The organism is Pseudomonas sp. GW823-FHT06E10, from assembly GCF_058794995.1.
Genome location: NZ_JBXAHJ010000009.1, coordinates 1 through 55678, shown reverse-complemented (window position 1 = coordinate 55678; position 55678 = coordinate 1). Strand labels below are relative to the sequence as shown.

Genomic DNA, 55678 nt, shown 5'->3' with positions numbered 1-55678 from the left:
TGTTCGGTACATAAGGAACGTCGTCGCCGAAGAACCACAGTACGGAGTTGGTCGCCGATTTACGCGAAGAACCGGTACCGACCACGTCACCGACGTAGGCGATAGGGAAACCGGCGTTGCGCATTTCTTCGATCTGCTTCATCGGACCGGTGACGCCTTGTGCGTCAGGCACGATGCCGTCGCGAGCCATTTTCAGCATGGCCAGGGCGTGCAGCGGGATGTCTGGACGGGACCAGGCATCAGGAGCAGGGGACAGGTCGTCGGTGTTGGTTTCGCCAGTGACCTTGAATACGCGCAGGCTGATCTTGTCGGCCAGGGTCGGGCGCTTCACGAACCACTCGCCGTCAGCCCAGGATTGCAGCACGCCTTGGGCGTGAACGTTACCGTTCTTGGCTTTTTCAGCGACGTCGTGGAAGGCGTCGAACATCAGCAGGGTGTGCTTGAGTTCTTCGGCCGCTACTGGAGCCAGTTCGGCGTCGTCCAGCAGGTTAACCAGAGTCACGATGTTGTAGCCGCCCTGCATGGTGCCGAGCAGTTCAACAGCGCGCTTCTTGTCGATCAGGGGGGATTTGGCTTCGCCTTTGGCGATGGCGGACAGGAAGCCGGCCTTTACATAGGCTGCTTCGTCCACTCCAGGCGGAACGCGATTGGTGATCAGGTCAACGAGGAATGCTTCTTCGCCAGCCGGGGGATTTTTCAGCAGCTCGACCAGGCCTGCAGTTTGTTCGGCGTTTAGCGGCTGGGGAACGATACCCAGTGCTGCGCGCTCTTCGATATGTTTGCGGTAGGCTTCAAGCACAGTTATTACCCTCATCAGTGGTCCCAAATGGGTGTCCGGGACGCTCATCCCGAAATTGCCGTACTCATGCGCTGCATGGCGTTGTGAGCCACTTAGCCAGAATTACCGACAATTCCTTACAGAAGCTGCTTTCAAAGTTTTACGCCTGCAGAACGGGAGCTGATGAGGGTTGGCGTTGGGCTTTTCCCCGCTGGAAAAACCCCTCGCCAACACCGCTCTGAAGGAACGACTGTGCTCGTGACGCTTTGAAAACAGCTTCTAACGGACATTGGCGCCTAAAAAGGCAGGCTGATTCTACGGCAAAAAAAAATTAAAGGTAAGTCAGTGTTTATTGGACTTTGGTGGTGGCGGTCACCAGAGCCCGATTCTCCACAGGCCCTGAACTTTGAGGGGTGATCAATGGCCGACAAAGGGCTAACATGCCGGCCTGTTCTGCTTTTTCGCGTTTTGCCTATCTATGCCCAATCAGACCATCAAGACTCCCTGCGTCGGCCTCTGCTCCACTGTTTACGGTGATCTGGTGTGCCGTGGCTGCAAGCGTTTCCACCACGAAGTGATCCACTGGAACGGTTACAACGAGGAAGAAAAGCGCGCGGTATGGCTGCGTCTTGAGCAGTTGCTGTCACAGGTGATGGCCGCCAAGGTGGAAATTTTCGATCCGGCGCTGCTCCGAATGCAGCTGGAGCAGCGCAAGATCCGCTTCGTGCCCCATCAATCGGAATATTGCTGGGCCTACCAGTTGATCGCGCGCGGTGCGCGGGTGATCAACAACCTGGAAGCCTACGGGATGGTGCTGCTGCCGGAGTTTCGCGAGTGGAACCTGCCGGAATTGCGCGACGCCATTGATCGGGAATTTTTCCTGCTCTCCGAAGCCCATTACCAGCGCTATATTGCGCCGGGGTTCCTGCAAGACGCCTTTGGCGGCTGACCCGCTGATATGTGGCGAGGGGGCTTGCCCCCGTAAGGCGGCGCAGCCGTCGCAAATTGAGCTGGCACAGTACATCTGCCGGAATGCAGGGGGCCGCTTCGCGACCCAGCGGGGGCGAGCCCCCTCGCCACAAAAGCATGTTCGGCTTCAATGCTTGTCCGCAATCTCCTCGAGATGATCCGCCACTTCCATCGGCTTGAGCACCAGCACATCGCTCTCGACCGCATCGAGCACCACTTCCGCCGTATTGCCGATCAACGCCCCTGACAACCCGCTGCGCGCTACGGTGCCGATCACCGTCACCGCTGCCTGCAGTTTGTGCACCATGAACGGAATCAGCACATCCGCCGGGCCTTCCTCGATGTGCAGGTGGTCATCGTCGATGTCGAATTCCGCCTGGAACGCCTTGCACTGTTCGCGATAGCGCGCCTGGATGGTTTCGCTCAGTTGAAACGTCGGGTCGGCCGCCGACAGCATCGGCGACGGGTGGGCGCTGATCACGTGCAGGCGGGCCTTGGCCAGGGTTGCGATGTCATAGCCATGATCGATGATGGTGTTGTGCAGGTGGCGATGTTCCTGGTCGGTGTTACCGACGTCGATGGCTGCCAGGATCACTTTGTCTTTCCATGAATCGGCGGTTTTCACCAGCAGCACCGGAGTCGGGCAGGACCGCAACAGCTTCCAGTCCTGCGGGGTCAGCAGGGCTTTTTTCAACGGACTGTCGGGGAAGTGCTGCTTGACCACCAGGCCGCAACCTTCGGCTTGCTGCACATCGACGATGGTTTGGTGCTGGCTGTCGTTCCAGGCTTGCTCGGTGGTGACGCTGTAGCCGTCCTCCGTCAGAGCGGCCTTGAGCACACCCAACATGCCACTGTGATCATGCTTGGGGTCGCACACCAGCAGATGCAACTGCGCCTGGGTCACACCTGCGATCAACTTCGCCCGTTTGAGCGCCAGGCTTTCCGAGTGCTCGGGTTCGATGACCACCAGAATGCTGCGAATGGCTTGCATGAGCGGGATCTCCTGAAAATGAAAAAGCACGGCGTTGCACAACTATAGTTGCTGTCGGCGATTCGGGGACTTGATGCATATCAACGGTCGGCGACTGGTGGTCTGCGGGCAGGCCGGTATAATCGGCGCCCTTCGTTTTGAACCTATTTTTCCGTGAGCCCCATGATCCTTCCCGAAATTCACGAGTTCCTTGGCTGCCGCACCCCCGACGGCTGGATCCAGGCCGCGCTGGCCGATCAGGAAACCCTGCTGATCGACCACAAGAACTGCGAATTCAAGGCCGCCAGCACCGCGTTGAGCCTGATCGCCAAGTATCACTCCCACGTCGATCTGATCAACATGATGTCGCGCCTGGCCCGGGAAGAACTGGTGCACCACGAACAGGTCATGCGCCTGATGAAACGGCGCAAGATCGAACTGCGCCAGCTGTCCGCCGGGCGCTATGCGTCGGGGCTGCGCAAGGTGGTGCGCAGTCACGAGCCGGTGAAACTGGTGGACACCCTGGTGGTCGGTGCCTTCATCGAAGCCCGCAGTTGCGAGCGTTTCGAAGCGCTGGTGCCGCACCTGGACGAAGAACTGGGCAAGTTCTATTTCGGTCTGCTCAAGAGCGAGGCCAGGCATTTCCAGGGTTACCTGAAGCTGGCCTACCAATATGGGGACGCCAAGGACATCGCCCAGGTGATCGACAAGGTCCGTGCCGCCGAGCAGGAACTGATCGAATCCCCGGATGTTGAGTTCCGCTTCCATAGCGGTGTACCGGCCGCCGCATAAACACCGCAACCCATTGTGGGAGCGAGCTTGCTCGCGATGACGGATCAGGCAGTCACACCTGAGGTGGCTGACAGACCGCTATCGCGAGCAAGCTCGCTCCCACAGGTTCCGGTGTTAACTGACAGGTATCAGTTTTCTGGCGGGCGCTCAGCTTAGAAATCCCACTTGGTGGTCAACATCACGTTGCGTGGTTCGCCGTAGTACGTGGTGTCGAAGTTGCCCAGGCCCGTCAGGTAGCGTTTGTCGAAGACGTTGTTGGCGTTGACGGTGAAGCTCAGGTTTTCGTTGAACTGGTAGCGGCTCATCAGGTCGACGAGGGTGTAGCCACCTTGCTTGATGCGGGTGTCGCCGCCCGTTGTCGGGCTGTAGATCTTGCCGTAGAACGCGCTCTGCCAGCTGATTCCGCCACCGATGGTCACCTGATCCAGTGCGCCGGGCAGGCGGTAGGTGGTGAACGTACGCACGACATGTTCCGGTTTGGAGGTCGCCAGCGGGAAGCCAAAGATGCGCTGTTCATCAGCGTCACGGGTGCGGGCGTAGGTATAGCCGGCCGACAGGTTCCAACCTTCGGCCGCTTCACCGGCCAGTTCCAGTTCCACACCCTTGGTGGTTGCGCCGTCGATGGCTTTGTAGATGCCTTCGTTGGTGACCGGGTTGGTACCGATCGATTCGGCGAGGTTGTCTTGCTCGATGCGGAAGAAGGCCAGGCTGGCGTTCAGTCGCCCGTCGAAGTAAGCGGCTTTCAGGCCGGCTTCGTAACTGGCGCCCTCGACCGGTGCCAGGGTCGAACCGTTGGCGTCCTTGTAGGTTTGTGGCTGGTAGATGCTGGTGTAGCTGGCGTATGCAGAATAGGTGTCGTCCAGGTCATAAACCACACCGGCATAGGGCGTGACCACGCCATGTTCCTTGTAGCTGGCATGGGTGTCATCGAGTCCCGCACCCGGATAGTACGAATAATCCTCGTTGTACTTGAAGGTGCTCAGGCGGCTGCCGAGGATGATCGACAGATCGTCGGTCGCGTGCAGGCGCGTGGCCAGGTACAGGCCATTCTGGCTTTGGGTGCGTTCGTACTTGCCGTTTTTCGGGAAGTTCTGTTCCGGCAGATCGCCGCTCCAGTCGTAGATGCTGCCCGGGACCAATTCGAAGGCGCTGGTGTCGTAGGTCGCGCCGGTCTGGCGCGAGTGGGAAGCCATGAAGCCAGCCACCAGTTCATGCTCGCGGCCTCCCAGGGTGAAGGGGCCAGTGACGTTCACGTCAGCGGTGTTTTGCACGCGATGACCTTCCCAGCGACCCCAGTACAGGAACATGCCTTCACCAGTGGCGCGGTCCGGGTTGCCGCCGCTGGCCGAGGCCAGGCGAGTGTCGTGATCGGTGGTTTTCTGGTCGATGCTGGCCTTGAACTTCCAGTCGTTGGCCAGAGCCTGTTCCAGGGAGGCGAAGTAAGTGATGTCGTCGAAGTCGCGACGACTCCAGTCGGCGCCCGGGTTGAAGTGACGGGGGAAGTCGGTACGGCCTCCGTCCGAGAAGTACACCGGGTTGCCGGTCCAGGACGAGCCGCGCGGGGTGGTGCTTGACTTGTCGACGCCGAAGGTCAGCAGGGTGTCGGGTGTCAGATCGGCTTCGAGGATGCCGTAGAACAGGTCTTTCTTCTGGCTGTAATGATCCTGGTAGGAGTTCTTGTCGGAATAAGCGCCGACAAAGCGGCCACGCACACTGCCGGAATCGTTCAGCGAACCGGAAATATCGCCGACGCTGCGATACGCGTCCCAGTAACCGACGGTGCCGCTGATCGACGCCTTGAATTCCTTGGTCGGCTTCTTGCGGATCAGGTTGACGGTGGCGGACGGGTCGCCCGAACCGGTCATCAGGCCGGTCGCACCCTTGACGATTTCGATGCGGTCCAGGCTGGACGCGTCGTCGCCGTTGTTAGGGTTTTCACCGTAGACACCGTCATACGGAATGTTCACGCCGTCGTACTGGAAGTTGGTGATGGCAAAGCCGCGGGCGGAAAACTCGGTGCGGTCACTGTCGTACTTCTGCGTCGAAATGCCGGGGGTGTTGCGTAGCGCGTCGCCGATGCTCTGCACACCGCGGTCGTCCATCTGCTGACGGGTAATGACGGTCACCGATTGCGGCGTTTCGCGGATCGACAGGGGCAGGCCGGTGGCCGTGGATGTTGAACCGGTGGTGTAGGAGTGGGTGCCTTCGGTGGTAGCGCCCAGCGCCTGGCCGGAAATGGTCGTTGCGCCCAGTTGCAGTACGCCGTCGTCCCGGGCCGACTTCTTTTCGGCATCGGTTTCAGCGGCGTGGACAACGGGTACAAGGCTCAGCAGGGCGGCAGGCAAGGCCAGCGCGAGAGGGCACAAGGCAAAACGGAAACGGGCGACAAGCGGGTGCGACATGGGGATCCCTTTGCATCGAATCGATCGGTAGTTGAAGTGCTTCTGAGGGGTTGACCGAACGAAAAACGCAAAGGGGAACTGCCGTATGAAAAAAACTGATAATTATTCTCGGCAGGCCAGGCCGAGACGCTCATGCCACTGGGCGATGGATTCTTGAGCGTACCCTGAACAGCCTAGACCGTAAGGGCTACTCGACCGGCACCAGAATCGCGTCGCCGGTCGCCACCAGTTTCAATTGACCGCCTGTTTGCGCGAACAGTTCGGCGCGGGCTAATACCTGTTTCTTGCCGGCCTTCACCACTCGGCCCCGGGCGATGAACACTTCACCGATCGCAGGTGCCAGGCAGTTCACTGAAAAGTGCGAGGCCAGCACGTTGCCCGCCACAGTCCCGGCGGCAAATCCGCAGGCGGTGTCGAGCATCGCGCCAATCAGGCCGGCATGCAGGAAACCGGCGTATTGCGCCATGTCGTTTTCACGAAAGGCCATGGTGAGCTCGGCTTCGCCAGTTTCGGCGCGGGTGACTTCAAAGCCGGCCCAGCGGTTGAAGGCCGAGGTTGAGTTGATCTGTTTGAGTGTGTTGAGCATGGCGAGTCCCTCCGGTTGAGGGTTCAACATGCGCCGGGTTCGGGGGCATGTCATCGTTGATCAGCCAGCGTGATAGGGCGGTGGATTTATGGTGAATATACTGGCCCCATCGCGAGCAAGCTCGCTCCCACATTTGGAATGCAATCCCCTGTGGGAGCGAGCTTGCTCGCGAAGAACGATAACGCGGTCCCACTGGACGCCCACGAAAGGCCAAGTCAGCATGTCCCCCTCGAAACCGGGACATGACCCCATGCGACGCTTACCCTCCCTGGCAGCCCTGCGAACCTTCGAATGCGCCGCCCGTCACGCCCATTTCGGTCGGGCGGCGGCCGAGTTGTGTGTCACCGACAGCGCGGTCAGCCACCAGATTCGCCAACTCGAAGAACAACTCGGTGTGCCGCTGTTCGTGCGCGAGGGCCGGCAGATTCGCCCGACCCTGGCCGCCGGGCGCCTGATGCAAAGTTTGCAGCAGGCTTTCGAACTGATTGGCGATGCCTGCGATGAACTGCGCGACCCTTCATCCCTGGCGGTATTGCGTCTGGCGGTCACCGCCGAGCTGGCGCAAAAGTGGCTGATGAGTCGTCTCACGGATTTCTACGCGCGTTACCCGCACATCACCTTGCATCTGTACGAACAGCCGATCGACGCCACGGCGCCCGGGGAAGACATCGACCTGGCGATCACCTACGGCACCGGCCCGGTGGACAGCACCGCGTATTTCGTCCGACCGCTGCCTGCGTTGCAGTTCTTCCCGGTGTGCAGCCCCGGCCTGTTCAACCAGGGCACCCTGAAAACCCCGAAGGACCTGGCCCGCCACTGTCTGCTGCACGACGACCAGGACGGCAAGACCTGGACCGCGTGGCTTACCAGCCATGCCGGTGACCAGCGCCCTGATCGTCAACTGTATTTCGCCCACGCCGGGCTGGCACTGGAGGCCGCGGCCCAAGGGCAGGGCGTGGCCATGGGCGACAACTTGACGGCCCAGGAAGATTTGCTCAGCGGGCGGCTGGTACGGCCGTTCACCTCGAGCATGACCGCGCTGGGCCAATATGCGCTGGTGTGCGAGCGGCTGCGGCTGGAGCGTCCGGCGGTGGCGCAAATGCTGGAATGGTTCAACGATCAGTTGCTCGATTGATGAGTTGAATTCAAGTACTCCGAAATAATCATCGTTGGCGAGCCAGTCGCTGTCGCCCTTAGCCTGTGGTCATTCCAATCCCCGCTGAAGAGGTTTGACCATGGCCCGTTTGCTCGACACCACTCCCAAACAGGACGGTTTCCGTCTGCCCGGCGAATTCGAAGCCAAGTCCGGTTGCTGGCTCGGCTGGCCGGAGCGTACCGACGTCTGGCGCAACGGTGCCAAGCCGGCGCAGAAAGTCTGGGTGCAGATCGTCACCGCCATTTCCATGAGCGAACCGGTCACCGTGTGCGCCTCGGCGGCACAGTTCGCCACCGCGCGCCGCCAGTTGCCGCCGCAAGTACGCGTGGTCGAAATGACCTGCAACGACACCTGGTTCCGCGACAGCGGCCCGTGTTTTGTGGTCAACGACCAGAGTGGCGAAGTGCGCGGCGTCGACTTCGAATTCAACGCCTACGGCGGCCTCGACGGCGGCTTGTACTATCCGTGGGACAAGGACGACCAGATCGCCGGCAAGATCCTTGAAATCGAACGCTTCGACCGCTATCGCGCACCGTTGATCGCCGAACTGGGCGGCATCCAGAGCGACGGCCAGGGCAGCATCCTGACCACTGAGCAATGCCTGCTCAACCGCAATCGCAACCAGCACCTGGGCAAGGACGAAGTCACCCGCCGCCTGACCGATTACCTCGGCGCCGAGCAGGTGATCTGGCTGCCGCGGGGCTGCAAGTTCGATGAAACCGACGGCCACGTCGACGACCTCGCGTGCTTCGTGCGCCCCGGTGAAGTGGTGTTGCAATGGACCGACAACCGCGACGACCCGCAATGGGAAATCTATCAGGAGGCCTACGACATCCTGCGCAGCACCCGCGACAGTCGTGGCCGCGAGTTGATCGTGCACAAGCTGCCGCAGCCGGATGTGCTGGAGTGGACCGCCGAAGAAGCCGAAGGCCTGGACCGGCAGGACAGCACCCATACCCGCCAGGCCGGGACGAAAATCTGCGCGTCGTACATCAACTACTACGCCGGTAACAGCTCCATCGTGGTGCCGCTGTTTGGTGATCGCAACGACAAAGTGGCGCTGGCGACCCTGGCCGAGCTGTTCCCGCAACACAGCATCGTCGGCATCGAAAACTCCCGGGAAATCCTCCTCGGTGGCGGCAACGTCGCGTGCATCACCATGCCGCAGTACGCCGTCACCACCTCCAACAAAAAGGGAGCGTGATCGTGGGCCTGCACAAACTGACTCAAGCAATACTGCTGGTGCTTGCACCCCTGTGTGTGCAGGCTGCCGACACCGCCAAACCGGTGGTCAACCTGTACATCTGGGGCGAGTACCTGGCCCCGGACACCTTGAAGAATTTTGAAGCGAAAACCGGCATCCATGTGGTGGTCGACCACTTCGACTCCCTGGAAACCGTCGAGACCAAGCTGCTCACCGGCCGCAGTGGCTACGATCTGGTGCTGACGGCGGGGCAGCACCTGTCCCGGGCCATCGAGAGTGGCGCGGTGCAGACGGTCGACAAGCAGCAACTGCCGCACTTTGCCGGCGTCGGCGAGGAGTTCCGCCAGCACATGGCGGTGTTCGATCCGGGCAACCGCTATGCCGGGATCTACGCCTGGGGCACCACGGGTGTGGGGTATCAGGAACAGGCTGTCAAACAGCGCCTGCCCGACGCGCCGACCGACAGTTGGGCGATGCTGTTCGATCCGGCCGTGGTCTCGAAATTCGCCGATTGCGGGGTCAGCTTGCTCAACGATCCCAACGAAGTGTTTGCGGCGGTCATGAAGTACATGGGCCTGGACATCAACCGCCAGAACCTCGATGACCTGAAGTTGGCCGAGCAGCAACTGGCGAAGATTCGTCCGTACATCCGCTACTTCGACAACGACCTGAACATCAGCGACCTGGCCAACGGCAACACCTGCGTGGCGATGTCGTGGAACGGCAACGTGGCCATCGCGGCGGGCCAGGCCGAGGCGGCGGGCAAGCCGTACTCGCTGAATTACCGGATTCCGAAGGAGGGCACGTTGATCTGGTTCGATGCCATGGTCATTCCCAAGGACGCGCCGCATCCGCAGGCCGGCCTGGCGTTGATGGATTACCTGATGACCCCGCAAGTGATCGCGCCGATCACCGACACCATCCACTACGCCAATGCGATCACGGCGGCGGACGGCTTGATCGACCCGGCGATTCGCAACGATCCGGGGACGTATCCGCCGGCCGCGGTCCGGGCTTCGCTGTACAGCAAGAATGACAATGGCAAGGCGTTCAACCGGGCGTTGATCAGGGCGTTCAGTCGGTTGAAGTCGGGGTTGTGACTGGTCCTTGATGGTGTGGTGTCGCTACTGACGCCATCGTCGGATCGCCGCCCGGAGCAAGCTCGCTCCCACAGGTTTTGTGTCTGCCAAAGATTTTATGTACACAGAGTCCATGTGGGAGCGAGCTTGCTCGCGATGAACGATAACGCGGTCTACCGGCCAGGCACCCGCCACAAATACCAAGAGGCCACCGTCCGGTAAGGGCTCCACCCCAACCCGATCTCGATCATCTGCTTGCGTGTCGGCTGCACCTCCAGGCCCTTGAGTCGCCTATAGCCCTCACGCACGCCAAAGTCATCGGCCGGCAGGATATCCTGCCGCTCCAGGCTGTAGATCAGCAGCATCTCCACGGTCCAGCGGCCCACGCCGCGCAACGTGATCAGGCGTTCGATCAGTGCTTCATCGTCCATGGCCAGCGCCGTGGCGTAATCGGGCACCACGCCGTCCAGCGCCGCCTGGGCGATGCCCTGAATGGTCGCGATCTTGCTCGCGGAAAATCCGCAACTGCGCAGTCGGTCGAAATCGGTCGCGACGATCTGTTCAGGCTTGGGAAACGCACCCGAACCGAACAGTGCCAGCAGCCGGCCGACAATCGCATCGCCTGCCTTGGCGTGCAGTTGCTGATAGGCAATCGCCCGCACCAGCGACTCATAGGGATCACGGGCCGCGTGCGGCTGATGCAGGCACGGGCCGACGGCGTCGATGTGGCGGCGCCAGTCGTCATCGATGGCCGCCAGGAACGCACTGGCCGCCTGATAGCCGTCGGCCATGGGCTCAGGCTTTCCCGGACGGTTTCAACAGGGCGTTCACTTCGCCATAGGTGAGGGCCTTCAGGTCGTGGGTATCGAACTTGCCGGTTTGCAGAAAGCTTTTGGCGATGCCGGCCATGGCACCGTAGAGGAATTCGGCGATGCCTGAACCTGCGGACAGGCGGCGCACACCAATTTCTTTGAGCACTTCGGGTGACGGCAGGCCCGGGAAGCCAAGCACATTCAATGGCAGCGAGGTGCCGTGGCACAGCGCCTTGATCTCGTACTCCGCGGTAACGCCCGCGGCAAACAGGCCATTGGCACCGGCCGTCTGATACAGCGCGGCGCGCCTGAGGGTTTCGGCGACGCGATCTTCGGCAGGCACCAGACCCCGAAGATAAACATCGGTGCGCGCATTGATGAACAGGTTCACGTTACGTCGATCGGCCACCTGGCGCGCGGTTTCAATCTTGCGTACCAGTAATTCCGGCGGCGAGGAGCCGTCCTCGATATTGATTCCGACAGCGCCGGCGGCGATTACGGCGTCAACCACTGTTGCCACCCGTTCCAGGTCATCGGAGTAACCGGCTTCGATGTCCACGGTCAGTGGCACCGAAATGACCCGGGCAATCGACTCGACCGTCGAGACCAGGCGCTCAAGGGGCAGGGTGTTGCCGTCCGGATAGCCATGTACCCAGGCCACCGCCGCACTGCTGGTGGCGACGGCCTTGTTGCCCAGTTGCTCCACCAGCCGCGCACCGGCGGCATCGGCGACGTTGGTGAGGATCAGCAAACCCTCGTGATGCAGTTGGTGCAGTTGATTGTCGAGCCTGTCCATCGAGTTTCCTTCCTTATGAAAAAACTGTGGGGGGATCAGAACGCCAGCTGCTCCGTGAGCTGCACCGCTGCGTTTTCCAGCCTGAGCAGAAACGCCTTGCGCGGCTGGCCTCCAGCGTAGCCGGTCAACGAGCCGTCGGCGCCGATCACCCGGTGGCAGGGCACGACAATCGATAAGCGGTTATGCCCGTTGGCCAGGCCCACCGCCCGGCTGGCACCGGGCTTGCCCAGAATCGCCGCAATGGCGCCGTAGGTGGTGGTCCGGCCGTAAGGGATCTTCGCCAGTTCAGCCCAGACCCGGCGGGAAAACTCGCTACCGGGCATGTGCAAGGCCACGCTGAACTCAGTGAGCGTACCGGCGAAATACGCGGACAACTGCTCTTCGATCTGCTGCAAATGCGCGTTGTGCCCCGGTGCCACGGCATAACCGAAACGGTTTTGCAGCGCCTGGACCGAAGGGTTCAGCGAGGCCTGATCGAGAAACTCCAGCAGCACCAGCCCACGCCGTTCGGCCATGGCGATCATCGGCCCCAGGGGGGTGGTCAGGCGCGTGAACAGCAGCGGCTCGCTGTTGGCCGCCCGGCCCGGGGTGATGTGAAAGGATTTTTGAAAGGCATCGCGAAAACCGCTCAGGGACTCGTAGCCGGAATCGAAGGCGACTTCATCGATGGAGTCGCCCTGTTTGATCCCGCCCAGCGCCATGCCCAGGCGCCGGGTGCGCAGCCAGGCGTGGAAGGTCATGCCGAAGTGCTGCTTGAACCAGCGACGCAGTTTCAGTGGTTCGATGCCTTCAGCCAGTAGCCGGGCGTCGGTCCAGCGCTGTTCCGGGTCGGCGTCTACCGACTTGAACAGTTTCTGCACCCAGTCCGGCGCGCTGGCGGCGGTGTCCAGCGGTTTGCAGCGCTTGCAGGCGCGATAGCCCGCCGCCAGGCATTGTTCGGCGCTGGCAAAGAACTCGACGTTCTCAGGCTTCGGGCTGCGGGCGGTGCAACCGGGACGGCAGAAGATGCCTGTGGTCTTGACCGCCGTGAAAAACACCCCCTCGTAGGAGGTGTCTCGTTCGAGCATGGCGCGAACCATCTCGGCACGGGGCGGTAGAAGCGTTTTTTGTAGGTTCATGGGCCCAGCATAGATCGCGTCATGGGCGACCTCCACCGGAAAATCGACAGCGAATTTCGCTCCTTTGAACACTGCGAGTCAATGTGGGAGCGAGCTTGCTCGCGATGGCGGTGTGTCAGGCAGCATCAATGTTGAATGTGAGACAGCAATCGCGAGCAAGCCCGCTCCCACATGGGAAAAATATCTACTTCAGGCGCGTCTGGCCATCAGAAGTACCGAAGCCGCCGCCGACAACAACCCGGCGCAGCAGCGGTTGAACATCCGCTTGCCCGATGGCCTGGCGAACCAGCGGCGCATGTGCAGGCCCATGTAGGCGTAAGCGCCGATGGCGACCCATTCCAGCACCAGAAACAGCGCGCCCAGCACCACGAACTGCGGCGCAATGGCGTGGGTCGAGTCGATGAATTGCGGCAGGAACGCGGTGAAAATCAGGATGGCCTTGGGGTTGCCGGCCGCGACCAGGAATTCCTGCCGGGCCAGCGCCAGCGTGCCCACGGGCGCTGAGGTGACCACGTTTTCCACACCCGGATCTGCGCGCCACAATTGCCAGGCGAGGTAGAACAGGTATGCCGCGCCAAGGATCTTGATGGCGTAGAACAGCAGCTCAGAGGTTTGCAACACCACCGCCAGCCCCGCCGAGGCCAGGGCAATCATCCCGGCGAACGCCAGCAACCGGCCGATGCCGGCCACGCACGCGGTGCGGTAGCCATAGCGGGTCGAATTGCTGACCGACAACAGGTTGTTGGGGCCTGGCGCCATGTTGAGGGCAAAACAGGCCGGCAGAAACAGGGTGAGGGTGGCGAGGTCCATGGTGGGCTCCTGTAGCAAGAGCGCTATTTTTATCACGGCTCACCCTTGGCCAGACCCATACAGTCATGGGCGCAAACCACCGTACACGGGGTTATTTCGCGAACTTTTTCGCCCCGGCGACGCAGAGGATCACGGCGACGGTGACACCCAGCATGCCGAGGCTGACATGCTCATGCAGCAGGGTGGCGGCCAGGGTCAGCCCGAAAAACGGCTGAAGCAGCTGCAATTGCCCGACGGCGGCGATGCCCCCTTGGGCCAGGCCGCGATACCAGAACACGAAACCGATCAGCATGCTGAACAGCGAGACGTAAGCCAGGCTGAACCAGGCCGGCGTGCTGATGCCGGTGAACGAAGCCGGCATGCGCATCCAGCTGAGCACGGCCACGACCGGCAGCGACAGCACCAGCGCCCAGCTAATCACCTGCCAGCCACCGAGGGTGCGCGACAGTTTCGCGCCTTCGGCATAACCCAGGCCGCAGGCGAGGATGGCCAGCAGCATCAGGATGTCGCCTTGGGGGGAGGCGGTCAGCCCTTGGGACAGGGCAAACCCGACCACCAGCAGGCTGCCCAGCACCGAGAAAATCCAGAATGCCGCCCTTGGCCGCTCGCCGCCGCGCAGAACGCCAAACACCGCTGTTGCCAGGGGCAACAGGCCGACGAAGACAATGGAGTGCGCGGAAGTCACGTATTGCAGCGCCAGCGCGGTCAACAGGGGAAAGCCGATGACCACGCCCAGGGCGACGATCATCAACGGAATCAGTTGCTGGCGCGCCGGGCGTTTTTCCTTGAATAACCACAGCAGGCACAGCGCCAGGACCGCCGCGATGGTCGCGCGCGCAACCGTCAGGAACACGGGGTCAAACTCCAGCACCGCCACCCGTGTCGCCGGCAGCGAGCCGCTGAAGATCACCACGCCGATCAGGCCGTTGACCCAGCCGCTGGTGCTGTTTTCCAGCGTCCGGGGTTGCAGGTTCGAAGTCCGTTCCATTTGGCTCACGCTCATTGTCTGATTGCACGAAACTCATCCTATGAGCGACTATCGATACAATCAAAAAATTGTCATGGATACATCTCGACATGCCTCGATCCCGCTACAAGACTCTGGTAGATGCCTTTGCCGCCGACATCCGCTCCGGGCATCTGCCGCCCGGTACGCGCCTGCCGACTCACCGGCAACTGGCAACCGAGCACGGTCTGGCACTGGTCACCGCCAGCCGGGTGTATGCCGAGCTGGAGGGTATGGGCCTGGTCAGCGGCGAAACCGGACGCGGGACCTTTGTCAGGGAGACCTCGCTGCCGCCGGGGCAGGGCATCTCGCAGCATGTGGTGGCGGCGGGGATGATCGACCTGAATTTCAACTACCCGTCATTACCCGGTCAGGCCGACCTGTTGCGCACTGCCTTGCGTCAACTGGCGTTGTCCGGGGACCTTGAATCCCTCCTGCGCTATCAGCCTCACGCGGGACGCCTGCACGAACGGGCCTCCGTCGCGCGCCATCTGCTTGATCGGGGGCTGAGCGTGCCGGCTGAACAGGTGTTGATCGTCAGCGGCGCCCAGCATGGCCTGGCGGTGGCGATGATGTCGCTGCTCAAGCCTGGTGATGTGATCGCCGCCGATGCGCTGACCTATCCCGGTTTCAAGACGCTGGCCGAAACCCTGCATCTGGAAGTCTTGCCCATTCCGGTCACGGATACCGGGCCTGATCTGCCTGCCCTGGAAAAACTCTGTCGCAGCCGATCGGTACGGGCCGTGTACTCGATGCCGACCTTGCATAACCCGCTGGGCTGGGTGATGGACGCCGGTCAGCGCGAGCAACTGGTGGCGATTGCGCGCCGGCATGACCTGACGATCATCGAGGACGCCGCCTACGCGTTCCTGGCTGAAAACGTACCGCCACCGTTGGCCGAGCTGGCGCCGGAGAGGACGGTGTATGTGTCCGGTCTGTCGAAGAATGTCGCCACCGGGCTGCGCGTCGGTTTCATCGCCGCACCGGCGCAATGGGTCGCCGCCTTCGAGCGCACGATCATGGCGACCACCTGGAACACTCCCGGCGTTGTGACCGCCATCGCCACGGCCTGGCTCGACGATGGCACCGTCAGCCAACTGGAATCGCAAAAACGTGCAGACGCCCGGGCCCGGCAAGCCCTGGCCCGCGAGATGCTGGCAGGGCTCAGGACCATCAGTCACCCCAATTCCTACTTCATCTGGCTGCCGTTGGCGGAGGACGCCCGGGCCGACCAGATAGCCATGGCACTGATGCGCGAGCAGGTGTCGGTGTCGCCGGCCGAGCCTTTTGCGATTTCGGCCCACGTGCCGCACGCGATACGCCTGGCGTTGGGTTCGGTGGACATGGACTCGTTGCGCACTGCCTTGAGCAAAGTGAAAAACATCGTCAGCTATTACTCGTAGCGAGGCCGGGAAGGGTAGTTTTCTTCAATACGCGAGCCGGTGGGGTCTTTACCTTGAGGGCCTTGTTCAACTCGATGGAAGAAGGTGTGCAATGAGTCTGATGATGTCCATGGCAGCGTTTGCGCTGGTCGCGTCCATCACGCCGGGGCCGGTCAACATTGTGGCGTTGAGTTCCGGCGCGCGGTTTGGCTTCCGGGCCAGCCAGCGTCACGTGGCCGGGGCCACCCTGGGGTTTGTTTTGCTGTTGGTGCTGATGGGGTTGGGGCTGCATGAGTTGTTGCAACGATGGCCGGCACTGACGCAGGGGGTGCAATGGGCAGGCGTGGCGTTTCTGTTGTACATGGCCTTCAAGCTGGCGGCCGACAATGGGCAGGTGCAAGCCAGCGAATCGGCGCAGGCGCCGTCGATGCTGTATGGCGCCATCATGCAATGGCTCAACCCGAAAGCCTGGCTGGCCTGCGTGGCCGGCATGGGCGCGTTTGTCGCCGATGGCGAGGCACGACTGGTTTGGCAATTCGCCGCGATTTACCTGGTGATCTGCTATGCGTCGGTCGGCTGCTGGGCGTATGCCGGGACATTTCTGCGCGGCTTCCTGAACAACCCGGCCGGAATGCGCCTGTTCAATCGCACCATGGCGCTGCTGCTGGTGGTGAGCGCGGTGTACCTGTTGCTGCCGTAACGGCAGTCACTGCAGGTTTTGTGGCGAGAGAGCACTTTGTGGCGAGGGGGCTTGCCCCCGTTCGGCGGCGCAGCCGTCGTAAATCCTGCATGCAATGTATGTCTGAAAGAACGTCGGGGGCCGCTTCGCAGCCCAACGGGGGCAAGCCCCCTCGCCACAGGGGAGAGTCAGGCTCAAGAGCATCTTTGTGTTGCCTCAGCCCCGATACTGCCCCGGTGTCGCCGCCAGGTGCTGTTTGAATGCCCGTTGAAAATGCGCCTGATCGGCGAACCCCGCTTCCAGTGCCACGTCCGCAATCAGCTTGCCGCTGCGCAATTGATCCTGGGCGAACTGGATGCGCCGGTTCACCAGGAACGCGTGGGGCGTCATGCCGTAATGCTGTTTGAAGGCGCGGATCAGATAGGACGGTGACAGTTGCGCCGCCTCGCATATGTCTTCGAGCTTGAGGGTTTGCGTGCAGTGGTCGCGGATGTAATCGGCAGCACGCTCCAGCTTGAAATTGGGTTCGCGCAGCGGCTGATCGACCGGGTTGAACCGGAGTTGAACCTCGGTAAAGAACTCCACGGCCACGCTGTGTTTGCGCAGCACGTCTTGCTGTGGATCGACCAGTACCTCATACAAGCCCGCGAGGCCGGCAAACAGGTTGGCGTCCCGGGTATGGGTCACTGAAAAGCGGCGAAACGCCGCGTCATCGCTGAACCCGAGCTGATGTTGCAAATCGGTCAGCCACGGCGTATCGACGTACAGCATCAGGTACGACCAGGGTTGGTCTTCGATCGGGTTGCAGGCGTGGACGTCACCGGGGTTCATCAGCACGACAGTGCCGACGCTGACCTCGAACGCCGACTGCTCATGGAGATAGGTGCTGCGCCCGGCGGTGATCGCTCCGATGGAAAAGTGCTCGTGGGCATGCCGTGTGTAGCAGACTTCGCGCCCGTCGGCGATGGAGCGGGCTTCGATGAAAGGCAGGGCATCATCGCGCCAGAAGCGCGGGGCCTTGTCGGCGTTCTTGGCAACGGCGTGCTTCATGCTCGCTCCTCGGCAGGTCAGTGCCCGAGTGTATTAGCTCTCGCCGTCAAAGGCTCGTTGCAGTTCGGCGATATCGAGTTTTTTCATCTGCATCATCGCCTGCATGGCCCGTTGGGATTTTTTCGTGTCGGGGTCTTTGATCATGTCCATCATCGCGACGGGGACGATCTGCCACGACAACCCGAACTTGTCCCTGAGCCAGCCGCACTGCTGGGCCTCGGGCGCGCCGCCGGCCGACAGGTTGCCCCAGTAATGATCGACTTCTTCCTGGCTCAGGCAATTGACCTGAAACGAAACCGCCTCACTGAACGTAAACAGCGGCCCGCCGTTGAGCCCGGTGAAACTCTGCCCGTCGAGCTCGAAGCTGACGGTCATGACCGAACCTTCGGGCCGGCCGTGGAACTCGAATCCGGCGTGGCCGTAATGGGTGATGGCGGTGATTTTCGAATGGTCGAAGATCGAGCAATAGAACTTTGCCGCCTCTTCGGCCTGATTGTCGAACCACAGGCAGGGCGTGAGTTTTTGAACACGTTGCATGGCGGGCACTCCTCGGCAGGTTATGCATGCTGGATTACAGCGTAGCCAGCCTGAGTTCGTTCGGCAGTACCGTAGATCGCCAAACACCCGTTTCAGGCCACGATCAGAACGCCCATCGGGTGGTCAGTTGTACGGCGCGCGGTTCGCCATAAAACCCGGTGCCAAAGTTGCCAAGCCCGGTGTAGTAGGTTTTATCGAACAGGTTCTTCACGTTCAGTGTGGTGCTCAGGTGCTCGTTGAAGCGATAGCGCGCCATCGCGTCCACCAGGGCGTAACCGGGCTGGGTGATCGTCGTGTACTGACCGAAGTTCACCGTATCGGCGGGGTCGGGACGGAACACATTGCCAAAGAATTCGCTTTGCCAGTTCACGCCTGCACCGACGGTGAGCCTGTCCCAGGGTCCAGGCAGGCGGTAGGTGCTGAATACTCGCACCACCTGTTCCGGTGCAGTGGTTTGCAGCACCGAACCGTAGACGTAATCACCCTTGGCATCGCGGGTGTGGTTATAGGTGTAGCCGGCCGACAGGTTCCAGCCGTCCCGCAACTCGCCGGCCAGTTCGATCTCGAAGCCTTTGGTGGTGGCGCCCTGGACGGCACGGTACACCGACTCGGTATCAACGCCGCTGACATACTCGGCGATGTTGTCCTGTTCGATGCGGTACAGGGCGAACCTGGCGTTCAGGCGCCCATCGAAGTATTCAGCCTTGATGCCCGCTTCAAGACTTTTGCCTTGTACCGGATCGAGCAGTCGCCGGTTGGCGTCCTTGCTCATTTGCGGCTGATAGATGCTGGTGTAACTGGTGTACACCGAGTAAGTGTCGTCGAGGTCGTAGACCAGTCCGGCGTAAGGCGTGACGACACCGCTTTGACGATAGCTGTCGCGCAGGTCGGCGGTGTGCGGGTCGCTGTAATCCAGGTCGTCGTGCCCCGAGAAGTCGCTGACACGCGTGCCGAGGATCAGCGCCAGGTCATCGACGGGCTTGAGCCGGGTGGCCAGGTAGGCACCGGTCTGGCGCTGGACAATGTCGTTGGTGCCCACCCGTGGGATCCCGGGTTTCGCAAACTCGCCGCGCCAGTCGAAGATGCTGCCGTCCATTGGCGGGTACACCGAACCGTACACCGGGATGTCCTGGCGCGTGTTCATTGACATGAAACCGACGATCAGTTCGTGATCGCCACCCCATAGGGTGAATGGACCGGTCAGGTTGACGTCGATGTTGTCCTGAACCTGATCACCCGCGAACTTGCCCATGTACATGAACATGCCGTTACCGCTGACCGGGTCCGGGTTGCCGCCACTGGCGGAGGCGAGGAAGGTATCGTGCTGGCGGTGTTTGCGGTCGTAACTGACCTTGAGTGCCCAATCGTTGGTCAGTTGCTGCTGCACGGAGGCGAACACCGTCTGGTTGGTGAAGTCGCGACGGCTCCAGTCGGTGGCCGGGTTGAAGGAACGGGAGAAATCGGTGCGCGAGCCGTCGCTGTAGTACATCGGGAAACCGGTCCAGCTGGCGCCCCGGGAACGGGTGTCTTGCTGGTCGATACCGACGGTGACAAGGGTGTCCGGGGTCAAGTCGACTTCGACAATGCCGTAGGCGATGTCCTTGGTGCTGCGGTAGTGATCGGTGTAGGCGCTGCGGTCCTGGTGGACCCCGACCAGACGCCCGCGGAGATTTGCGCTGGCGCTCAGCGGGCCGGAAATATCGCCTTCGCTGCGATAGTTGTCCCATGAGCCGACGGTGCCGGTGACCGAGGCTTTGAATGCCGGGGTCGGGCGCTTGCGAATCAGATTGACGGTTGCCGAGGGATCACCCGCCCCGGTCATCAGGCCGGTCGCGCCTTTGATGATCTCAACGCGGTCATAGGGTGCCATGTCGGTGCTCGAGGTGCCGTAGTCGTAGACACCGTCGTAGTCGGTATTGACGCCGTCGTACTGGAAATTGGTGATCGGCAAGCCACGACTGGAAAATTCCCAGCGTTCGCTGTCGTAGTTTTGCACGCTGATGCCAGGAGTGCGGCGCAGGACATCGACGATGCTGGTGGCCCCTTGGTCGTCCATGAGTTGGCGGGTGATGACCGTGACCGATTGCGGCGTTTCGCGCAGGGACAGCGCCAAGCCAGTGGCTGAAGACGTCGAGCCGACGGTGTAGGCGCGGGAGTCTTCGCTGATCGTACCGGGTGCCTGCCCGGAAATGTTCGTCGCCCCCAGTTCCAGTGCATCTTGTGTCACGGCTGTGGCCAGCAGCACGTAGCTGCCGGTGCTCTGGCGTTGCGCTTGCAGGCCACTGCCTTGCAGCAGTCGTTGCAACGCTTGCTGCTGGCTGTAGACACCGTCAAGACCAGGGCTGCGTTTGCCGGCCGCGAGGTCATTGTGTCCGGCGAGAAAAATCCCGGCCTGTTCGGCAAAGCGGTTGAGGACGCTCACCAGCGATCCGGCAGCGATGGCGTAATGGCGTGCCTGGCTGCCGGGTTGTTCGCTGTTGACGAGGGGGGCGGCTTGAGTCCGCGACACGTCCAGGCCCGGCAAGACAACCGCCAGAGCCAGCATCAGCGGATGCAAGGCGAAGCGGTTGCGGGTAACGGTGGCGCGCGACATGGGGTTCCCGGGAGTCGGATCAATCGGCAATCGAGGTGCTTGAAGGGTTAACCGGACGAAAAAGGCAAAAGGGAACCGGCGCGGCAGAAAAAACCTTCATCAGGCTTTTGGGCCGACGTTGACCCACCAGTCCAGCGGCTTCTGCACCCGTACCGGCAATGCCGCTTCCAGCAGGCGCAAGGCCTGATCGGTGTCCTTGAGCGGGAACGAACCCATGACCGGCAGCCCGGCCACCGACGGGTCGCAGCCCAGATGCCCGTGACGGTACTGGCTCAGCTCCTGGAGCAATTGGCCCAACGGCAGGTTGTCTGCCAGCAGCAGGCCACGGCGCCAGGCTTCACGAGTCGCCGTGGCGGCGGTCGGTGTCGGAATGTGGTTTTCGCCGAATGCCACTTGGCGTCCCGCTTCCACCACCTGAACCTGGCCTTGGGCAGTCCGGACTTCAACGGCGCCTTTGTAGACGTTGAGCAATGTCTGCCGATCCTCCTGACGCACACTGAAGTGCGTGCCCAGCGCGCGCATCCGGCCCTGGGCGGTGTGCACCAGCAGCGGGCGGTGGCTGTCTTTGGCGGTATCGATCAACACCTCCCCAAGCCGCAACAGCAGCAGTCGTTGTGTGCTGTCGAACCGAACATTCAGCGCGCTCAACGCATTGAGCCAGATCTGGCTGCCATCGCTGAGCCGGGTTTCGCGGGTTTCGCCGGTGCCGGTGGAGAGGTCGGCGCGCCAGCGAACCAGGGTGGGCGCCAGGGCGGTTTCCTCCCAGGCACTCCACCCAAGCAAACCTCCCGACACCAGAACCAGCAGACCCTTCACGGTGTGGCGGCGACTGATGGCGGCACGTTCGGTGTTGCGCAGTACATGGCTGACCGCTTGCGGATGATCGTTCTGCAAGGCGGCAAAGCGCTGGCCAACCCGCTCGACATAATGCCAGGCAGCCTGATGCTCGCTACTTTGCGTCAGCCAGGCTTGCCAGTGCTGGCGGTCTTGTTCCCCGGCCTGTTGGTCGTTGAGTTGGACATACCATTGCGCAGCTTGTTCGAGACTGGCATGGCTGATGGCGTTCGATGCGGTCTGTGTCATTGAATCAGCAGGCCATCGAGTTCTGCTTCGAGCATGGCGCAATGCATCAATGCCTGGGCCAGGTACTTCTTCACCATGCGCTCGCACACGCCGATTTCTTCGGCGATGGCGCGGTAGGGCAACCCCTGCAACTGGGCCAACAAGAACGCATCACGTACCCGTTGGGGCAAGCGTTGCAACATGGCGTCCACTTCATACAGGGTTTCGACGATGATCGCCCGCTGCTCTGGCGAAGGGTGAACGGCTTGGGGCTGCGCTGCGAGGGTCTCCAGCCAGGCCTGTTCAAGTTGCCGACGACGCCAGTGATCGATACACAAGCCTCGGGCGATGGTCGCCAGATACGAACGCTCGTGGGTTTCGCCGTCGAACACCTGAGGGCGCTTGAGCACACGGATGAAGGTGTCATGGGCCAGGTCGGCAGCATCAAACGCGTTGTTCAGACGCCGGCGCAGCAGCGCGTGCAACCAGCGGTGATGCGTGGCGTAGAGGGTCTGGACGCAGGAGGAATCGGCAACCGTCATCGTGAGCGCATGTCCATGGGCGGTTCACGCCCTTGTGCAAATAAGAATTGATCGCGATTAAAGCAAATGGCCCATGTCTGTGCAAATGATATTGGTTTGCTTTTAGGTTGGTTGAACCGTGTCTGGAGGACATTGTTGTCGTAATGACTCTTTATGTGGTCATAAGGACAATATCTCGGTTGAGTCAAATTGACTTCGTTGATCTGGAGGTGCCGGTTTACAAGGGCTCATGAGCTGGCACGGAACATGAAACATCAAACGTACAACTGAGCGGCTACAGGCGTACGGAAAATGTCCCATTTCTTCAGCAACCCTCAAAACGTTCTGCATCTCTCCAATCGGGTACTCGGCGTTGGCCTGGTCATGTTGCTCGCCGGAGTCTACGGCGCCTATCTCTATGCAGGGCACCTGTCGATTGTCGCCCTGGTGTCGATGCACGCCATGACCATCCTCGGCCCGACCCTGCTGAAAATCGGCTATGTCATGCGGCTGCTGTCGCAGTACGGGCTGAGCCAAACTCCGGCCAGAGTGGTGGCGTGATGCGTGGAATCGCTGCTGCACCTGTTTTCTCCCTCGGCTTTCGCCCGTTTTTTCTGGCGGGTGCCGGGTTCGCGGCCATCGCGGTGGCGGTCTGGGCGTTGTGGTTGTACGGTCGACTCCCCGGCGCACAACCAATGGGTGGCATGCTCGCCTGGCATCGCCATGAAATGCCGTTTGGTTTTACCGCGGCCATCATTGCCGGGTTTCTGTTGACGGCGGTACCTAACTGGACCGGCCGGCCAGGGCTCAATGGGTGGCCGCTGATCGGGCTGGTGCTGGTATGGCTGATCGCTCGGCTGGCCTGGTTGATGCCGATACCCGCCATCCTGTTGCTGGCCTTGCAAGTGCCCTTTCTGCCGCTGCTGGCGTGTGTGCTGGGACGGGATTTGATCGCCGCCGGCAAGCGGGAAAATTATCCGGTTTTACTGATGGTCACGTTGTTGGCAGGCTGTCAGGCGCTGACGTTGCTGGGTATTTTCAATGAAGACGTGAATCTGCAGCGGCATGGCGTGCTGGCCGCTTTGTGGCTGGTGGGCGCGCTGATGAGCGTGATCGGCGGGCGGGTGATTCCGTTCTTCATCCAGCGCGGCTTGAACCGTCCCGCAACGCCTGCGGCTCATCCGTTGCCGGGCAAGGTGTTGCTGATCAGCGCGATGCTGGCGGCGGTGTCTTTTGCCGCCGGTTTGAATGACGCCCCACGCGTGTGGCTGGCGCTGTTGTTTGCGTTGATCAGCGGTTTGCATCTGCTGCGATTGTGGCGCTGGCATGATCGCGGTCTGTGGCGCGTGCCGCTGCTGTGGTCGCTGTACCTGGCTTACACCTGGCTCGCGGTGGCGGCGCTGGCCATGGCGCTGTGGCACCTGGGCTGGATGCCGCAGCAAAGCCTGGCCACCCATTCGCTGGCCGTCGGCGGCATCGGCGGGTTGGTTCTGGCGATGATCGCGCGGGTCAGCCTGGGGCACACCGGGCGCTTGTTGCAGCCGTCAAAGGCGATCGTTGTGGGGTTTGCCCTGTTGTTGCTGGCGGGTGTGTCACGGGTGTTGCTGGTGCCTTATTCCGGGTGGGGATTGGGAATGTCGGCGCTGCTTTGGTGTATGGCATTCGGGCTGTTTCTGTCGCGTTACACCGGTATTTTGTTCAAATCGAGGGTGTAGGAGCGAAGCTTGCTCGCGACGGACGTCAACGATAACGCGCCCTGTCTGAATGACCGCGTTGTACTGACGTTTTTCGCGAGCAAGCTCGCTCCTACAGGTGACCGGTGGTCGATACGCCACGGCCTGCCGGCAAATTTGCGCTTAGCTGAAGGGGTAACCCGAGGCGCGCGCAGGTTTTACAAGGCCGCAGCGACGCCCCTTCAGATCACCCTGAGTCTGAGGAACCGCGCCATGCTGACCCTGAACATCAATGGCCAGGATCAGGAGCTGGATGTCCCCGCCGACATGCCGCTGCTCTGGGTCTTGCGCGATGTCGCCCACCTCACCGGCACCAAATTCGGCTGCGGCATCGCCCAATGCGGGGCCTGCACCGTGCACGTCGATGGCGCACCGCTGCGCTCGTGCATCACACCGGCCACGGCCGTGGCCCATGGGCAAAAGATTCTCACCATCGAAGGCCTTTCCGCGGATGGTTCGCACCCGGTCCAACAGGCCTGGGCGGAACTTGACGTGGTCCAGTGTGGCTACTGTCAGTCCGGGCAGATCATGTCGGCGGCCGCATTGCTGGCGAAAATTCTGAAACCGACCGACAGCGACATCGATCAGGCGCTGTCCGGGAACATCTGCCGTTGCGGCACTTACCCGAGGATCCGCGCGGCGGTCAAGCGCGCCGCCGAGCTGGGTTGAGGCCGGGTTGAAGGGAGCTTGCGCCATGAACAGCATCAACGTGTTATCGCGCCGTGGTTTTCTCAAGGGCAGTGCCATGCTGGGCGGCGGGTTGGTGGTCGCGTTTGCCATGCCCGGTGCCCACCGTTTCGCCATGGGCGCGGAAAACCAGGGCAACGTGTTTGCGCCCAATGCCTTCCTGCGTATTGGCAACGACAACAGTGTCACCGTATTGCTGGGGCACTCGGAAATGGGCCAGGGCATCTGGACCGGCCTGACCATGCTGATCGCCGAAGAACTGGACGCCGACTGGACGAAAATCCGCGTCGAGCATGCACCGGCTTCGGCCGCCGATTACGGCCTGCCTGGTTTTGGCGGGATGCAAATCACCGGCGGCTCGACCTCGACCTGGATGGAGTTCGACCGCTATCGCCAGGCCGGCGCGGCGGCGCGTTTGATGTTGATCGACGCAGCGGCCAAGCGTTTCAACGTCGCGCCGTCCGAGATTCATACCGAATCGGGGGTGGTCATAGCCGGTGAGCACCGTGCCACCTACGGCGAACTGGCCGATGACGCAGGGCAACTGCCACGGCCAGACCCGGCCTCGATCAAACTCAAGGACGCAAAGGACTGGCGGCTGATCGGCAAACCCACCCAGCGTCTGGACACTCCGGAAAAAATCACCGGCCGGGCGAAGTTCGGCATGGACGTGCAGTTTGACGGGCTGATGACTGCGATGGTCGCCCGTTCGCCCACCTTCGGCGGCAGCGTCAAATCCTTTGAAGGCGCCGAAGCGCTGGCGATTCCGGGTGTGCACAAAGTGGTGCAAGTGCCGACCGGTATCGCGGTGATTGCCGATCATTTTTGGGCGGCGAAGCTGGGGCGCGATGCGCTGAAAATCGAGTGGAATCCGGGGCCGAACGCCGGGCTCGACAGCCAGGCGTTGCTGGAGAACTTCCGCAAACTCGCCACCACCCCCGGCCTGAACGCAGGCCAGGCGGGGGATACCCAGGCTGCGCTGGCGAAAGCGGCCAAGAAAATCGACGTTGAATACAGCGTGCCTTACCTGGCACACGCGCCGATGGAGCCACTGAACTGCACGGTGAGCATCACCAAGGACAAATGCGAAATCTGGACTGGCACCCAGTTCCAGACCCTGGACCAAATGGTCGCCGGGAAAATCACCAGGCTCAAACCCGAACAGGTCGAGATCCATACCGAGTTTCTCGGTGGCGGCTTTGGGCGCCGGGCCAATCCGACGTCGGATTTCGTCAGCGAAGCGGTGTATGTCGCCAAGGCTGCCGGTGCACCGGTGAAAACCGTGTGGGCGCGGGAGGACGACATCCGCGGCGGCTATTACCGCTCGGCGTTCCTGCACCATGCGCGTATCGGGCTCGGCGCTGACGGCCTGCCACTGGCCTGGAAGCATGTGATGGTCGGCCAGTCGATCATGGCCGGGACCTCGCTTGAAGCGAGCATGGTCAAGGACGGGATCGACAAGACCTCCGTCGAAGGCGTGGCGGACAGCCCCTACCTCGAAGGGTTGGCCAATCACCAGATTGAACTGCATTCACCGCAGACCGGCATCAGCGTGTTGTGGCTGCGTTCGGTGGGGCACACCCACACCGCGTTTGTCATGGAGTCGCTGATCGATGAACTGGCCACGGCGGCCGGCAAGGATCCGGTGGAATATCGGCGCACCTTGCTCAAGGACCATCCGCGCCATCTGGGTGTGCTGAACCTCGCGGTGGAGAAGGCCAACTGGACGGCGCCACTGCCGGACGGCCATGCCCTGGGTGTGGCGGTGCATGAGTCGTTCGGCAGCTACGTGGCCCAGGTGGCCGAGGTGTCCCAGGAGAACCTCGCCATCCGCGTGCACCGGGTGGTGTGCGCGGTGGATTGCGGCATTGCGGTCAACCCGCAGAGCATCGCCGCGCAGATGGAATCGTGTATTACCTTTGGCCTCAGCTTCGCCTTGCACAGCAAGCTGACACTCAAGGACGGGCAGGTGGTGCAGTCCAACTATCACGACTATCGGGTGCTGCGGCTCAACGAAATGCCGGTGGTCGAAGTGCATATCGTGCCCAGCAGCGACAAATCCGGTGGTATCGGCGAAGCCGGTGTGCCGCCCATGGCGCCAGCGGTAGCCAATGCGGTGTTTGCCCTGACCGGGCAGCGCCTGCGGGAGCTGCCCTTGCAGCTGGCGGGGGTGTGAGATGAAACGACATCACTGGTTGCTTGGGGCGGTGATCCTGATCTGTCTCATCGCCTACGCATCGCACGTGCTCGCCGATGACCGCGAGGCCTTGCAGGCGTTCGACACCGTGCAGAAGGTCTTCCAGAGCCCCCGTTGCCAGAACTGCCATATTCCTGGGGATTCGCCGCTGCAATTCGATGCCGGCGTGCCCCACGCCATGAATGTCGTGCGTGGCATGGACGGCAAGGGTTCGGCCGGGTTGCCCTGTGCAACCTGCCATGCGCAAAGCAATCCGCCGGCCAGTTACGGCCCCCACGCACCACCGGGTGCGCCGCACTGGAGTTTGCCACCGGCCGCGCACCGCATGGCCTGGATCGGCCTGCCAGCCGACCGGCTGTGCGCGATGATCAAGGATCGCTCCAGCAACGGCGATCGGGATTTTGCCGCGCTGATCAAGCACGTCAGCGACGACAAGCTGGTGCTGTGGGGCTGGAACCCCGGCGGCAATCGCGCGCCGGTGCCGGTGCCCCACGATACTTTCGTCGCCCGGTTCAAGCGCTGGGCCGATGCGGGAGGACCGTGCCCGGTGGCAGGTAGCTGACCAGCGGCACGCTTACAGGGAGTCAATGTGGGTACGGGCGACTCTAACGTACATACCCGCCAAGGGAGTGAACGATGTTGATCTCAGGCAAAACAGGTAAACCGGGCCAATCAGCCAACCCGTTGCTCACGCCACAGCAAGAACGTGAACGGTTGCGCGAACTGGCTCGCCAGGCCGAACAAGAACTGGCAGGGGTGCAGATGGCGAGCATGGACGAGCTGACGCTGCTGTCCAATCGCCATGGTTTCACCGCATTGGCCCAACTCGGGCTGGACGCCTGCCGACAACTGGAGACGCCGGCGACACTGCTGTACTTCAGCCTCGATGAATTCAAGCTCATCTGCTATCTGTATGGCCGGGCCAAAGGTGACGATGCGCTCAAGACGTTCGCCGATGTCCTGCGTATCGGCTTTCGTGAAAACGATGTGGTCGGCCGACTCGACGGCGACCGGTTCGTGGCGCTGCTGACCGGATCCAGTGCCGTTGAGATCGAGGCGATCAAGGTGCGACTCAATGAGATACTCGATGAGCGCAACGCCACGGCGCATCGCAGTTATGACATTCGGTTCAGCGTTACCCAGGTCGAATATAACCCCACTGTTCATGACTCAATCGAGGAACTGCTGGAGGAGGCCGAGCGTGTGATGAGCCGTTAGGGCGGTGTTGCATTAGCGGGCCTCTTCGCGAGCAGGCTCGCTCCCACAGTGGATTTGTGGCGTTCATAAATCCTGTGGGAGCGAGCTTGCTCGCGATGGCGTCCCGACAGGCAACGCCTACTTGGCAAACAACTGCCCAATATCCTTGAACGCCTTGAACTCCAGCGCATTCCCGCAAGGATCAAACAGAAACATCGTCGCCTGTTCACCCACCAGCCCCTGAAAACGAATCCCCGGTTCGATCACGAAGCGTGTCTCCAGCGACTTCAGCCGCTCGGCCAGCGCCTCCCACTCGGCCATCCCGAGCACCACGCCAAAATGTGGCACCGGCACATCGTGACCATCCACGGCATTGGTGTGCGCGGCTTCTTGCGTGGGGTTTTTCGGCGCCAGGTGAATCACCAGTTGATGGCCGAAAAAATTGAAGTCCACCCAATGCTCGCTGGAACGACCTTCCTCCAGGCCAAACACTGAACCATAGAAATGTCGGGCGGCCGGCAAGTCGTAGACCGGAATGGCCAGGTGAAAAGGGGACAGTTGCATCAGGCGAACCTCGGTGTGGGTGGGAATGTGTCGAGTTTAGCCCTGTGCTTTTTGATTGAAAGACGATAATTTTTGCATCGAGCTAAAATTATTTCGATCAATCGAGGCCGCCATGCTGCGCGAACTGAAAACCTTTATCGCGGTGGCGCGTTACGGCACGTTCGCGGCAGCGGGCATGCACATCGGCCTGACGCAATCGGCGGTCAGCGCGCAGATTCGCAACCTGGAACAAGCCCTTGGCATCCGTCTGTTCGACCGCACCGGCCGCCAGGCGCTGCTCAACGCGGCGGGGCAGCGTGCGTTGCCGATGGCCAGGGAAATGCTCGAGACCTTCAGCCGCATGGCCGTCAGCGACGATGTCAGTGAGTACCGTGGCGAACTGAGAATCGGCGCAGTGGCGACCGCTCAGACCGGGCTGCTGCCTCAGGCGCTGGTGCGCTTGCGCCAACAGGCGCCCTTGCTGGAGCCCAAGCTGGTGCCCGGTGTGTCACTGAACCTGCTGAGCCAGGTCGACACGGGAGAAGTGGACCTGGCGATCCTGATCAAGCCGCCGTTTGAGTTGCCCAAGGAATTGTCTGCGCAGGTCATTCGCCGGGAACCGTTCGTGCTGATCGTACCGGCGGACCTGGACGGCGATGATCCGCTGCAACTGCTCGCCGAGCACCCTCATGTGCGCTACGACCGCAATTCGTTTGGCGGGCGGCTGGTGACGCGGTTTCTGCGTGAACAGAAGATCGAGGTGCACGTGGCGCTGGAGCTGGATGAACTGGAGGCCATTGTCAAAATGGTCGAGTGTGGGTTGGGGGTTTCGTTGTTGCCGGAGGCGGGGCTGTGGCTGGAGCATGGGGCGGGGGTGCGGATCGTCCCGCTGGGCGAACTGACCTTCCATCGGGAGATCGTGCTGTTGCAGCGCTATAGCCAGCGGATGCAGCCGATTCAGCAGTTGTTTGCCAAATGCCTGACGCCGATAGCTGACTGAACATGATCCCCTGTGGGAGCGAGCTTGCTCGCGATATCGGACTGACATTCACCATTGATGTCGACTGACAGGCCGTAATCGCGAGCAAGCCCGCTCCCACAGGGGGATTGTGTTTGTCCGGGAAATCGCAGGCATAAAAAACCCGCCAAAAGCGGCGGGTTTTTTTGGCTGAGCGAAGATTACTCTTCGATGCTGCCCATGGCCGTGGTGTTGAAGCCACCGTCCACGTACATGATTTCACCGCTGATGCCGGACGCCAGGTCCGAGCACAGGAAGGCGCCGGCGTTGCCGACTTCTTCGATGGTGACGTTGCGGCGCAGCGGGGTTTGCGCTTCGTTGGCGGCCAGCATCTTGCGGAAGTTCTTGATGCCGGAAGCGGCGAGGGTGCGGATCGGACCTGCCGATACACAGTTGACGCGAGTACCGTCCGGGCCCAGGGAGCCGGCCAGGTAACGTACGCCAGCTTCCAGGGAAGCCTTGGCCATGCCCATGACGTTGTAGTTCGGCATGGTGCGCTCGGCGCCCAGGTACGACAGGGTCAGCAGGCTGCCGTTGCGGCCTTTCATCATTTCGCGGCCAGCCTTGGCCAGGGCCACGAAGCTGTAGGCGCTGATGTCGTGGGAGATGCGGAAACCTTCGCGGGTGGTGGCTTCGGTGAAGTCGCCGTCCAGTTGGTCGCCCGGGGCGAAGCCGACGGAGTGCACGATGCAGTCCAGGCCGTCCCACTTCTTGCTCAGCTCTTCGAAGACCTTGGCGATTTCTTCATCGCTGGCCACGTCGCACGGGAAGCACAGCTCAGGGCTCGAACCCCAGCCTTGTGCGAACTCTTCGACACGACCCTTGAGTTTGTCGTTCTGATAAGTGAAGGCAAGCTCAGCGCCCTCGCGATGCATGGCGGCAGCGATGCCGGATGCGATGGACAGCTTGCTGGCGACACCGACGATCAGTACGCGCTTACCGGCGAGAAAACCCATGTGTTGCTCCTCTTTCAGGTTATTGCGCAGTGGCCGGAGCCAAAAAAGCGGCTTCCAGCAACTGCTGTGTATACGGATGTTGGGGGGCGGCAAAAATGCTTTGCGCGTCTCCCTGTTCGACCACTTGGCCATGCTTGACCACCATCAACTGGTGGCTCAGCGCTTTCACCACAGCCAGGTCATGGCTGATAAACAGATACGTCAGGTTGTACTTGGTTTGCAGTGAACGCAAAAGCTCCACTACCTGGCGTTGTACCGTGCGGTCGAGGGCCGAAGTCGGCTCGTCCAGCAAAATCAACGCCGGTTTTAACACCAATGCCCGGGCAATGGCGATTCTCTGCCGTTGCCCGCCGGAAAATTCGTGGGGGTAGCGGTGCCGGGTTTCCGGGTCCAGACCTACCTCCTTGAGTGCCGCAATGATCGCTTGTTCCTGTTCCGCCTCGGTGCCCATCTTGTGGATCCGCAGGCCCTCGCCAACGATCTGGCTCACGCACATCCGCGGGCTCAGGCTGCCGAACGGGTCCTGAAACACCACTTGCATCTCCCGTCGCAGCGGCCTGACCTGTTGCTGCGTCAGGCAGTCTAGCTGCTGGCCTTCAAAGCGGATGGCGCCCTTGCTGGCGATCAACCGCAAAATTGCCAGGCCCAGGGTCGATTTGCCGGAACCGCTTTCTCCCACTATCCCCAGGGTCTGGCCCTGGGGCAGGCTGAAATTGATGCCGTCGACCGCCTTGACGTAATCCACCGTGCGCTTGAGCAGGCCTTTCTTGATCGGAAACCAGACTTTGAGGTCCTCGACCGCCAGCAACGGCGGACCGATCACGTTGCTTGCAGGCTTGCCGCCGGGCTCCGCTGCCAGCAGTTCCCGAGTGTACGGATGCTGCGGCGCGCGGAACAGTTCTTCGCACGATGCCTGTTCGACGATGCAACCTTGCTGCATGACACATACGCGGTGCGCAATTCTTCGCACAAGGTTCAAATCATGGCTGATCAGCAGCAGGGCCATGCCCAATCGGGCCTGCAATTCCTTGAGCAATTCGAGGATTTTCAGCTGAACGGTCACGTCCAGCGCGGTGGTCGGCTCGTCGGCGATCAGCAGTTCCGGCTCGTTGGCCAGGGCCATGGCGATCATCACCCGCTGACGCTGGCCGCCGGACAATTCGTGGGGCAGGGCCTTGAGTCGCTTGTGCGGCTCGGGGATGCCGACCATCTCCAGCAGCTCCAGGGTGCGTTTGGTCGCGACCTTGCCGGTCAGGCCCTTGTGGATGCCCAGCACTTCGTTGATCTGCTTCTCGATCGAGTGCAGGGGATTGAGCGAGGTCATCGGCTCCTGGAAGATCATCGCAATCCGGTTGCCGCGAATGTGGCGGATGGTTTTTTCTTTCAGGTCCAGCAGGTTCTGCCCGGAATACAAGATGGTGCCGGACGGATGCCGGGCGAGCGGGTAGGGCAGCAGGCGCAGGATCGAGTGTGCGGTGACCGACTTGCCGGAACCGCTCTCGCCGACCAACGCCAGGGTTTCACCGCGCTTGATGTCGAAGCTGACGCCTTCGACCGCTCGCTGGCAGCGATTGCCGACGACAAAATTGACGGACAGGTCGCGCACTTCGATCAGATTGTGCTGATTCATTTCACTTCCTCGGGTCGAAGGCATCGCGAGCGGACTCGCCGATGAACACCAGCAGACTCAACATCAAGGCCAGCACGGCGAAGGCGCTGATGCCCAGCCACGGCGCCTGCAGGTTGGATTTGCCCTGGGCCACCAGTTCACCCAGGGACGGGCTGCCCGCCGGCAAGCCGAAGCCGAGGAAGTCCAGGGCGGTCAGCGTACCGATGGCGCCGGTGAGGATGAACGGCATGAAGGTCATGGTCGAGACCATCGCGTTGGGCAGGATGTGACGGAACATGATCGCGCCGTTTTGCATGCCCAGGGCGCGCGCGGCGCGCACGTATTCCAGGTTGCGCCCACGCAGGAATTCGGCGCGCACTACGTCCACCAGGCTCATCCACGAGAACAGCAGCATGATCCCCAGCAACCACCAGAAGTTGGGCTGCACGAAACTGGCAAGGATGATCAGCAGGTACAGCACCGGCAATCCGGACCAGATTTCCAGGAACCGCTGCCCGGCCAGATCCACCCAGCCGCCGTAGAAACCCTGCAAGGCCCCGGCGATCACGCCGATGATCGAGCTGAGCACGGTCAGGGTCAGGGCGAACAGCACCGAAATGCGGAAGCCGTAGATCACCCGGGCCAGCACGTCGCGGCCCTGATCGTCGGTGCCCAGCAGGTTGTCCGTCGAGGGCGGGGCCGGGGCCGGGACTTTCAGGTCGTAGTTGATGCTCTGGTAGCTGTAGGGAATCGGCGCCCACAGCACCCAGGCGTCTTTGGCCTTGAGCAGTTCACGGATGTACGGACTCTTGTAGTTCGCCTCTAGCGGAAATTCGCCGCCAAAGGTGGTTTCCGGGTAGCGTTTGAGCGCCGGGAAGTACCAGTTGTTGTCGTAGTGCACCATCAGCGGCTTGTCGTTGGCGATCAACTCGGCACCCAGGCTTGCGCCGAACAGGATCAGGAACAGCCACAGCGACCACCAGCCACGCTTGTTGGCCTTGAACAGTTCGAAGCGGCGGCGATTGAGAGGGGACAGGTTCATCTCAATGCTCCCGGCTTTCGAAGTCGATGCGCGGATCGACAAAGGTGTAGGTGAGGTCGCCGATCAGTTTCACCACCAGCCCGAGCAGGGTGAAGATGAACAGCGTGCCGAACACCACCGGGTAATCGCGGTTGATCGCCGCCTCGAAACTCATCAGGCCGAGGCCGTCGAGGGAGAAGATCACCTCCACCAGCAACGAGCCGGTGAAGAAGATGCCGATGAAGGCCGAAGGAAACCCGGCGATCACCAGCAGCATGGCGTTGCGGAACACGTGGCCGTACAGCACGCGGTGGTTGGTCAGGCCCTTGGCCCTGGCGGTGATCACGTATTGCTTGTTGATCTCGTCGAGGAAGCTGTTTTTGGTCAGCAGGGTCATGGTTGCGAAGTTGCCGATGACCAGCGCGGTCACCGGCAGCGCCAGGTGCCAGAAGTAGTCGAGGATCTTGCCGCCCATGCTCAGTTCATCGAAGTTGTTGGAGGTCAGCCCGCGCAAGGGGAACCAGTCCAGGTAACTGCCGCCGGCGAACACCACGATCAACAGGATGGCGAACAGGAACGCCGGGATCGCGTAGCCGACAATGATCGCCGAACTGGTCCAGACGTCGAAGTGGCTGCCGTGCCGCTTGGCCTTGGCGATCCCCAGCGGGATCGACACCAGGTACATGATCAGCGTGCTCCACAGCCCGAGGGAGATCGACACCGGCATCTTTTCCTTGATCAGGTCGATGACCTTGGCGTCGCGGAAGAAGCTGTCGCCGAAATCCAGGGATGCATAGTTCTTGACCATGATCCACAAGCGTTCCGGCGCCGATTTGTCGAAGCCGTACATGTGCTCGATTTCCTTGATCAGCGCCGGGTCCAGGCCCTGGGCGCCGCGATAGGCCGAGCCTGCCACCGAGACTTCGGCACCACCGCCGGCGATGCGGCTGGTGGCGCCCTCGAAGCCTTCGAGCTTGGCGATCATCTGCTCCACCGGTCCACCGGGGGCCGCCTGGATGATCACGAAGTTGATCAGCAGAATGCCGAACAGGGTCGGAATGATGAGCAACAGTCGCCGAAAAATGTACGCCAGCATCTGATTACTCCGTGCCCGCAGGATCGGCCTGCAGTGTGGTTTCGACTTCTATTGCCGGCTTGATGTCCGGCTTGACCCACCAGGTGGCCGTGCCGATATCGTATTTAGGCGAGACCTTGGGATGGCCGATGTGGTTCCAGTACGCCACGCGCCAGGTCTTGATGTGCCAGTTGGGTATTACGTAATAGCCCCATTGCAGTACTCGGTCCAGCGCGCGGGCGTGGGCCACCAGGCTGTTGCGCGAATCGGCGTTGATCAGTTGCTCGACCAGTTGATCGACCACCGGATCCTTCAGGCCCATGGAGTTGCGGCTGCCGGGCTTGTCGGCGGCGTCCGACATCCAGAATTCCCGTTGTTCGTTACCCGGCGAGTTGGACTGCGGGAAGCTGCCGACGATCATGTCGAAGTCCCGGGAACGCACGCGGTTGATGTACTGCGAGACGTCGACCCGGCGGATCACCAGATCGATGCCCAGGTCGCTCAGGTTGCGTTTGAACGGCAGCAGCACCCGTTCGAATTCGGTCTGGGCCAACAGGAACTCGATGACCACCGGCTTGCCGGTGGCGTCGACCATCTTGTCATCGACGATGCGCCAGCCGGCCTCCTGCAGCAATTGATAGGCTTGCCGTTGCTGGGCGCGGATCATGCCGCTGCCGTCGGTGGTCGGGTTCTGGAAGGATTCGTTGAACACCTGCGGCGCAAGCTTGCTGCGGAACGGTTCGAGGATCGCCACCTGATCGGTGTCAGGCAGGCCGGTGGCGGCCATTTCCGAGTTCTCGAAATAACTGCGGGTACGCGCGTAGGCACCGTTGAACAGTTGCTTGTTGGTCCATTCGAAATCCAGCAACAGCGACAGGGCCTGGCGCACCCGCACATCCTGGAACACCGGGCGGCGCATATTGAACACGAACCCTTGCATGCCGGTGGGATTGCCGTTGGGAATCTGTTCCTTGACCAGACGACCTTCGGTGACCGCCGCAATGTTGTAGGCGTTGGCCCAGTTCTTCGCGGTCATTTCCAGCCAGTAGTCGAACTGCCCGGCCTTGAGCGCTTCCAGGGCGACGGTGTTGTCGCGGTAGTAGTCGGTGGTCATCACGTCGAAGTTGTAGAAACCGCGATTGACCGGCAGGTCCTTGCCCCAGTAGTCCTTGACCCGCTCGTATCGCACCGAGCGTCCGGCTTTCACTTCGCTGACCTTGTACGGGCCACTGCCCAGCGGGATTTCCAGGTTGCCCTTGTTGAAGTCGCGGTCGGCCCACCAGTGCTTGGGCAGCACCGGCAACTGGCCGAGGATCAGCGGCAACTCGCGGTTGTTGGTGTGCTTGAACTTGAACAGTACGGTGAGCGGGTCTTCGGCGATCACTTCGGCCACATCGCTGTAGTAGCCGCGGTACATCGGCGCGCCGTCCTTGGTCAGCATCTGGAAGCTGAACACCACGTCCTCGGCGCGTACCGCATGGCCGTCATGGAAACGTGCTTCGGGGCGCAGGTAGAAGCGCACCCAGGCGTTGTCCGGGGCTTTCTCGATCAGGCGGGCGATCAAGCCGTACTCGGTGAACGGCTCGTCCAGGCCTTGCTTGGCCAGGGTGTCGTAGATGTTGCCGATATCGTCCGCCGGCACGCCTTTGCTGATGAAGGGGTTAAGGCTGTCGAAGCCGCCGAAACCGGCCTGGCGGAAAATCCCGCCCTTGGGCGCGTCCGGGTTGACGTAGTCGAAGTGTTTGAAATCGGCCGGGTATTTCGGCGGTTCGTTATACAGGGTCACGGCATGTTGCGGGGCGGCGCAGGCCAGCCCGGCGAACAGCAGACCGCTGGCCTGCAGGAGCAGGGCACGGATGGGTTTCATTGATCTTTCTCCGAAGATTTCAGCCACCACGCGTTCAGGCCCAGGGTGTAGGGCGGCGTGGTGACGAAGGCGAGCCGGTTGCGGTACCCCAGGCGGTGATAATTGAGGTACCAGTTGGGAACGATGTAGTGCTGCCACAGCAGCACGCGGTCGAGGGCCTTGCCGGCGGCGACCTGTTCATCGCGGGTCCGGGCGGCCAGCAACTGTTCGAGCAAATGGTCGACCACCGGGTTGGCAATGCCGGCGTAGTTCTTGCTGCCCTTGACCCCGGCCTGGCTGGAGTGAAAGTACTGCCATTGTTCCAGGCCCGGGCTGAGTGTCTGGTTGAGGGTCATCAGAATCATGTCGAAATCGAACTGGTCGAGGCGCTGCTTGTATTGCGCGCGATCGACCGTGCGCAGCCGCGCGTCGATGCCGATGCTGGCCAGGTTCTCGACGTAAGGTTGGAGGATGCGTTCCAGGTTCGGGTTGACCAGCAGCAGTTCCAGGCGCAGCGGCTGCCCGGCGGTGTTTTGCACGCGCTGGCCATTGAGCTTCCAGCCGGCTTCGGCGAGCAGGCCGAGGGCTTTGCGCAGGGTCTCCCGGGGAATGCCGCGGCCATCGGTCTGCGGCAGGCTGAACGGCTCGGTAAAGAGCCTGGCCGGCAGTTGCTCGCGATAGGGCTTGAGCAGCAGCCATTCATGTCCGACCGGCAAACCGCTGGCCGAGAACTCGCTGTTGGGGTAATAGCTCATGGCGCGTTGGTAGGCGCCGCCGAACAGCGAGCGGTTGGTCCATTCAAAGTTGAACATCAGCCCCAGCGCTTCACGGACCTTGGTGTCCGAGAAAGCCGGACGGCGGCTGTTCATGAACAGGCCCTGGGTCTGGGTCGGGATCTGATGGGGAATCTGCGCCTTGATCACCTCGCCGCGGCGTACGGCGGGGAAGTTGTAGCCGGTGTCCCAGTTCTTCGCCTGGTGCTCGATATAGATGTCGAACTCACCGGCCTTGAACGCCTCGAACGCCACGACGCTGTCGCGGTAGAACTCGACTTCCATGTGGTCGAAGTTGTACTTGCCGCGATTGACCGGCAGGTCTTTGCCCCAGTAATCCTTGACCCGTTCGAAGACGATCTGTCGTCCTGGCGTAACCGAGGTGATGCGATACGGCCCGCTGCCCAGCGGCGGCTCGAAAGTGGTGGCCTTGAAGTCGCGGCCTTTCCAGTAGTGCTGCGCCAGCACCGGCATTTCACCCAGGCGCAGGATCAGCAGCGGATTGCCGGCACGCTTGAACACGAAACGGATGCGCTGCGGGTTGAGGATGTCGACCCGTGACACTTCCTGAAGGCTGGTGCGGTACAGCGGATGGCCTTCCTTGAGCAACACGCGATAGGAGAACGCGACGTCGTAGGCGGTGATCGGCGTGCCGTCATGGAAGCGTGCTTCGGGACGCAGGTTGAACACCACCCAGCTGCGGTTCTCGTTGTACTCCACCGACTGGGCAATCAGGCCGTAGCTGGACGCGGGCTCGTCACCCGAAGGTGCGTACTGCCCCGTGCCGACCATCAGCGGTTCGTTTAGCTCGTTGATGCCGTATTGCAGGAAACTCGGCGTGGTGACCGGGCTGGTGCCCTTGAAGGTGTAGGGGTTGAGCGTGTCGAAGGTGCCAAACGCCATCACCCGCAAAGTACCGCCCTTGGGCGCTTGCGGGTTGACCCAGTCGAAGTGGGTAAATCGGGCCGGGTACTTGAGCGTGCCGAACTGCGCATAACCATGGCTTTCGCTGATCGTCGCGCTTGCGGTGGAGCTCAAGGCCAGGCTGATCAGGAGCAGGGGCAGGGGACGCTTCAAATAGGGGATCCGATCCAGGCGGCTTGGGCTTTGTGGACCGTACAGTAACAGCTTGTATGGACAGGAAAAAGACGGGGGATCCGGGCGATCGCATTCCTGTAGGAGCGAGCTTGCTCGCGATGGTGGTCAATGATGACGCGGGGCACCTGAATCAACTCGGTGCCCTTGGGTTTTTCGCGAGCAGGCTCGCTCCTACAGTTAGTGCGGATTGGCCACCGTCAACATTTGACCAGGCTTGAGCGCCTGGCCGACACGCGGGTTCCAGCGCTTGAGGTGCTGCATCTCTACGTTGAAGCGCTTGGCCACGATGTACAGCGAGTCGCCTTGCTGGACCTTGTACTTGGCCTGCTGCTTTTTGGTATTGGCTGCAATCACGGTGTTGACGCGCCCGGAGTTGCGTTTGCTGTTGTCCTGCATGACCAGGGTCTGGCCCGGCTTGAGGTTCTTGCCGCTCAGTTTGTTCCAGCGTTGCAGGTCCTTCACGTCAACGTTGTTGGCCTTGGCGATGGAACCGAGGTTGTCACCCCGCTTGACCCGATAGGAACGCTTGACGCTGGCGACCTGGCTGTCGTCGGCACCTTCGAAGACCGGCTTGAGCGATTTCTTGCTGATCAGTTCTTCAGGACGCATGGTCTGCAGGCTGCTGGTCAGCAATTGCGCCTTGGAGGTCGGCACCAGCAGATGTTGCGGGCCATCGAGGGTGGTGCGCTGCTTGAAGGCCGGGTTGAGCTGGAACAGTTCGTCTTCGTCGATGTTGGCAACTTCAGCAACCTTGGACAGGTCCATGCGCTGGTTGATTTCGACGACCTGGAAGTAGGGCTCGTTGGCGATCGGATTGAGGTTCACGCCGTAGGCTTCCGGCGCCATCACCACCTGTGACAGTGCCAGCAACTTTGGCACATAGGCCTGGGTTTCAGAGGGCAGCGGCAGGTTCCAGTAGTCGGTCGGCAGGCCGAGGCGTTCGTTGCGCTCAATGGCCCGGCTGACGGTGCCTTCGCCGGCGTTGTAGGCCGCCAGGGCCAGCATCCAGTCGCCGTTGAACATGTCGTGCAGGCGGGTCAGGTAATCCAGGGCGGCGGTGGTCGACGCGGTGATGTCGCGACGGCCATCATAGAAGCGGGTTTGACGCAGGTTGAAGTAACGCCCGGTGGACGGGATGAACTGCCAAAGACCCACCGCGTTGGCCCGGGAATAGGCCATCGGGTTGTAGGCGCTTTCAATCACTGGCAGCAGGGCCAGTTCCAGCGGCATGTTGCGTTCTTCAAGGCGTTCGACGATGTAGTGAATGTAGAGGCTGCCACGTTCGCCGGCGTTTTCGAGGAAAGATGGATTGCTGGCGAACCACAGGCGCTGTTGCTCGATGCGCGGGTTGACGCCCAGCCCGTCTTGCAGCTGGAAGCCCTGGCGCATGCGCTCCCAGACGTCCTGGGGAATTTGCGGGCTGGGTTTTTCGCTGAGCCAGATCGGCTTCTGCTTGGCGCGCGCGGCGATGTTCTGCGTGTGCGCCGCATCGGTCTGCGGCGCATGGCTGGAACAGCCCGCCAGGGTGGCGGACACAGCCACCGCAATGGCTTGAGCCAAGCGGGTCAATGCGTCTGAACTGATGGCTTTGCGAATAGGTGACGACATTGGCTGGAAGTAAGTTCCGGGCAAAAATGTCGGGCGATTCTAGGAAGCGCACCCTGCGCGGTCAACCTTTCAGAATTGTTGCAATCTTGATAGGCCCCTTTAGAACCTGTCTTTCCACGCCCGAAGCGCCGCAAAAACCATATCGGGCGCCGAGTTATCGGTGCCGGTCCGTTCGTCCGCTTTTTCTTTAACGGATGTTTCGCCGGAGCGCAAAAACGGGTTTGTTAGCTTTTCCAGCGCCAGTGTCGACGGCAGCGTCATGATCCCGGATTCCCGTTGGCGGGTGACTTTGGCCAGGCGCTCGGCGGTGTGCGGGTTGTTCGGTTCGACGGCCGCGGCAAACTTCAGGTTGCCGAGGGTGTATTCATGGGTGCAGTACACCAGCGTGTCTTCCGGCAACCCGGCCAGGCGTGTCAGCGAACTGTACATTTGCTGTGGCGTGCCTTCGAACAAGCGTCCGCAGCCGGCAGCAAACAGTGTGTCGCCGCAGAACAGCAAGCCGTGATGGTAATAGGCGATGTGCCCCAGGGTGTGGCCAGGGACTGCGAGGACGTCGAAGTCCCAGCCGAGCACGCAGACCTTGTCGTTGTCCTTGAGCGCAACGTCCCGCGCCGGGATCGTTTCGCTGGCCGGACCATAGACTTTCGCGTCCGTCGCTTTTTTCAGCTGTTCGACGCCGCCGACGTGGTCATGATGGTGATGAGTGATCAAAATATCACTCAGTACCCAGCCCGGATTGGCCGCAAGCCAGGCTTGTACGGGGCCGGCATCACCCGGGTCGACGACCGCGCAGCGCTTGCTGCCGTGGTCTTGTAACAACCAGATGTAGTTGTCGGTGAAGGCGGGCAGGGCAGTGATCTGTATCATCGTCGGATTCGCCAAGCGGAAAACATTGGCGCATCTTAGAACTTCCTGGCGCGTTGGAGAATGCAATGACTGATAAAGCGTTCGCACAAGCCGATCCTGACTGGCTGGCGTTGATCAGCGCCGCCCGCGAGTGGCTGGCCGGTCCCCTCGGGCAATTTCTGCTGGACGAAGAGCGGCGCATGCTCGAAGACGAGCTCGGGCGGTTCTTTGGTGGCTATCTGGTGCATTACGGTCCCTCGGCCCAGACTCCGCCGTCTGCCCCTCAGGTACAGCGCAATGTACGCCTTGGTGCGCCGTTGCCGGGGGTCGAGATCGTTTGTGAGGAGCAGGCCTGGCCGCTGAGCGAGCATGCTGCCGATGTGGTGGTGCTGCAGCATGGCCTGGATTTCTGCCTGTCGCCCCACGGCCTGCTTCGCGAGGCGGCAAGCAGCGTACGTCCCGGCGGGCATTTGCTGATCATTGGCATCAACCCCTGGAGCAGTTGGGGCCTGCGGCATGTGTTTGCCCAGGATGCGCTGCGCAAGGCGCGCTGCATTTCGCCGTCACGGGTCGCCGACTGGCTGAACCTGCTGGGTTTCGCGCTGGAGAAACGTCGCTTCGGGTGCTATCGTCCGCCGCTTGCGTCACCGGCGTGGCAGACCCGCCTGGCCGGTTGGGAGCGCAAGGCCGGTGACTGGCAACTGTCGGGCGGCGGCTTCTATTTATTGGTGGCGCGCAAGATCGTGGTGGGCTTGCGACCGGTCCGTCAGGAGCGGCGCGAACCGATGGGCAAGCTGATCCCGTTGCCGATGGCCAAGGTCAACCGGCGCAACATCGAACCGTAATACACACTTTTCATTTGTGGCCGGGCATGTCCCGGCTTCGGGCGTCGTCGATCAGCGATCGGCGGGCCAGCGCATTTTCTGGATAGATTGGCATGAGCGATAGCGTAGAACTGTTCACCGACGGCGCCTGCAAAGGCAACCCTGGTCCTGGCGGCTGGGGCGCACTGCTGGTGTGCAAGGGCGTCGAAAAGGAACTCTGGGGCGGCGAAGCCAATACCACCAACAACCGCATGGAGCTGATGGGCGCGATCCGTGGCCTGGAGGAACTCAAGCGTCCCTGCGAGGTGTTGTTGGTGACCGACTCGCAGTACGTGATGAAAGGCATCAACGAGTGGATGGACAACTGGAAGAAGCGCGGCTGGAAAACCGCGGCGAAGGAACCGGTGAAAAACGCTGACCTGTGGAAGTTGCTCGACGAGCAGGTCAACCGTCACAAGGTCACCTGGAAATGGGTGCGCGGACACATTGGTCATCACGGCAACGAACGGGCCGACCAGTTGGCCAACCGTGGTGTGGATGAAGTGCGTGGGTACAAGCAGGGCTGATTCGGGTACTGCCGATGCACCGCGCCGTGGCCTTCGCGAGCAAGCCCGCTCCCACACTGGATTCGTGTCGTCCACAAAGTTGTGAGCCGACGCCGATTCAATGTGGGAGCGGGCTTGCTCGCGAAGGCGGCGACTCGGTGTACCTGAAAGACCCCGGCGAGCGTGTTAACATCGCCGCTTTTGCACGATTGACCGATTGAGAGCTGAGCACTGATGGCCACCAGATCCGTTGTACTCGACACCGAAACCACCGGCATGCCGGTGACCGACGGCCACCGGATTATCGAAATCGGCTGTGTCGAGTTGATCGGCCGACGCCTGACGGGCCGGCACTTCCACGTGTACCTGCAACCCGATCGCGAAAGTGACGAGGGCGCGATCGGCGTCCACGGCATCACCAATGAATTCCTCGTGGGCAAGCCGCGTTTTGCCGAGGTGGCCGAAGAGTTCTTCGAGTTCATCAAGGGCGCGCAGCTGATCATCCATAACGCGGCGTTCGACGTTGGCTTCATCAACAACGAATTCGCCCTGATGGGCCAACAGGACCGCGCGGACATCACGCAGCACTGCTCGATCCTCGACACCCTGATGATGGCCCGGGAACGTCACCCGGGGCAGCGCAACAGCCTCGACGCCCTGTGCAAACGCTATGGCGTCGACAACTCCGGCCGTGAACTGCACGGCGCCTTGCTCGACTCCGAGATTCTTGCCGACGTCTACCTGACCATGACCGGGGGGCAGACCAGTCTGTCCCTGGCCGGCAATGCCTCCGATGGCAATGGCTCGGGTGAAGGTGCGGACAATTCGGCCACCGAGATTCGCCGTTTGCCGGCGGACCGTCAGCCGACGCGCATCATCCGCGCCAGTGAAGACGACCTGGCCCGCCACGCGGCGCGCCTGGAAATCATCGGCAAATCCGCTGGTGCCCCGGCGTTGTGGGTGCAGTTGGCCGAGGCTGAAGCGCAGGCATAACACCCTGTTTGGCAGATGCTCGCCACAGGGAAACTCCCTCGTCGCCACAAGTTGGTGCATCCCGCTCGCCACATCCGCTGCAACACTCTACCCTGAGGTGATTGGCAGGCTCTGGTCTGCCGCCTCAGGACGCTGAGCCTCATGTACAAAGACTTGAAATTCCCGGTCCTGATCGTTCATCGCGACATCAAGGCCGACAGCGTTGCCGGTGACCGCGTGCGGGGGATTGCCCGGGAGCTGGAGCAGGAAGGGTTCAGCGTCGTTTCGGCGGTGGACTACACCGAAGGACGACTGGTGGCGTCGACTTACCACGGCCTGTCCTGCATGTTGATTGCCTCTGAAGACGCCAGCACCCATTCTCATTTGTTGCAAAACATGGCCGAACTGATCGGTCTGGCGCGGGTGCGTGCACCGGATCTGCCGATCTTCGCCCTGGGCGAAAAAGTGACCCTGGAAAACGCACCCGCCGACGCCATGGCCGAGCTCAATCAGTTGCGCGGCATTCTTTATCTGTTTGAGGACACCGTGCCCTTTCTCGCCCGGCAGGTGGCCCGCGCCGCGCGCAAGTACCTCGATGGCCTGCTGCCGCCGTTTTTCAAGGCGTTGGTGCAGCACACGGCGGATTCCAACTATTCCTGGCACACCCCCGGTCACGGCGGTGGCGTGGCGTACCACAAGAGCCCGGTCGGGCAGGCGTTTCACCAGTTTTTCGGGGAAAACACCCTGCGCTCGGATCTTTCGGTGTCGGTACCGGAGCTCGGCTCCTTGCTCGATCATACCGGCCCCCTGGCTGAAGCCGAGGCCCGTGCAGCACGCAATTTCGGCGCCGATCACACCTTTTTCGTGATCAATGGCACGTCCACGGCCAACAAGATTGTCTGGCACTCGGTGGTCGCCCGCGATGACCTGGTGCTGGTGGACCGCAATTGCCACAAGTCGGTGCTGCATTCGATCATCATGACCGGCGCCATCCCACTGTACTTGTGTCCTGAGCGTAATGAACTGGGGATCATCGGCCCGATTCCCCTGAGTGAGTTCAGTCGCGAATCGATCCAGGCCAAGATCGACGCCAGTCCGCTGACCAAGGGGCGTTCACCGAAGGTCAAGCTTGCCGTGGTGACCAATTCAACCTATGACGGCCTCTGCTACAACGCTGAGCTGATCAGGCAGCAACTGGGCAATAGCGTTGAGGTGTTGCACTTCGACGAGGCCTGGTACGCCTATGCAGCGTTTCATGAGTTCTTTGCCGGGCGCTACGGCATGGGCACCTCCCGTGATGAAGACAGCCCGTTGGTGTTCACCACCCATTCGACCCACAAGTTGCTGGCGGCCTTCAGTCAGGCATCGATGATTCACGTGCGCGATGGCGGTGCGCGGCAACTGGATCGGGATCGCTTCAACGAAGCATTCATGATGCACATCTCGACCTCGCCGCAGTACGGCATCATCGCCTCGCTGGATGTGGCTTCGGCGATGATGGAAGGGCCGGCCGGGCGTTCGCTGCTGCAGGAAATGTTCGACGAAGCCCTGAGTTTTCGCCGTGCGCTGGCCAATTTGCGCCAGCACATTGCCGCCGATGACTGGTGGTTCTCGATCTGGCAACCGCCGTCGGCGGAAGGCATCGAGCGGGTCGTCACCGAGGACTGGTTGCTGCAACCCGATGCCGACTGGCACGGCTTTGGCGGCGTGACCGACGACTATGTGCTGCTCGACCCGATCAAGGTCACGCTGGTGATGCCGGGATTGACGGCCGGTGGCGCCCTCAGCGAGCGCGGGATTCCGGCAGCGGTGGTCAGCAAGTTCCTGTGGGAGCGCGGCCTGGTGGTCGAGAAGACCGGGCTGTACTCGTTCCTGGTGTTGTTCTCCATGGGCATCACCAAGGGCAAGTGGAGCACGCTGCTCACCGAACTGCTGGAGTTCAAGCGCAGCTATGACGCCAACGTCAGTCTGGCCAGTTGCCTGCCCTGTGTGGCGCAAGAGAATGTCGCACGCTATCAGGGCATGGGGCTGCGTGATCTGTGCGATCAGTTGCATGCCTGTTATCGCAGCAATGCCACCGCCAGGCACCTCAAGCGCATGTACACCGTTCTGCCGGAAGTCGCGATGAAGCCGGCGGACGCCTATGATCAATTGGTGCGGGGTGAAGTCGAAGCCGTGTCGATCGATGCGCTGGACGGGCGGATCGCTGCGGTGATGCTGGTGCCGTACCCACCCGGCATTCCGCTGATCATGCCGGGTGAGCGCTTTACCGAGTCGACCCGCTCGATCATCGATTACCTGGCGTTTGCCCGCACGTTCGATAGCAGTTTTCCGGGATTCGTTGCTGATGTGCACGGATTGCAACATGAAGATCAGGGCAGTGGACGGTGCTACACCGTCGATTGCATCAAGGAATGAGGACATTTCCCAGTATGCAGCCGGTTATAAATCCGAATTATCCAGGGTTGTCGGTACGGGTTGCCGACGAGGGTTTTGCCGCCTATATCTGGGGCAGTGATTTCAGTTTTGAAGTCGCGGCCTACGGTGCGGCACAAATAGGAGCGCCGGTGGCACAGTGGCCTGTCACCCCGATCACGCCTTATCGCAAGTGCTACGGCATCGATCCCGAGGAATTCAGCAGCTTTCGCGATTCTGCCGACAGCGCGATTTTCATGGCTTATCTGGATGACCAGCCCGTGGGGCACCTGGTGGTCAGCACCAACTGGAACGGCTTTGCCCATATCGACGAGCTGGCGGTGCACGCACCGGCCCGGCGGCATGGCGTGGCCAAGGCCCTGCTGGATGTGGCGCAGTTCTGGAGCCGCAAGAAAAAGCTGCCAGGCATCATGCTCGAAACCCAGAACAACAACCTGGGGGCCTGCAGGCTCTATGAACGCTGCGGTTACGTGATTGGTGGGATCGACCACCTGCGCTATCGCGGCATCGATCCGAACACCGCCGAAGTGGCGCTGTTCTGGTATCGATTGTTCGAAAACCCGCTGGAAAATCCGTTCAGTTCGTCAGCATCGCCGCGGCTTGTTCCGTGACGATGGTTAACAGCGTCTGAACCGCCGGAGAGGGTTCGGCGTTTTTCAAGGTCAGGGCGTAGAGGCTGATCGGGACCGCTGGCGCCAGGGGGCAGGTGTCCAGCCCCGAGGCTTTGGCGCCGAGGGCGGTGAAGGGGTCGACGATGGCCAGGCCTTCGCCGGCCTCGACCATGCTGCGCATCATCTGATGCGTCTGGACCCGGGTCTGAATCACCGGGGCAGGGCGCAAACCGTGCAGTTTGTTTTCCAGCGCCGGGCTCAACGGGTCCTGCCCCTCCAGGCCGATCATTGATTGGCCGGCCAGATCCTGCAGTGAAATGTATTTCTGTTTCGGTTGCAGCCAGCCATGGGGGGCGAGCAACTGGAGTTTGCCCTGGGCAATCACATGGCAGTCGAGGTCGGCGTGATCGGGGTCATGCAGGCTCAGGCCCAGATCGCTTTCACGCAGCAGCAGGCTTCTGACGATGTCGCGGGTGGGCTGGCTCAGCAGCGTGCAAGGCGCATCGGGCAGGCGTCGGCGCAGGGCCGCGATGCTGTGTGGCAACAATTGGTTGGCCAGGGGAGGGGTGCAAATGATGCGCAGCGGCGGCGCCAGGTATTGCCTGAGGCTGTTGGCCAGGCGCTGCACCGGTTCGAGCGCATCGTAGACCCGGGCAATTTCCACCTGCAGTTCCCGCGCTTCGCGGGTGGCCTGCAATCGTCCGCGCACGCTGGCGAACAGCATGAAACCCAACTGATCCTCGGCGTCGCGCAGCAAGCGCTCGACTTCGGCCACCGGCAACTGCAGCCATTCGGCGGCGGTGCCCAGGTGACCGGTCTGCAAGAGTGCCTGGATCACTTCGATATGGCGTAAGCGCATGCGTGAAGTCCATGTTCAGCAGGTGGAGGAGTCAGTGGCTGAATCCTACCCCAAGTCCGTGCATATGACTTCTGCTCATAACGACGGGTTATGAAGCGCTGGCGATTTGCGGTTCGCGGGTAATGGTCACGCCGGTTTGCACCAGCATGAATTCATTGTCGTCGACCTTGTTGACGCGGTCGCCAATGGCCAGTTTGTAGGTGGTGACAGGCCCTGAACCTTCTGCCGCCGGGGTGGAGTCCTGAAACTCGTGCACCGAATAAATGCGGCCTTGCGCGTCTCTTGCATGGAACTGACCGACGAGTACTGCTGCCATCTGCTTAGAACCTCTGGAGATAAATCACTCAATTTGCGGCACTGTAGACCGTGCTTGGGCGAGGTAAGTTTTCCTATGGGAAAAAAATAGTCAGGGACGGGGTTTTCGGTCGCCCGCTGTTTGAATCGTCATCTATAACTACAAGCTCTTCCTATCGGACAGTCGAGAAATCTTATGAGCAACGTCTATACGATCGCCGTCGTGGTCGGCAGCTTGAGAAAGGAATCGATCAACCGCAAGGTCGCACGGGCCCTGATAGAATTGGCGCCGGCCAATCTCAAGCTCAACATCGTCGAAATTGGCGATCTGCCGCTCTATAACGAAGATATCGATGGCGCTTCACCGCCGGCAGCCTACAGCACTTTCCGACAACAGGTGAGCTCATCCGACGCGGTGTTGTTCGTGACCCCGGAATACAACCGGTCGGTGCCGGCACCGTTGAAAAACGCGATTGACGTGGGCTCGCGTCCATATGGGAAAAGCGCCTGGAGCGGTAAGCCGGGAGCCGTTATCAGTGTGTCGCCGGGGGCCGTCGGCGGGTTTGGTGCCAATCACAACCTGCGTCAATCCATGGTGTTTCTCAATGTGCCGATGATGCAGCAACCGGAGGCCTATCTGGGGAACGCCGGTTCGGCGTTCGACGAATCGGGCAAGTTGTCCGAGTCGGTAAAGCCGTTCCTGCAAAGTTTCATCAATGCCTACGGGCAATGGGTCGAGCAGCACAAGAAAGACTGATGGTCATTGGCCGGCGCTTTGTCCGGCGGAGCGTTGGACAATCGGGGATACGGTTGTCTCTTTGGACCGGGTTGACCCTATCGCGAGCAAGCTCGCTCCCACAGGGATCTTCAGTGGATACAAGGCGTGTATACGGCTGAGTTCCAATGTGGGAGCGAGCTTGCTCGCGATGGGGCCGGCTCAGACAACGCAAAACTCAGGCATTGCCCGGCACATTCGGCCAAAGATCCGCCACCAGAAACAATCGCTCGGCCTCTTCCCAGTCGCCGCTGGCATTTTCCGTCAGGCGTACCAGCAGTTGTGCTGGCGCCAGCGGGTCCAGGTCATCCAGCCACGCCTGCATCTGTCCGGGGTTCCAGGTGTGCTCCGCCGAATAATGCGCCGGCGCCAGCCAGGCGTGACGGGGCAGGGGTTGCCAGCGACCGGGCGGGCTTTGGGCCAACAACGCCGGCCAATCCTTTTGATGCAACCAGCGACCCCGCAAATGCTGTGGATGGGCACCCAATGGCGGGGCGGCTTGTCCGGGCCACGGGTACAGCAAGTAACCCCCCAGCCATAAATGTGCGCTGAACGCCTGGATATCCAGCGCCGCGAGCACTTCACGGCTCTCGGGGCGTGTGGAAATCGGCAATTGATGCTGGCTCAGGTGCGCCAGTTTGCGGTCGAGCCGGTCGTGGCAGCCCGGGCCCAGCCACTTGGCGGTGTCGTGTCCGTCGCCGGATTGCGGGCCAAGGTAGAGCTTGATCGCCAGTTCCAGGTGATGCACGCCGTCGCGGTCGCGCAGCAGCATGTCCAGTTCACCGAGGGTGTGCCCTTCGCGGCGAATCGGCATGTTGGCGGCAATCAGTTCAATGCCCGGCGCATGCTGCACGGCGAATTGCCAGAGGCGTTCGTAGTACAAACCCAGGCGCCGGGTCCGGGCCTGGGCCAGCCAGTGCAGCAGGCCATAACTGTCCCGATCCAGCTGCCGCAGCCAATGCTCCAGCCGATCCGGTGCCTGCACCCAGTCGCTACCGGCCAGCGGGTGACGCTGCGGCCACGGGGTATTGTCCAGCATGGGCGGCGCGAGGATGACCCACGCCAGGTCACGCACTTCGGGATGGCGTAACTGATGGGGCAGGTGGAGCAAATCCGGAAATAGCATCATCTTGCGAGCATAGCCCGAAACCCGGGCACACCCTTGAAGCTGAAAGGATTTTGTCTACGGGCGGCTTTCGCCCATAATCGTGGTTTTCGCCGCCACGCAGATCCCCGCAGGAGCCCCATGGAGCAATTTCGCAATATCGGCATCATCGGTCGCCTGGGCAGTTCCCAGGTGCTGGATACCGTCCGCCGACTGAAACGGTTTCTGCTCGATCGTCACCTGCACGTGATCCTCGAAGACACCATCGCCGAAGTGCTGCCAGGGCACGGCTTGCAAACCTCGTCGCGCAAGATGCTCGGCGAAGTCTGCGACATGGTCATCGTGGTCGGTGGTGACGGCAGCCTGCTCGGTGCCGCCCGGGCGCTGGCCAAACACAATATTCCGGTGCTCGGCATCAACCGGGGCAGCCTGGGTTTCCTCACCGATATCCGTCCCGATGAGCTGGAAACCAAGGTCGCCGAAGTGCTGGATGGCCACTATCTGGTGGAAAACCGCTTTTTGTTGCAGGCCGAAGTCCGCCGCCACGGTGAGGCCATCGGCCAGGGCGATGCACTGAACGACGTCGTGCTGCACCCCGGCAAATCCACGCGAATGATCGAGTTCGAGCTGTACATCGACGGCCAGTTCGTCTGCAGCCAGAAGGCCGACGGCCTGATCGTCGCGACGCCGACCGGTTCCACCGCCTATGCGTTGTCCGCCGGCGGGCCGATCATGCATCCCAAGCTCGACGCTATTGTGATTGTGCCGATGTACCCCCATACCTTGTCGGGTAGACCGATTGTGGTCGATGGCAACAGTGAGCTGAAAATCGTCGTGTCCAAGGATATGCAGATTTACCCGCAAGTCTCGTGCGACGGGCAGAACCACTTCACCTGCGCACCGGGCGACACCATTACCGTCAGCAAGAAAGCTCAGAAACTGCGGCTGATCCATCCGCTGGACCACAATTACTATGAAGTCTGCCGGACCAAGCTTGGCTGGGGCAGCAAGTTGGGGGGTGGAGGCGACTGATGCTCGATCCCGCGCGTAGCTACGACCTGATCGGTGACGTGCACGGTTGCGCTCTGACCCTGGAGCACTTGCTCGACCGACTCGGTTATCACAAGCAGGGTGGCGTCTGGCGACATGCCTCGCGCATGGCGGTGTTCGTCGGCGATATCATCGACCGCGGCCCGCGGATTCGCGAGGCACTGCATATCGTCCACGACATGGTCGAGGCCGGTCAGGCGCTGTGCATCATGGGCAACCACGAGTTCAATGCGCTGGGCTGGAGCACGCCGGCACTGCCCGGTAGCGGCAAGCAGTTCGTGCGTGAGCACACGCCGCGCCATGCCCGCCTGCTGCACGAAACCCTGACCCAGTTCGAACACCATCCGGGTGACTGGCACGACTTCCAGCAATGGTTCTACCAGTTGCCATTGTTCGTCGATGCCGGGCGTTTTCGCGTGGTCCACGCCTGCTGGGACGCCGGGCTGATCGAGCCGCTGCGGGCGTTGTTCCCCAACGGCTGCGTCGACGAGCATTTTCTCCAGGCGTCGGCGGAGTCGGGCTCTTTTGCCTGCACCGTATTCGACCGGCTGCTGCGCGGCACGGACATGCGTTTGCCCCATGGCCTGACGATGACCAGCGGCGACGGCCTGGTGCGTTCGTTCTTCCGCACCAAGTTCTGGGAAGACGATCCGAAAACCTACGGCGACATCGTGTTCCAACCGGATGCACTGCCGGAACCCGTGGCCCGGACGCCGCTGTCGTCCACCGAAAAGAACAGTTTGCTGCGCTATGGCATCGATGAGCCGCTGTTGTTCGTCGGCCATTACTGGCGCAGCGGCAAGCCGGCACCGATCCGGCCGAACCTGGCCTGTCTGGATTACAGCGCAGTGCTGTACGGCAAACTGGTTGCCTACCGACTGGATCAGGAAACCCGCCTGGATCCGCAAAAATTCGTCTGGGTCGATGTCGAGCGGCCGGAGGTGCTGCAATGAGTGCTGTAGCGGTATTGCGTCTGCCCCTGGCGGTGGACTTGAGCGGGTTCGTCACCCTGCTCAAGCGCATGCAAGTGCCCCATCGGGTCAGCGAGGAAGCTGGCGAGCAGGTGCTGTGGGTGCCGGACAATATCAGTGAAGACGTGCGTGCGCTGTACGAGCGATTTCCCGCGGGCGATCCCGACCAGCAACTGGACATTCCGGTGGCGCATACCGTCAAGCGCCCGGGGTTCGTCGAGCAGTTGAAATACGCCAGGGCCACCGCGCTGGTGCTGCTGCTGAGCCTGGTTGTCGGCGCGGTGACCATGCTGGGCGACAACCTTGAAACGATGCGCTGGCTGACCTTCCTCGAGTTCCGCGTGGTCGGCGAATACATCCACTTCACGCCACTGGCCGACAGCCTGGCGGCGGGGCAGTGGTGGCGCCTGTTCACGCCGATGCTGATCCACTTCGGCATCCTGCACCTGGCGATGAACGGCATGTGGTACTGGGAGCTGGGGCGGCGCATCGAGTCGCGCCAGGGCAGTATCAACCTGATCGGCCTGACCTTGCTGTTCAGCCTGGTGTCGAACTTTGCCCAGTATTTCTTCAGCGGCCCGACCTTATTCGGCGGTTTGTCCGGCGTACTGTACGGCCTGCTCGGGCATTGCTGGATCTTCCAGTTGCTGGCGCCGAACCCGGCCTATCGCCTGCCGCGAGGCGTGCTGGTGATGATGCTGGTGTGGTTGCTGCTGTGCCTGTCCGGGCTGGTCTCGATGATCGGCTTCGGCGAGATCGCCAACGCGGCCCACGTCAGCGGGTTACTCATCGGATGCTTCACCGGTTTGTTGGGCGGTTTGTATAACCGCCGTAAACTGGCCGCCTAATTCAGAACATGCAATAAAGAGACGGAGACCCAATGTCCTCTTTTAACGAAATGATCAAGAACATCACCCCCGATATCTACGAGAGCCTGAAACTGGCCGTGGAAATCGGCAAATGGTCCGACGGTGGCAAGCTCACCGCCGAACAACGCGAGCTGTCGCTGCAGGCGATGATCGCCTGGGAAATCCAGAACCTGCCAGAGGACCAGCGCACCGGCTACATGGGCCCGCAGGAATGCAGCTCCAAGTCGATTCAAGTGCCCAATATCCTGTTCAAGTCGGATGCCATCCATTGATCGAGATTGGCCGCGGTGCAATCAGCAAAATGTCGGCGCGCCTGGACGGGTCGAACGTGCAATACGCATTTCGTCTGGGCGAAATCGAGGTCCCGGTCAATCCGTTGATCGGTACCACGGTGCGCCTGGAATACCTGGGCGCGATCCACTGCACCCATTGCGGACGCAAGACCAAGACCAGTTTCAGCCAGGGTTACTGCTACCCGTGCATGACCAAACTGGCCCAGTGCGACGTGTGCATCATGAGCCCGGAGCGCTGCCACTTCGAGGCTGGCACCTGCCGGGAGCCTGAGTGGGGCCAGAAGTTCTGCATGACCGATCACGTGGTGTACCTGGCCAATTCGTCGGGGGTCAAAGTCGGGATTACCCGCGCCACCCAGTTGCCGACCCGCTGGCTCGACCAGGGTGCGAGCCAGGCCTTGCCGATCATGCGCGTATCGACTCGCCAGCAGTCCGGTTTCGTCGAGGATCTGTTGCGCAGCCAGGTGGCCGACAAGACCAACTGGCGCGCTTTGCTCAAGGGCGATGCGGCGGCGGTGAACCTGGCCGAGGTCCGCGATCAACTGTTCGACAGCTGTGCCGAAGGCTTGCTCGGGTTGCAGCAGCGATTTGGCTTGCAGGCGATCCAGCCGGTGACCGACGTCGAACCGCTGGAAATCCGCTACCCGGTCGAGCAGTACCCGGCGAAGATCGTCAGCTTCAACCTGGACAAGAACCCGATTGCCGAAGGCACGCTGATGGGGATCAAGGGTCAATACCTGATCTTCGACACCGGCGTGATCAACATTCGTAAATACACGGCTTACCAGCTCGCCGTGCATCAGTAAGGACTCCAGCATGCGCACCGAACAACCGAAGATGATCTACCTCAAGGACTATCAGGCGCCCGAGTACCTGATCGACGAAACGCACCTGACCTTCGAGTTGTACGAGGACCACAGCCTGGTCCATGCGCAACTGGTGATGCGCCGCAACCCCGAGCGCGGCCCGGGCCTGCCGCCGCTGGTGCTGGACGGCCAGCAGCTGGAACTGCTGTCGGTCACTCTTGCCGACCAGGAGCTTTCCGAGGCGCAGTATCAGCTGACCGAGAATCACCTGACCCTGCACCCGACCAGCACCACCTTCACGGTCGATACCAGCGTCCGGATCCACCCGGAAACCAATACCGCGCTGGAAGGCCTGTACAAGTCCGGCACGATGTTCTGCACCCAGTGCGAGGCTGAAGGTTTTCGCAAGATCACCTATTACCTCGACCGCCCGGACGTGATGAGCACCTTCACCACCACAGTCGTCGCCGAACAACACAGTTATCCGGTGCTGCTGTCCAACGGCAACCCGATCGCTTCCGGTCCCGGTGAAGAGGGCCGGCACTGGGCGACCTGGGAAGACCCGTTCAAGAAACCGGCGTATCTGTTTGCGCTGGTGGCCGGCGATCTGTGGTGCGTCGAAGACAGCTTCACCACCATGAGCGAGCGCAACGTGGCGCTGCGCATTTACGTCGAGCCGGAAAACATCGACAAGTGCCAGCACGCGATGAACAGCCTGAAGAAATCCATGCGCTGGGACGAAGAGGTCTACGGTCGCGAGTACGACCTGGACATCTTCATGATCGTCGCCGTGAATGACTTCAACATGGGCGCCATGGAAAACAAGGGCCTCAACATTTTCAACTCCAGCGCCGTGCTGGCCAAGGCCGAAACCGCCACCGATGCCGCGCACCAGCGGGTCGAGGCGATCGTCGCCCACGAGTACTTCCACAACTGGTCGGGCAACCGCGTGACCTGCCGCGACTGGTTCCAGTTGTCGCTCAAGGAAGGCTTCACCGTGTTCCGCGATGCCGGTTTCTCCTCGGACATGAACTCGGCCACGGTCAAGCGCATCCAGGATGTGGCGTACCTGCGTACCCACCAGTTCGCCGAAGACGCCGGCCCCATGGCCCACGCCGTGCGCCCGGACAGCTTCATCGAGATTTCCAACTTCTACACCCTGACCGTGTACGAAAAGGGCTCGGAAGTGGTCGGCATGATCCACACCTTGCTCGGCGCCGAAGGCTTCCGTAAAGGCAGCGACCTGTACTTCGAACGCCACGACGGCCAGGCCGTGACCTGCGATGACTTCATCAAGGCCATGGAAGAAGCCAATGGCGTTGACCTGACCCAGTTCAAGCGCTGGTACAGCCAGGCCGGTACACCGCGCCTGGCGGTAACTGAGTCCTACGACGCCGCTGCGAAAACCTACAGCCTGACCTTCCGTCAGAGCTGCCCGGAAACCCCGGACAAGGTGCAAAAACTGCCGTTCGTGATCCCGGTCGAACTGGGGCTGCTGGATTCCAAAGGGGCAGCGATTGCCCTGCGTCTGTCCGGTGAAGCCACCGCGCAAGGCACCTCGCGGGTCATTTCGGTGACCGAAGCCGAGCAGACTTTCACCTTCGTCGACATCGCTGAACAACCGTTGCCGTCGTTGCTGCGCGGCTTCTCGGCGCCAGTGAAATTGAGCTTCCCGTACAACCGTGATCAGCTGATGTTCCTGATGCAGCATGACAGCGACGGCTTCAACCGCTGGGATGCCGGCCAGCAGCTGTCGGTGCAGGTGCTGCAAGAGCTGATCGCCCAGCAGCAGAAGGGCGAAGCGCTGGTACTCGATCAGCGTCTGGTGTCAGCGTTGCGCACGGTGCTTTCGGATGAGTCGCTGGATCAGGCGATGGTCGCGGAAATGCTCTCTCTGCCAAGCGAGGCGTACCTGACCGAGATCAGTGAAGTGGCGGATGTCGAAGCGATTCACACGGCGCGTGAATTTGCCCGTAAGCAACTGGCTGACGCGTTGTTCGAAGGTTTGTGGCTGCGTTATCAGGCCAATCGCGAGTTGTCGAAGCAGACGCCGTACGTGGCCGAGGCTGAACACTTCGCCCGTCGTGGCTTGCAGAACATCGCGTTGTCCTACCTGATGCTCAGCGGCAAGCCGCAAGTCCTGGCTGCGACTCTGGAGCAGTTCGATTCGTGCGACAACATGACCGAGCGCCTGACCGCACTTGCCGTGTTGGTCAATTCACCGTTCGAAGCCGAGAAGGCCAAGGCGCTGGCCAGCTTCGCCGAACACTTCAAGGACAACCCGTTGGTCATGGATCAGTGGTTCAGCGTCCAGGCTGGCAGCGTGTTGCCTGGTGGTCTGGAGCGGGTTCGTCAGTTGATGCAGCATCCTGCGTTCAACATCAAGAATCCGAACAAGGTGCGGGCACTGGTCGGTGCGTTTGCCGGGCAGAACCTGATCAACTTCCATGCCGCTGATGGTTCCGGGTATCGCTTCCTGGCGGATTTGGTGATCGAGTTGAATGGCTTCAATCCGCAGATAGCTTCTCGGCAGTTGGCGCCTTTGACTCGCTGGCGCAAGTACGACAGTGCTCGTCAGGCTTTGATGAAGGCAGAGCTGGAGCGGATTCGGGCTTCGGGGCAGTTGTCCAGTGATGTGTTTGAAGTGGTCAGCAAGAGTTTGGCTTGATCTTGGCTTTTGAACTTGGCGGCCTTTGGGCCGACCAGGTTCTTGGTTGATTGAGTACATATCCGTTGCTGCGGTAACGGCGGCTGGCGGT

52 protein-coding genes (1 of these 52 cut by a window edge) are annotated in these 55678 nt (G+C 61.4%); 26 read left to right on the top strand and 26 right to left on the bottom strand.

What is annotated here, in order from left to right; translation table 11 throughout:
- Positions 1-799 carry the beginning of a bifunctional aconitate hydratase 2/2-methylisocitrate dehydratase gene (gene acnB, locus AC1Q6Y_RS16165; protein WP_090454986.1) on the bottom strand. The gene continues 1802 nt to the left of window position 1, outside the view, so the window shows 799 of its 2601 coding nt (coding positions 1-799); the start codon lies at positions 797-799; its stop codon lies beyond the left edge, outside the window.
- 457 nt (positions 800-1256) lie between these two features.
- Between acnB and AC1Q6Y_RS16160 the strand changes: the two genes are divergently transcribed.
- On the top strand, positions 1257-1727 hold the full coding sequence (locus AC1Q6Y_RS16160; protein ID WP_057715064.1) for a DUF1289 domain-containing protein: 471 nt from the start codon (positions 1257-1259) through the stop codon (positions 1725-1727).
- Between the two features lie 147 nt (positions 1728-1874).
- Here the strand turns inward: AC1Q6Y_RS16160 and AC1Q6Y_RS16155 are convergent, their stop codons facing one another.
- The gene (locus AC1Q6Y_RS16155) at positions 1875-2738 is read right to left on the bottom strand and encodes a universal stress protein (protein WP_057715063.1); all 864 of its coding nucleotides are present in this window, start codon (positions 2736-2738) and stop codon (positions 1875-1877) included.
- Positions 2739-2900: 162 nt separating this feature from the next.
- Between AC1Q6Y_RS16155 and AC1Q6Y_RS16150 the strand changes: the two genes are divergently transcribed.
- A complete protein-coding gene (locus AC1Q6Y_RS16150; protein ID WP_007986374.1) occupies positions 2901-3509 on the top strand; it encodes a MiaE family protein in 609 nt (202 codons plus the stop codon).
- 152 nt (positions 3510-3661) lie between these two features.
- Here the strand turns inward: AC1Q6Y_RS16150 and AC1Q6Y_RS16145 are convergent, their stop codons facing one another.
- Both AC1Q6Y_RS16145 and AC1Q6Y_RS16140 read right to left on the bottom strand, forming a co-directional pair.
- The gene (locus tag AC1Q6Y_RS16145; protein WP_492624818.1) at positions 3662-5911 is read right to left on the bottom strand and encodes a TonB-dependent siderophore receptor; all 2250 of its coding nucleotides are present in this window, start codon (positions 5909-5911) and stop codon (positions 3662-3664) included.
- Between the two features lie 187 nt (positions 5912-6098).
- Positions 6099-6497 carry a PaaI family thioesterase gene (locus tag AC1Q6Y_RS16140; RefSeq protein WP_492624817.1) on the bottom strand — a complete coding sequence of 133 codons (399 nt, stop codon included), beginning with the start codon at positions 6495-6497 and terminating at the stop codon, positions 6099-6101.
- Between the two features lie 250 nt (positions 6498-6747).
- Here AC1Q6Y_RS16140 and AC1Q6Y_RS16135 point away from each other — a divergent pair, with 250 nt between their 5' ends.
- The 3 genes from AC1Q6Y_RS16135 (at position 6748) to AC1Q6Y_RS16125 (ending at position 9957) form a co-directional block, all read left to right on the top strand.
- Positions 6748-7632 carry a LysR substrate-binding domain-containing protein gene (locus AC1Q6Y_RS16135; protein WP_090454991.1) on the top strand — a complete coding sequence of 295 codons (885 nt, stop codon included), beginning with the start codon at positions 6748-6750 and terminating at the stop codon, positions 7630-7632.
- A gap of 100 nt (positions 7633-7732) precedes the next feature.
- Entirely contained in the window at positions 7733-8857 is a 1125-nt protein-coding gene (aguA, locus tag AC1Q6Y_RS16130) for an agmatine deiminase (protein WP_090454992.1), read from the top strand.
- 2 nt (positions 8858-8859) lie between these two features.
- Positions 8860-9957, top strand: coding sequence for an extracellular solute-binding protein (locus tag AC1Q6Y_RS16125; protein ID WP_492624816.1), 1098 nt, complete (start codon positions 8860-8862; stop codon positions 9955-9957).
- 152 nt (positions 9958-10109) lie between these two features.
- Here the strand turns inward: AC1Q6Y_RS16125 and AC1Q6Y_RS16120 are convergent, their stop codons facing one another.
- The 5 genes from AC1Q6Y_RS16120 to AC1Q6Y_RS16100 all read right to left on the bottom strand — a co-directional run bounded on the left by AC1Q6Y_RS16120 (position 10110) and on the right by AC1Q6Y_RS16100 (position 14460).
- Positions 10110-10727, bottom strand: a complete 618-nt coding sequence (locus AC1Q6Y_RS16120; RefSeq protein WP_492624815.1) for a DNA-3-methyladenine glycosylase family protein — start codon at positions 10725-10727, stop codon at positions 10110-10112.
- Between the two features lie 4 nt (positions 10728-10731).
- Positions 10732-11544: an isocitrate lyase/PEP mutase family protein gene (locus AC1Q6Y_RS16115; RefSeq protein ID WP_492624814.1), complete on the bottom strand. Its 813-nt coding sequence runs from the start codon at positions 11542-11544 to the stop codon at positions 10732-10734.
- A gap of 35 nt (positions 11545-11579) precedes the next feature.
- Positions 11580-12662, bottom strand: a complete 1083-nt coding sequence (locus tag AC1Q6Y_RS16110) for a bifunctional transcriptional activator/DNA repair enzyme AdaA (protein ID WP_407516715.1) — start codon at positions 12660-12662, stop codon at positions 11580-11582.
- Positions 12663-12851: 189 nt separating this feature from the next.
- A complete protein-coding gene (locus AC1Q6Y_RS16105; protein ID WP_492624813.1) occupies positions 12852-13472 on the bottom strand; it encodes a LysE family translocator in 621 nt (206 codons plus the stop codon).
- Positions 13473-13563: 91 nt separating this feature from the next.
- Positions 13564-14460, bottom strand: a complete 897-nt coding sequence (locus AC1Q6Y_RS16100) for a DMT family transporter (RefSeq protein ID WP_492624812.1) — start codon at positions 14458-14460, stop codon at positions 13564-13566.
- An 89-nt stretch (positions 14461-14549) separates the two neighbouring features.
- Here AC1Q6Y_RS16100 and AC1Q6Y_RS16095 point away from each other — a divergent pair, with 89 nt between their 5' ends.
- A complete protein-coding gene (locus AC1Q6Y_RS16095; RefSeq protein ID WP_492624811.1) occupies positions 14550-15881 on the top strand; it encodes an aminotransferase-like domain-containing protein in 1332 nt (443 codons plus the stop codon).
- A gap of 91 nt (positions 15882-15972) precedes the next feature.
- Entirely contained in the window at positions 15973-16560 is a 588-nt protein-coding gene (locus AC1Q6Y_RS16090) for a LysE family translocator (RefSeq protein ID WP_489340505.1), read from the top strand.
- A gap of 195 nt (positions 16561-16755) precedes the next feature.
- Here the strand turns inward: AC1Q6Y_RS16090 and AC1Q6Y_RS16085 are convergent, their stop codons facing one another.
- The 5 genes from AC1Q6Y_RS16085 to AC1Q6Y_RS16065 all read right to left on the bottom strand — a co-directional run bounded on the left by AC1Q6Y_RS16085 (position 16756) and on the right by AC1Q6Y_RS16065 (position 22323).
- Entirely contained in the window at positions 16756-17589 is an 834-nt protein-coding gene (locus AC1Q6Y_RS16085; protein WP_159389829.1) for an AraC family transcriptional regulator, read from the bottom strand.
- Between the two features lie 33 nt (positions 17590-17622).
- Positions 17623-18126, bottom strand: a complete 504-nt coding sequence (locus AC1Q6Y_RS16080) for a VOC family protein (protein WP_492624810.1) — start codon at positions 18124-18126, stop codon at positions 17623-17625.
- Between the two features lie 103 nt (positions 18127-18229).
- Positions 18230-20719: a TonB-dependent siderophore receptor gene (locus AC1Q6Y_RS16075; RefSeq protein ID WP_492624809.1), complete on the bottom strand. Its 2490-nt coding sequence runs from the start codon at positions 20717-20719 to the stop codon at positions 18230-18232.
- Between the two features lie 99 nt (positions 20720-20818).
- Positions 20819-21802: a FecR domain-containing protein gene (locus AC1Q6Y_RS16070; protein ID WP_492624808.1), complete on the bottom strand. Its 984-nt coding sequence runs from the start codon at positions 21800-21802 to the stop codon at positions 20819-20821.
- Complete coding sequence (locus AC1Q6Y_RS16065; protein WP_492624807.1) at positions 21799-22323, bottom strand: sigma-70 family RNA polymerase sigma factor; 525 nt, start codon at positions 22321-22323, stop codon at positions 21799-21801. Before AC1Q6Y_RS16065 ends, AC1Q6Y_RS16070 begins: the two co-directional genes overlap by 4 nt.
- Positions 22324-22614: 291 nt before the next feature.
- On the opposite strand from AC1Q6Y_RS16065, the gene AC1Q6Y_RS16060 reads away from it, so the two are divergent.
- The 6 genes from AC1Q6Y_RS16060 to AC1Q6Y_RS16035 all read left to right on the top strand — a co-directional run bounded on the left by AC1Q6Y_RS16060 (position 22615) and on the right by AC1Q6Y_RS16035 (position 28137).
- Positions 22615-22863 carry a transmembrane sensor/regulator PpyR gene (locus AC1Q6Y_RS16060; protein ID WP_150814631.1) on the top strand — a complete coding sequence of 83 codons (249 nt, stop codon included), beginning with the start codon at positions 22615-22617 and terminating at the stop codon, positions 22861-22863.
- On the top strand, positions 22863-24017 hold the full coding sequence (locus AC1Q6Y_RS16055; protein ID WP_492624806.1) for an NnrS family protein: 1155 nt from the start codon (positions 22863-22865) through the stop codon (positions 24015-24017). Before AC1Q6Y_RS16060 ends, AC1Q6Y_RS16055 begins: the two co-directional genes overlap by 1 nt.
- A 231-nt stretch (positions 24018-24248) precedes the next feature.
- Positions 24249-24704, top strand: coding sequence for a (2Fe-2S)-binding protein (locus AC1Q6Y_RS16050; RefSeq protein ID WP_492624805.1), 456 nt, complete (start codon positions 24249-24251; stop codon positions 24702-24704).
- Positions 24705-24729: 25 nt separating this feature from the next.
- Complete coding sequence (locus AC1Q6Y_RS16045; RefSeq protein WP_492624804.1) at positions 24730-26898, top strand: xanthine dehydrogenase family protein molybdopterin-binding subunit; 2169 nt, start codon at positions 24730-24732, stop codon at positions 26896-26898.
- 1 nt (position 26899) lies between these two features.
- Complete coding sequence (locus AC1Q6Y_RS16040) at positions 26900-27481, top strand: hypothetical protein (protein WP_492624803.1); 582 nt, start codon at positions 26900-26902, stop codon at positions 27479-27481.
- 74 nt (positions 27482-27555) lie between these two features.
- Positions 27556-28137 carry a GGDEF domain-containing protein gene (locus AC1Q6Y_RS16035; protein WP_090455006.1) on the top strand — a complete coding sequence of 194 codons (582 nt, stop codon included), beginning with the start codon at positions 27556-27558 and terminating at the stop codon, positions 28135-28137.
- 117 nt (positions 28138-28254) lie between these two features.
- Here the strand turns inward: AC1Q6Y_RS16035 and AC1Q6Y_RS16030 are convergent, their stop codons facing one another.
- Entirely contained in the window at positions 28255-28680 is a 426-nt protein-coding gene (locus AC1Q6Y_RS16030; RefSeq protein WP_492624802.1) for a VOC family protein, read from the bottom strand.
- Positions 28681-28792: 112 nt separating this feature from the next.
- Between AC1Q6Y_RS16030 and AC1Q6Y_RS16025 the strand changes: the two genes are divergently transcribed.
- Positions 28793-29659 (top strand): LysR family transcriptional regulator, encoded by an 867-nt coding sequence (locus AC1Q6Y_RS16025; RefSeq protein WP_492624801.1) that lies wholly within the window; start codon positions 28793-28795, stop codon positions 29657-29659.
- Between the two features lie 179 nt (positions 29660-29838).
- On the opposite strand, the gene fabI is transcribed toward AC1Q6Y_RS16025, so the two are convergent.
- The 8 genes from fabI to gloB form a co-directional block, all read right to left on the bottom strand.
- Positions 29839-30633, bottom strand: coding sequence for an enoyl-ACP reductase FabI (gene fabI, locus AC1Q6Y_RS16020; protein WP_057715039.1), 795 nt, complete (start codon positions 30631-30633; stop codon positions 29839-29841).
- Positions 30634-30652: 19 nt separating this feature from the next.
- On the bottom strand, positions 30653-32263 hold the full coding sequence (locus tag AC1Q6Y_RS16015; RefSeq protein WP_090455008.1) for an ABC transporter ATP-binding protein: 1611 nt from the start codon (positions 32261-32263) through the stop codon (positions 30653-30655).
- A gap of 1 nt (position 32264) precedes the next feature.
- Positions 32265-33284: an ABC transporter permease gene (locus AC1Q6Y_RS16010; protein ID WP_492624800.1), complete on the bottom strand. Its 1020-nt coding sequence runs from the start codon at positions 33282-33284 to the stop codon at positions 32265-32267.
- 1 nt (position 33285) lies between these two features.
- Positions 33286-34359 carry a microcin C ABC transporter permease YejB gene (locus AC1Q6Y_RS16005; RefSeq protein ID WP_057715036.1) on the bottom strand — a complete coding sequence of 358 codons (1074 nt, stop codon included), beginning with the start codon at positions 34357-34359 and terminating at the stop codon, positions 33286-33288.
- 4 nt (positions 34360-34363) lie between these two features.
- On the bottom strand, positions 34364-36205 hold the full coding sequence (locus AC1Q6Y_RS16000) for an extracellular solute-binding protein (RefSeq protein ID WP_492624799.1): 1842 nt from the start codon (positions 36203-36205) through the stop codon (positions 34364-34366).
- Entirely contained in the window at positions 36202-38022 is a 1821-nt protein-coding gene (locus AC1Q6Y_RS15995) for an extracellular solute-binding protein (RefSeq protein ID WP_492624841.1), read from the bottom strand. The genes AC1Q6Y_RS16000 and AC1Q6Y_RS15995 overlap by 4 nt, the downstream gene beginning before the upstream one ends.
- 210 nt (positions 38023-38232) lie before the next feature.
- Entirely contained in the window at positions 38233-39663 is a 1431-nt protein-coding gene (locus tag AC1Q6Y_RS15990) for a transglycosylase SLT domain-containing protein (RefSeq protein ID WP_057715033.1), read from the bottom strand.
- A 99-nt stretch (positions 39664-39762) separates the two neighbouring features.
- Entirely contained in the window at positions 39763-40530 is a 768-nt protein-coding gene (gene gloB, locus AC1Q6Y_RS15985; protein ID WP_057715032.1) for a hydroxyacylglutathione hydrolase, read from the bottom strand.
- Positions 40531-40595: 65 nt separating this feature from the next.
- Here gloB and AC1Q6Y_RS15980 point away from each other — a divergent pair, with 65 nt between their 5' ends.
- The 5 genes from AC1Q6Y_RS15980 (at position 40596) to AC1Q6Y_RS15960 (ending at position 45897) form a co-directional block, all read left to right on the top strand.
- Positions 40596-41354, top strand: coding sequence for a class I SAM-dependent methyltransferase (locus AC1Q6Y_RS15980; RefSeq protein ID WP_007988453.1), 759 nt, complete (start codon positions 40596-40598; stop codon positions 41352-41354).
- A gap of 92 nt (positions 41355-41446) precedes the next feature.
- Positions 41447-41899 (top strand): ribonuclease HI, encoded by a 453-nt coding sequence (rnhA, locus tag AC1Q6Y_RS15975; protein ID WP_007979123.1) that lies wholly within the window; start codon positions 41447-41449, stop codon positions 41897-41899.
- Between the two features lie 213 nt (positions 41900-42112).
- The gene (dnaQ, locus tag AC1Q6Y_RS15970) at positions 42113-42871 is read left to right on the top strand and encodes a DNA polymerase III subunit epsilon (RefSeq protein ID WP_046037200.1); all 759 of its coding nucleotides are present in this window, start codon (positions 42113-42115) and stop codon (positions 42869-42871) included.
- A 141-nt stretch (positions 42872-43012) separates the two neighbouring features.
- Entirely contained in the window at positions 43013-45268 is a 2256-nt protein-coding gene (locus AC1Q6Y_RS15965; protein WP_090455012.1) for an Orn/Lys/Arg family decarboxylase, read from the top strand.
- A gap of 14 nt (positions 45269-45282) precedes the next feature.
- A complete protein-coding gene (locus tag AC1Q6Y_RS15960; RefSeq protein WP_057715030.1) occupies positions 45283-45897 on the top strand; it encodes a GNAT family N-acetyltransferase in 615 nt (204 codons plus the stop codon).
- Here the strand turns inward: AC1Q6Y_RS15960 and AC1Q6Y_RS15955 are convergent.
- Both AC1Q6Y_RS15955 and AC1Q6Y_RS15950 read right to left on the bottom strand, forming a co-directional pair.
- Positions 45863-46756: a LysR family transcriptional regulator gene (locus tag AC1Q6Y_RS15955; RefSeq protein ID WP_057715029.1), complete on the bottom strand. Its 894-nt coding sequence runs from the start codon at positions 46754-46756 to the stop codon at positions 45863-45865. The two genes, AC1Q6Y_RS15960 and AC1Q6Y_RS15955, sit on opposite strands and share 35 nt — an antisense overlap.
- A gap of 88 nt (positions 46757-46844) precedes the next feature.
- The gene (locus tag AC1Q6Y_RS15950; protein ID WP_057715028.1) at positions 46845-47072 is read right to left on the bottom strand and encodes a hypothetical protein; all 228 of its coding nucleotides are present in this window, start codon (positions 47070-47072) and stop codon (positions 46845-46847) included.
- A gap of 174 nt (positions 47073-47246) precedes the next feature.
- Between AC1Q6Y_RS15950 and AC1Q6Y_RS15945 the strand changes: the two genes are divergently transcribed.
- Positions 47247-47807, top strand: coding sequence for an NADPH-dependent FMN reductase (locus AC1Q6Y_RS15945; RefSeq protein WP_154860111.1), 561 nt, complete (start codon positions 47247-47249; stop codon positions 47805-47807).
- Positions 47808-48003: 196 nt separating this feature from the next.
- Here AC1Q6Y_RS15945 and AC1Q6Y_RS15940 read toward each other — a convergent pair whose 3' ends face one another.
- Positions 48004-48954 (bottom strand): DUF1853 family protein, encoded by a 951-nt coding sequence (locus tag AC1Q6Y_RS15940; RefSeq protein WP_218498215.1) that lies wholly within the window; start codon positions 48952-48954, stop codon positions 48004-48006.
- 117 nt (positions 48955-49071) lie between these two features.
- Between AC1Q6Y_RS15940 and AC1Q6Y_RS15935 the strand changes: the two genes are divergently transcribed.
- The 6 genes from AC1Q6Y_RS15935 to pepN are packed head-to-tail and all read left to right on the top strand — an operon-like array spanning position 49072 to position 55587.
- Complete coding sequence (locus AC1Q6Y_RS15935) at positions 49072-49962, top strand: NAD(+) kinase (protein ID WP_008016128.1); 891 nt, start codon at positions 49072-49074, stop codon at positions 49960-49962.
- A complete protein-coding gene (locus AC1Q6Y_RS15930) occupies positions 49959-50933 on the top strand; it encodes a metallophosphoesterase (protein ID WP_371319467.1) in 975 nt (324 codons plus the stop codon). Before AC1Q6Y_RS15935 ends, AC1Q6Y_RS15930 begins: the two co-directional genes overlap by 4 nt.
- Complete coding sequence (locus tag AC1Q6Y_RS15925; protein WP_492624798.1) at positions 50930-51799, top strand: rhomboid family intramembrane serine protease; 870 nt, start codon at positions 50930-50932, stop codon at positions 51797-51799. Before AC1Q6Y_RS15930 ends, AC1Q6Y_RS15925 begins: the two co-directional genes overlap by 4 nt.
- Positions 51800-51831: 32 nt before the next feature.
- Positions 51832-52092: a YeaC family protein gene (locus AC1Q6Y_RS15920; protein WP_053158810.1), complete on the top strand. Its 261-nt coding sequence runs from the start codon at positions 51832-51834 to the stop codon at positions 52090-52092.
- The gene (locus AC1Q6Y_RS15915) at positions 52089-52919 is read left to right on the top strand and encodes a DUF2797 domain-containing protein (protein WP_492624797.1); all 831 of its coding nucleotides are present in this window, start codon (positions 52089-52091) and stop codon (positions 52917-52919) included. The genes AC1Q6Y_RS15920 and AC1Q6Y_RS15915 overlap by 4 nt, the downstream gene beginning before the upstream one ends.
- A gap of 10 nt (positions 52920-52929) precedes the next feature.
- Positions 52930-55587, top strand: a complete 2658-nt coding sequence (gene pepN, locus AC1Q6Y_RS15910) for an aminopeptidase N (protein WP_492624796.1) — start codon at positions 52930-52932, stop codon at positions 55585-55587.
- Positions 55588-55678 lie beyond the last annotated feature (91 nt).

What these genes read in the sequence shown, in the direction of transcription:
- AC1Q6Y_RS15980 (WP_007988453.1), top strand. Translation starts at nt 40,596, where the DNA reads ATGACTGATAAAGCGTTCGCACAAGCCGATCCTGACTGGCTGGCGTTG.
- AC1Q6Y_RS16100 (WP_492624812.1), bottom strand. Translation starts at nt 14,460, where the DNA reads ATGGAACGGACTTCGAACCTGCAACCCCGGACGCTGGAAAACAGCACC.
- AC1Q6Y_RS15935 (WP_008016128.1), top strand. Translation starts at nt 49,072, where the DNA reads ATGGAGCAATTTCGCAATATCGGCATCATCGGTCGCCTGGGCAGTTCC.
- AC1Q6Y_RS16095 (WP_492624811.1), top strand. Translation starts at nt 14,550, where the DNA reads ATGCCTCGATCCCGCTACAAGACTCTGGTAGATGCCTTTGCCGCCGAC.
- AC1Q6Y_RS16135 (WP_090454991.1), top strand. Translation starts at nt 6,748, where the DNA reads ATGCGACGCTTACCCTCCCTGGCAGCCCTGCGAACCTTCGAATGCGCC.
- AC1Q6Y_RS16160 (WP_057715064.1), top strand. Translation starts at nt 1,257, where the DNA reads ATGCCCAATCAGACCATCAAGACTCCCTGCGTCGGCCTCTGCTCCACT.
- AC1Q6Y_RS15955 (WP_057715029.1), bottom strand. Translation starts at nt 46,756, where the DNA reads ATGCGCTTACGCCATATCGAAGTGATCCAGGCACTCTTGCAGACCGGT.
- AC1Q6Y_RS16145 (WP_492624818.1), bottom strand. Translation starts at nt 5,911, where the DNA reads ATGTCGCACCCGCTTGTCGCCCGTTTCCGTTTTGCCTTGTGCCCTCTC.
- AC1Q6Y_RS16005 (WP_057715036.1), bottom strand. Translation starts at nt 34,359, where the DNA reads ATGCTGGCGTACATTTTTCGGCGACTGTTGCTCATCATTCCGACCCTG.
- AC1Q6Y_RS16060 (WP_150814631.1), top strand. Translation starts at nt 22,615, where the DNA reads ATGTCCCATTTCTTCAGCAACCCTCAAAACGTTCTGCATCTCTCCAAT.
- AC1Q6Y_RS16070 (WP_492624808.1), bottom strand. Translation starts at nt 21,802, where the DNA reads ATGACACAGACCGCATCGAACGCCATCAGCCATGCCAGTCTCGAACAA.
- AC1Q6Y_RS16105 (WP_492624813.1), bottom strand. Translation starts at nt 13,472, where the DNA reads ATGGACCTCGCCACCCTCACCCTGTTTCTGCCGGCCTGTTTTGCCCTC.
- AC1Q6Y_RS16015 (WP_090455008.1), bottom strand. Translation starts at nt 32,263, where the DNA reads ATGAATCAGCACAATCTGATCGAAGTGCGCGACCTGTCCGTCAATTTT.
- AC1Q6Y_RS16045 (WP_492624804.1), top strand. Translation starts at nt 24,730, where the DNA reads ATGAACAGCATCAACGTGTTATCGCGCCGTGGTTTTCTCAAGGGCAGT.
- AC1Q6Y_RS16075 (WP_492624809.1), bottom strand. Translation starts at nt 20,719, where the DNA reads ATGTCGCGCGCCACCGTTACCCGCAACCGCTTCGCCTTGCATCCGCTG.
- AC1Q6Y_RS15965 (WP_090455012.1), top strand. Translation starts at nt 43,013, where the DNA reads ATGTACAAAGACTTGAAATTCCCGGTCCTGATCGTTCATCGCGACATC.
- AC1Q6Y_RS15990 (WP_057715033.1), bottom strand. Translation starts at nt 39,663, where the DNA reads ATGTCGTCACCTATTCGCAAAGCCATCAGTTCAGACGCATTGACCCGC.
- AC1Q6Y_RS16080 (WP_492624810.1), bottom strand. Translation starts at nt 18,126, where the DNA reads ATGCAACGTGTTCAAAAACTCACGCCCTGCCTGTGGTTCGACAATCAG.
- AC1Q6Y_RS16155 (WP_057715063.1), bottom strand. Translation starts at nt 2,738, where the DNA reads ATGCAAGCCATTCGCAGCATTCTGGTGGTCATCGAACCCGAGCACTCG.
- AC1Q6Y_RS16000 (WP_492624799.1), bottom strand. Translation starts at nt 36,205, where the DNA reads ATGAAACCCATCCGTGCCCTGCTCCTGCAGGCCAGCGGTCTGCTGTTC.
- AC1Q6Y_RS16025 (WP_492624801.1), top strand. Translation starts at nt 28,793, where the DNA reads ATGCTGCGCGAACTGAAAACCTTTATCGCGGTGGCGCGTTACGGCACG.
- AC1Q6Y_RS16010 (WP_492624800.1), bottom strand. Translation starts at nt 33,284, where the DNA reads ATGAACCTGTCCCCTCTCAATCGCCGCCGCTTCGAACTGTTCAAGGCC.
- AC1Q6Y_RS15945 (WP_154860111.1), top strand. Translation starts at nt 47,247, where the DNA reads ATGAGCAACGTCTATACGATCGCCGTCGTGGTCGGCAGCTTGAGAAAG.
- AC1Q6Y_RS16085 (WP_159389829.1), bottom strand. Translation starts at nt 17,589, where the DNA reads ATGAAGCACGCCGTTGCCAAGAACGCCGACAAGGCCCCGCGCTTCTGG.
- aguA (WP_090454992.1), top strand. Translation starts at nt 7,733, where the DNA reads ATGGCCCGTTTGCTCGACACCACTCCCAAACAGGACGGTTTCCGTCTG.
- AC1Q6Y_RS16120 (WP_492624815.1), bottom strand. Translation starts at nt 10,727, where the DNA reads ATGGCCGACGGCTATCAGGCGGCCAGTGCGTTCCTGGCGGCCATCGAT.
- gloB (WP_057715032.1), bottom strand. Translation starts at nt 40,530, where the DNA reads ATGATACAGATCACTGCCCTGCCCGCCTTCACCGACAACTACATCTGG.
- pepN (WP_492624796.1), top strand. Translation starts at nt 52,930, where the DNA reads ATGCGCACCGAACAACCGAAGATGATCTACCTCAAGGACTATCAGGCG.
- AC1Q6Y_RS16115 (WP_492624814.1), bottom strand. Translation starts at nt 11,544, where the DNA reads ATGGACAGGCTCGACAATCAACTGCACCAACTGCATCACGAGGGTTTG.
- AC1Q6Y_RS16065 (WP_492624807.1), bottom strand. Translation starts at nt 22,323, where the DNA reads ATGACGGTTGCCGATTCCTCCTGCGTCCAGACCCTCTACGCCACGCAT.
- AC1Q6Y_RS16055 (WP_492624806.1), top strand. Translation starts at nt 22,863, where the DNA reads ATGCGTGGAATCGCTGCTGCACCTGTTTTCTCCCTCGGCTTTCGCCCG.
- rnhA (WP_007979123.1), top strand. Translation starts at nt 41,447, where the DNA reads ATGAGCGATAGCGTAGAACTGTTCACCGACGGCGCCTGCAAAGGCAAC.
- fabI (WP_057715039.1), bottom strand. Translation starts at nt 30,633, where the DNA reads ATGGGTTTTCTCGCCGGTAAGCGCGTACTGATCGTCGGTGTCGCCAGC.
- AC1Q6Y_RS16090 (WP_489340505.1), top strand. Translation starts at nt 15,973, where the DNA reads ATGAGTCTGATGATGTCCATGGCAGCGTTTGCGCTGGTCGCGTCCATC.
- AC1Q6Y_RS16035 (WP_090455006.1), top strand. Translation starts at nt 27,556, where the DNA reads ATGTTGATCTCAGGCAAAACAGGTAAACCGGGCCAATCAGCCAACCCG.
- AC1Q6Y_RS16150 (WP_007986374.1), top strand. Translation starts at nt 2,901, where the DNA reads ATGATCCTTCCCGAAATTCACGAGTTCCTTGGCTGCCGCACCCCCGAC.
- AC1Q6Y_RS15950 (WP_057715028.1), bottom strand. Translation starts at nt 47,072, where the DNA reads ATGGCAGCAGTACTCGTCGGTCAGTTCCATGCAAGAGACGCGCAAGGC.
- dnaQ (WP_046037200.1), top strand. Translation starts at nt 42,113, where the DNA reads ATGGCCACCAGATCCGTTGTACTCGACACCGAAACCACCGGCATGCCG.
- AC1Q6Y_RS16050 (WP_492624805.1), top strand. Translation starts at nt 24,249, where the DNA reads ATGCTGACCCTGAACATCAATGGCCAGGATCAGGAGCTGGATGTCCCC.
- AC1Q6Y_RS15920 (WP_053158810.1), top strand. Translation starts at nt 51,832, where the DNA reads ATGTCCTCTTTTAACGAAATGATCAAGAACATCACCCCCGATATCTAC.
- AC1Q6Y_RS16040 (WP_492624803.1), top strand. Translation starts at nt 26,900, where the DNA reads ATGAAACGACATCACTGGTTGCTTGGGGCGGTGATCCTGATCTGTCTC.
- AC1Q6Y_RS15940 (WP_218498215.1), bottom strand. Translation starts at nt 48,954, where the DNA reads ATGATGCTATTTCCGGATTTGCTCCACCTGCCCCATCAGTTACGCCAT.
- AC1Q6Y_RS16110 (WP_407516715.1), bottom strand. Translation starts at nt 12,662, where the DNA reads ATGAACCTACAAAAAACGCTTCTACCGCCCCGTGCCGAGATGGTTCGC.
- AC1Q6Y_RS15960 (WP_057715030.1), top strand. Translation starts at nt 45,283, where the DNA reads ATGCAGCCGGTTATAAATCCGAATTATCCAGGGTTGTCGGTACGGGTT.
- AC1Q6Y_RS16140 (WP_492624817.1), bottom strand. Translation starts at nt 6,497, where the DNA reads ATGCTCAACACACTCAAACAGATCAACTCAACCTCGGCCTTCAACCGC.
- AC1Q6Y_RS16030 (WP_492624802.1), bottom strand. Translation starts at nt 28,680, where the DNA reads ATGCAACTGTCCCCTTTTCACCTGGCCATTCCGGTCTACGACTTGCCG.
- AC1Q6Y_RS15925 (WP_492624798.1), top strand. Translation starts at nt 50,930, where the DNA reads ATGAGTGCTGTAGCGGTATTGCGTCTGCCCCTGGCGGTGGACTTGAGC.